At 70.7% G+C, this 47539-nt stretch carries 18 protein-coding genes; 2 read left to right on the forward strand and 16 right to left on the reverse strand.

All coding sequences use genetic code 11. The features are described 5' to 3' along the window. The 13 genes from QH290_RS29715 to QH290_RS29775 all read right to left on the reverse strand — a co-directional run. Positions 1–1003: hypothetical protein (locus tag QH290_RS29715; RefSeq protein WP_280386493.1), on the reverse strand; the 1003-nt coding region annotated here is incomplete at its 3' end. Positions 1004–1014: 11 nt separating this feature from the next. Continuing rightward, on the reverse strand, positions 1015–1332 hold the full coding sequence (locus QH290_RS29720; RefSeq protein ID WP_280266735.1) for a type VII secretion target: 318 nt from the start codon (positions 1330–1332) through the stop codon (positions 1015–1017). Between the two features lie 98 nt (positions 1333–1430). Further along, positions 1431–1730 carry a YbaB/EbfC family nucleoid-associated protein gene (locus QH290_RS29725; RefSeq protein WP_280266734.1) on the reverse strand — a complete coding sequence of 100 codons (300 nt, stop codon included), beginning with the start codon at positions 1728–1730 and terminating at the stop codon, positions 1431–1433. A 42-nt stretch (positions 1731–1772) separates the two neighbouring features. After that, positions 1773–2138: a hypothetical protein gene (locus QH290_RS29730; protein ID WP_280386495.1), complete on the reverse strand. Its 366-nt coding sequence runs from the start codon at positions 2136–2138 to the stop codon at positions 1773–1775. Between the two features lie 375 nt (positions 2139–2513). Continuing rightward, positions 2514–3557 carry a serine hydrolase domain-containing protein gene (locus QH290_RS29735; RefSeq protein ID WP_280386497.1) on the reverse strand — a complete coding sequence of 348 codons (1044 nt, stop codon included), beginning with the start codon at positions 3555–3557 and terminating at the stop codon, positions 2514–2516. A gap of 28 nt (positions 3558–3585) precedes the next feature. Then, positions 3586–4419 (reverse strand): ESX secretion-associated protein EspG, encoded by an 834-nt coding sequence (locus tag QH290_RS29740; RefSeq protein ID WP_280266731.1) that lies wholly within the window; start codon positions 4417–4419, stop codon positions 3586–3588. Further along, the gene (locus QH290_RS29745; RefSeq protein WP_280266730.1) at positions 4416–5933 is read right to left on the reverse strand and encodes a hypothetical protein; all 1518 of its coding nucleotides are present in this window, start codon (positions 5931–5933) and stop codon (positions 4416–4418) included. The genes QH290_RS29740 and QH290_RS29745 overlap by 4 nt, the downstream gene beginning before the upstream one ends. A gap of 31 nt (positions 5934–5964) precedes the next feature. Then, positions 5965–6369: a hypothetical protein gene (locus tag QH290_RS29750; RefSeq protein ID WP_280266729.1), complete on the reverse strand. Its 405-nt coding sequence runs from the start codon at positions 6367–6369 to the stop codon at positions 5965–5967. Between the two features lie 12 nt (positions 6370–6381). Continuing rightward, a complete protein-coding gene (locus tag QH290_RS29755) occupies positions 6382–6513 on the reverse strand; it encodes a hypothetical protein (RefSeq protein ID WP_280266728.1) in 132 nt (43 codons plus the stop codon). Positions 6514–6622: 109 nt separating this feature from the next. After that, positions 6623–8203, reverse strand: coding sequence for a hypothetical protein (locus QH290_RS29760; RefSeq protein ID WP_280386499.1), 1581 nt, complete (start codon positions 8201–8203; stop codon positions 6623–6625). A gap of 117 nt (positions 8204–8320) precedes the next feature. After that, the gene (locus tag QH290_RS29765; protein ID WP_280386501.1) at positions 8321–43066 is read right to left on the reverse strand and encodes a WXG100-like domain-containing protein; all 34746 of its coding nucleotides are present in this window, start codon (positions 43064–43066) and stop codon (positions 8321–8323) included. Positions 43067–43082: 16 nt separating this feature from the next. Next, entirely contained in the window at positions 43083–43601 is a 519-nt protein-coding gene (locus QH290_RS29770; protein WP_280266725.1) for a YbaB/EbfC family nucleoid-associated protein, read from the reverse strand. A gap of 6 nt (positions 43602–43607) precedes the next feature. After that, positions 43608–43952: a hypothetical protein gene (locus QH290_RS29775; protein ID WP_280266724.1), complete on the reverse strand. Its 345-nt coding sequence runs from the start codon at positions 43950–43952 to the stop codon at positions 43608–43610. A gap of 316 nt (positions 43953–44268) precedes the next feature. Between QH290_RS29775 and QH290_RS29780 the strand changes: the two genes are divergently transcribed. Further along, positions 44269–44928, forward strand: coding sequence for a response regulator transcription factor (locus QH290_RS29780; protein ID WP_280386505.1), 660 nt, complete (start codon positions 44269–44271; stop codon positions 44926–44928). Between the two features lie 29 nt (positions 44929–44957). On the opposite strand, the gene QH290_RS29785 is transcribed toward QH290_RS29780, so the two are convergent. The 3 genes from QH290_RS29785 to QH290_RS29795 form a co-directional block, all read right to left on the reverse strand. Further along, positions 44958–45254: a hypothetical protein gene (locus tag QH290_RS29785; protein ID WP_280266723.1), complete on the reverse strand. Its 297-nt coding sequence runs from the start codon at positions 45252–45254 to the stop codon at positions 44958–44960. A 128-nt stretch (positions 45255–45382) separates the two neighbouring features. Continuing rightward, positions 45383–45658 (reverse strand): hypothetical protein, encoded by a 276-nt coding sequence (locus tag QH290_RS29790; RefSeq protein WP_280266722.1) that lies wholly within the window; start codon positions 45656–45658, stop codon positions 45383–45385. 36 nt (positions 45659–45694) lie between these two features. Then, entirely contained in the window at positions 45695–46111 is a 417-nt protein-coding gene (locus QH290_RS29795) for a hypothetical protein (protein ID WP_280386503.1), read from the reverse strand. Positions 46112–47289: 1178 nt separating this feature from the next. Between QH290_RS29795 and QH290_RS29800 the strand changes: the two genes are divergently transcribed. Continuing rightward, positions 47290–47539, forward strand: a 250-nt coding sequence (locus QH290_RS29800; RefSeq protein ID WP_425303666.1) for a hypothetical protein, incomplete at its 3' end; no start/stop codon positions are given.

Genomic DNA, 47539 nt, shown 5'->3' on the forward strand with positions numbered 1-47539 from the left:
CCGCCGCCGCGCCCCCGGCACCGCCGCCGCCACCGGCCGCGGCGTCCTCCGGTTTCGCGACCGGCGTCGGCGCGGACAGCGAGGCGTTCGCCTTCGCCAGTTGCCCGACGGCCTGCGAAGCCTGGGTCCCCATGCTCATCAGCGGGCCCAGCATGCTGAGCATCTTCGACACGTCCTGCGACGACTTGACGCCCTTGGGGGCGCCCGTGATCGGGATCTTGCTGCCGACCTTGGTCATTCCGACGCTGCGCACGCCCAGCTCACCCTTGGTCTTGGCGGTGATCGCCAGCGCCTCGGTGATGGACTGGATCGTCTGCTGCACCAGAAACGCCTGGCCCACACCGCTGATGATGAACAGCGGCGCCAGCGCCATCGTGGTGGCCTGCTTCGCCACCACGCCGGCCATCTGGGCCGAGCCGACCGCGACGCTGGAGGCCGCGCCGATCAGTTCCTGCTTCTCGCCCGCACTCTGCGCCCCGAGGGCCGCGGAGTCGACGCTGGCCGCGGAGGCCTTCTTCTGCGCCTCCTGCGCCGCCTGGCCCTGCCACAGCGTCATCGCCAGTTGCAGCGCCGAGGTGCCCAGCGACATCGCCGTCTGCAATGCGGTGGACACACCCGACAGCATCTGCGTGGGATCCATCGGTGGTGGCGGCGGCGGAGCCGCGACCTGCTGACCGCCGGGCGCACCCGGATTGCCCTGTGCCGCACCGCCTTCCGGTGCTGGCGCGGGGGCCGGGGCCACGGCGGGCGTCGGCGCGAACTGCCCGGTACCGAACGCCGAGGCGAGATCGGTCAGCGGGCGCATCAGGGCGGTCAGGTCGATCACCGGCAGCGGCGGCAGGCCCGGCAGCGGCGGCACCCCCTGCAGGTCGGGCAGGGGCGGCAGACCCATGTCCTGCAGGATGTCACCCACCGGCTTGTCCAACATGGGTGCCAGGGCGCTGCCGCGCAACAGCTCCAACACCGTCGGATCCGGTGGCTCCGCGCCCGGTGGCGGAGTCATCCCCGGCAGACTCATTGCTGCGTGCCGACTGACCCGATATCCGCGCCGGACGCGGCATCGGTGGTCTCGTAGGTGGCGGCGGCCTGGTGGGAGGTCAGGGCCGTACCGGCGTGCACCGCGGCCAGCTGGGCCACCGAGGTCAGATGATTGGCCTGCGCGTAGGCGAACGACAGCAGGAACTCCTGACCGATGAGCCCGAATACCGGCACCGCCGCCGCCATCGTCGCCGACTGGTCGACCGCCCCGGCAGTGGCGACCTCGGAAGCCATCACGGCCGAAGTGTCGCCGTATCGGCGCAACGCGTCCGGCACTACTTCTACGTGATTCATACCCTCATCCAATCTCGAAACGTCGCATGACGTTTCGGTCTCAACGGTACCTTTACGAGTTCATAGGCTGCGATCTGTGCGGGGTTAACATTCGGTGACTACCCGGCGCTCTCCTCGTTGTAGGCCGTCACCAGATCGGCGCGTTCGGAGAAGGCCCTCTGTGCCGCCGCACGGGCGGTGTCGACCAGCGTCTTTTCGAATTCCTCGGGCGAAAGTTTGGATATCCGGCCGGAGAAACTCAGCCCGACCAGTGCGCCGTTACCGTCCACCTCGGCGGTTATCGCGCCGTCCTCGGAAGTGGCGCTGGCCCGCACATCGCGCATCGCGTCATCGAGATCGCGCAGCCGATACAGCTGTTTCTGCACGCGTGCGATCAGCTCGTCCATCGTGTCGACCATGGCTACCTCGCGTTCCCCTTACCGGCCGGCCGAGTCCGCCGCTCAGACCGAGCGCAACCAGCTCTGCGGCTGCGTGTCGTATTCCTGTTCCTCGATGATTTCCTGCCGCGCGACATCCGCCTCGGTGGGCAGTCCGGTCAGCGCCAGCATGTCGGAGCTGAACCCCGCCTCCTGCAACTGTTTCCGACGCTGCAGCCCCGCGCGATTCGCCGCCTGGCGGCACAGCCGCAGCACCTCCCCCGCCAAACTGTCCGGATCGCGGCGCAATTCATCGGGATCGACCCGAATGCCCAGCGGCAGACCCTGTTCGGTGGTCCGCACCGAGATCGTCCCGGTCACCGAGGCCGCGCTGAACTCCGTGGGGAACTCGTCCTCCGGGAGTCCCTGACCCTCCTGCGGCGCAGTCATGCTCAGCCCCTCCTGAAAAAAAGTGTCACATAGAGCATCTCATGCACGTCAAGGCCGTTGTCGGTGCCGCGCCACCGTTGCCGCAACCCGCCGTTCACCTGCACGATCAGCCCTCCCTCCAGGTGACACATCCTACCCAGCCCCCGGGCCCGGCGTCGTCTGTGCCGACGATCGATCGGTACCGCACCCGTACGATAGCGGCACCGGCGGACGGCCGACAGCGCAAGTTTCTGTGGCATGCCTTCGGCGTGGATCTGTGTCAGGATGTCCACGCGGACCCCGCGATTATCGGTCCGTAACAATGCGTACTTCGATGATCTTCAATTGCGCCGGAATTCTCTCCGTCCCCTCGAGTAATCGGATGCGTGGGGGAATTCAGCCATCGACGCAGCTCGGGTAGAGCGCTCGCATGATCGCCAAGGCGATCGCCTGGCTGATGACGATGTCGTTCACCAACCCGTTGGTGACGACTGCGACCGACGCATTCTCGGCTGGAAAACGGAACACCGCGCACGACGAACCGGGCATCATTCCGCCGTGGCCGACCAGCGCGCCGGGGCGCTGCACCCCGAGCCCGTATCGATGCAGGCCCCGCCAGCCGTCCAGATGCCGAGGGGTCGCCAGACGCTCACGCTGTAGGTCCGCTGACAGCAGCGTGCCGTCGGTAAGCTCGCGAACCCAAACCAGGAGGTCCTCGATCGTCGAGGTCATCGCGGCGGCCGTCCACAGGACGTTGAGGTTCATGTCGCCGAGCTCGCGCAGTATGCGGCTGTCGGGCTCGAGCGCGTAGACCGCCGGATGCGGGTCGGGAAGTTTTGCGACCGAGGGGAATTCGGTGTTCGTCAGTCCCGGCACCGCCGCGACCACGTCGCCGTTGATCACGTCGGCGGCAGGCTTGCCGGTCACCTGCTCGAGCACGAGTCCGAGCAGTATGTAGTGGCTGTTGCAGTAGTGGGCCTTGACACCCGGTTCGAAAGCCGCGGGCATGCTTCGCATCACATCGACCTTGCGCTGCTGCGGCCAATCCGCGTCGGCGGTGTCGAGCGACAGCCCCTCGATCGTCGGTAGCCAGTCCGGTGAATCGGCGTAGTCGGGTACACCGGACGTCATGTTCAGGAGGTGTCTGATCGTGATGCGCTCACCGTTCGGTATGCCCGGGACGAAGGGTTCGAGGGGGTCGTCGAAACCGAGTCGGCCCCTGTCGATCTGCCGCAGGACAGCGGTCGCGGTGAACGATTTCGTGACACTTCCGATGCGGAAGTAGTCGCCGATCCGGAACGGTTCGCCGGTGGTCACGTCCGAGACGCCGAGTGCACGCTCCCAGCGCTGCCCCCCGGCCTCGACGACCGCGCCGAGGCCGGGCAGACGGTGCTCGTAGAACTCCGTTTCGAGAAGGAACTCGAGCGTGTCGCGCGTCATCTCGTCGAACATGACTGATTCTGCATGCTCAAGAGACTCGGAAGTCACGTTCGACGGGCCGGTTCTCCCGGATTCGCCGGACCAGTTCGGCGACTCGCTGGTTGACGAATCTTTCGAACGCGCTGTCGTCCACCGGAATCGCGACCGGGTTCGGCTTGGGCTCGATCAGGTAGCGGCCGTCGTCGACAAGGTCGCGCCAGCGCACGAGAAAGCCACTGCGGTCCTGGAGCCAGTGCGCCGCACTGCCCGGTTCGACCTTCAGCTCGCCGAGGTGGGTCGACTTGGCGCTGCGCCAACGCTCGGAGCGTTGATACGTCGGGTCCATCGAATCGAACACCGCCGAAGAGTCGTCACCGGAACTCGTCCGATGCTGCTCCTGCGTGACGATCGGGACCTCGCGCAACTTACCCGGCCCGGTCTTCGGCAGCTGATCGATCACGGCTTTCGCCAGCCCGACGACATCGGTCTCGTAGAGGTCGACATCGCCGCCGCGCTCGACTAGCTCGCCCGGCTGCTGAACCAGGACAAGCGCATACCCTTCGCGTCGCAATCCGAGGACGCGCGTCACCACCGGCTTGTCCGTCGCGTCGCCGGGCCCCTCCCCCGCCGCCCGGATGACAATGTCCGGGTTGACGGCGGCCTCCCACAGATGCAGCAAGTCGGCGGAATCCCACCCTTGCGGCCCCCGGAGCGGCGGATTCTCCAAGAGTCGTTTCGCCGTCTCCTTTTTGGCGCGGACGTAGTCGGCCTCGTATTGGTGAGTCGGCCAGTGCGTCAGCGGGTACGGCAGGTTGTCATCCGACATCATCTCCCACAGAACCGCGACCTCGAGCGATGTCAGCCGCCCACGATAAACGGTCATTTCTCGACGACCGGCTTCGCGACGACCGGGGCGTCGCCCAGGGCCTCCTCCAGATGCTCGGTGGAGTCCAGATAGTCGGCCCGCTTGTGCTCCTTGTTCTGGCCGCCACCGGCTCCCGCACCGCCGCCGCCCATCGGACCACCCATGCCGCCCGGTGCGCCCGCGCCCGCGGCCACGCCCGCGCGACCCGACGCCGCGGACGCCGCCGCATCGGTCATGCTGGCACGGGGGAACAGACGATCCGCGGTGGGAGATGTCTTGCCGCTCAAGGTCGCTCCCGGGCCGCTGCCGACGCCGAGACTGCCGCCCTTCCCGGCACCGGCACCGCCTCCCGCACCGCCGCCCTTGGCCCCGCCCTTGGCGAGTCCCTCTGCCAGTCCGGCCACCCCAGGTACCCCACCGGCCAACCCGGCCTTCGCAGCCTCGGCCTGAGCGGCCTGCATACCCTGCTGCGCCGCCTGCTGCGCGGCCTGCATGCCCTGCTGCACCGCTTGCTGAGCAGCCTGCATACCCTGCTGCGCGGCCTGCTGCTGCGCCTGCCTCTGCTGCTGCTCCTGAGCCTGGCGCTGCGCCTCCTGCTGCTGCCGCCGCTGCTCCTCCAGTTGCCGCTGCTGCTGCTCCTGTAGCTGCTTCTGCTGCTGCTCGGCCCGGCGCTGTGCCTCCTGCTGCTGCCTCTGCATCGGCGCGAGGTTCGGTGACCCCGGGCTGCCGGGACTGCTCGGACTGCCTGGGCTACCGGGGTTACCCGGGCTGCCGGGGCCCTGATCGCCGGGCTTGCGGCCGGTTGTCGGGTCCACCCCATTCGTCACCGATTTCGGGAGCGGGAACATCGGCATGGCCGCATCCACGGATTTCCCGCCGGGGACGAAGATCTGGTTCATGACGTCGTTGGCTCGCTGCTCGAGCTTCTGCCTCACGAGCGCGCGGTTCTCTTCGGAGACGTATTGGTAGTTCTCGGCGTAGGTCATATGACTAGAGTCGTCCGACGCGGTGGCGTAGTTGTCGTCGTAGTCCCACGACTTCACTATCCCGGTCACGACATTCGTCTTCCCGTCGGCCAGCTGACCTTTTTCGTCGGGAATGTTGTTCCGCGTGTCCTCGAGGAACTTTGCCGAGAAATCCAGACTGTTGGCGATCCCCGTGATAACAGCGGGGAGCTGCGCCAGTTGATCTGCGTAATTTTGCACCGCCGCCGACGCGGCGGCGCCGGCGTTCGATTCCCAGGAATCACGAATCGTCGATTTCACCGCATTCGAGAATTTGTTCTGGAGCGTATCCAGCTTTGTGCCGTGATCGCGCCACTTCTTCTCCAACGCGCGCACCGAACCGGTGTCGATCGAATCACGGAATTTTACGAGATCCTCCAGCTTCTTGCCATAAGTCTCCCATGGGATCTCGCCCTCCTCGGTTTCGATCTTGCTGTCGGTACCGAGCACGGTGTTCTTGTCGGCCTTCGGGCTCTTCGGCTCGAACTTGTTCAGCTTGGCTTCTGGCTTGTCTACGCCGCCCATCATTCACCTCCCTAAGGCAAGGACAGCTGGAACCTCACGGCTTCTTCGGCCGGTAACCGTCGATCGCCTTGTCGTAAGAGGCAAGATCCGCCTTGGTGGCGTCCTCGTTCGTCAGATACGCACGGCCCGCGGCAATGAAGGTTTCCATCATGTCGTTGACGAGGTCGCGGTGCTTCGTCAGCACGTGCTTCAGCGAGGAATCGCCGCCGTCGACGCGGGACTTGTAGCGATCGGCGAGCTGCTTCGCGTTCGGGACGGCGGCTGAAGTTTCACCGAAGCCTTTGACGTCGTCGAGCTGGTCGGCATCGCCGATCGCGCTGTTGAGCTCGTCGATCATGTCACCACACAGCTCGACACACTTCTTGGCGGCTTCCGGCTTCAGCCGGATGTAGTTGCCCTGGGCAGCCTTGGTCAGGCCATCGAATTCGCTGTCTGCCATCGGTCGGTCCTTCTACGACGAGATACTCGGAAAAGTTGTCGGCCCTCGAGCGATCAGGGTGGGTACCGCACCGGTGGTCATCCCCCGCCCGCCCTCGCACGTACCGGCGTCGTAGTACGACGTCACCGGCAAGGTCGTGCTCACGCCGTTCAGCATATCGGATCGAGCGGTGGCCGCAGGCTGTGCGCGGTGACTCCACCGACCGGTCGAAAGGTGTTCACCTGTTGGCTCTTTCGGCAGTTACCGCACCCCCTCACTGAATCGGGAAATCGGCGGCGGCGCTGGTCTGGCGCTGGTGGAAGCGTTGTTCGAAACCCTCGGTGTAGACGGAGGGGGCGACCGAGGAGGAGGACTGTTCGATCACGCCGTCGTCGGCGATGTAGAAGATGGCGCGGCCGACCGCGATCTCACCGGGGCGGGTGGGGACGAACACCATCCAGCCGACGCTGAGCCGCTCGGCGACCAGCTCGTCCACGGGGTAGCGGGAGGTGTCGATGTCCAGGCTCCGGATGTGCTCGCGGACGCGGGTGATCGCGCGCTCCTCCGAGATCGGTTCCGGGACGGTGGTTACCAGACCGGCCAGCGACAGTTGATACAGCGCGCCGTCGATATCGTCGGACGGATCGGTGAACAGCGCGGTCAGGGTGTTGCGGGTGACCACGCCCGCCTCGGCCGCGGCCACCAGATTCGCCGCGGTGGACCGCAATTCCTCGCTGGGCTCGGCGCTCAGCAGGCCGCAGACCACGTCGATGACCGTGTCGGCGGTCCACATGCCGGGCACGGCCGCGCTGATCTTGTCGGAGGTGGGTGACTCGCCGCGATACCAGCTGCCGCGCTCCCACCAGTAGCAGAAGGAGAGCATGCCGCGGGCGGCGCGGGGATTGAGCACCTGGTTGGCCACCCATTCCGGCGCGCCCGCGTACAGGGCGGGCAGGGGGGCGCCGCTGTTGTACGCCGAATCCAGTTCGGGCGCGTTCCAGACGCCGCCCGACAGCACCGCGCGGCCGCCGGGCAGAACGTACAGGGTCGAGCCGCTGCGGGAGGATCCCTCGAAGACGCCCAGCGCGGGCAGCACGCGCGGACCCCACTCGGAGCCGACGGCGACGAAGGCCGCGGCGACGGTCGCCCAGCGCGCCCACAGCACGGGCAGCACCGGGAAGTCGTCCAGCGACTGCACGGCGGTGATCTCGGCCTCGCGGTCGGCGCGGGCCTGCCGCGCCGCCTGCTGCGGCGAACGCCACTGCCGGTTGTCGTGGCCTATATATGCGGCCAGCCAGACCGGCAGCCGATTGCGCGGGTAGGCCTCGAGATCGGCTCGGTAGGCCTCGGGGATCAGCAACTCCTCGTCGGGGAACGGATCGTCGCCGTAGTCGTAGTCGGCCTCGAGCTGGCCGGTGATCTCGAGCCGCAACACCAGGCGCCACCACGGGCCGTCGCCCAGCTGTGCCGACACCTCGCGCTGCAGTCGCACCAGCTCCACGACCTCGTCGGGCGGGTCGGCCCGGACCACCCGCCCGCCCTCGTCGAAATACCGGACGTAGGTGACGCCGCCGGCGACGGTGATCGAGAAGACCGCCTCCAGCCGCTGCCAGCCCTCCGGTCCGGCGACCGCGAGTTCGCGGGCGATGCGGTGGGTGAGTTCGGTGGCCTGCGCCTCGACGGACTGCTCGGTCGCGGGCGCCTCCGCGGTGGGTTCGGCAGGGTCCGGCTCGTCCGGTGTGGTGTCGGCCGATGCCGCGTTCGAGGAATCCGCCGAATCGCCCGGGGCCATCCGGAAGGTGAGGTCGGGGGCCTCCTCGCCGTCCTGGGGCCTGTCCTGCTGCGGGTCGTTCATGCGGTTATGCCTTCCTCATCGCTGCGATGGGTGCGCGGCAGCGGCAATCCTGCCGCGCGGGTATCCACTGCACCAGCCGACAATATCCGGGGGTTCCACACGGTTGTGACATGGTCATTATCGGAAGATCCCCTCTCGTCGCCGCGGATCGGACAGGATCTCGCTGATCATGCGCCCGAAGTCGCGGTCCTCGCCCGGGAACGGGTAGCGGGCGTCGACGACGGCCACGCCGCCCCGCCCGACCTGGAGCCAGGTCTGGACCGGATCGGTGCGGCCCCAATAGACGTCGACCGCGGGGTCGTCGAGGTCGACCACCTGACCGTCCGCCCACAGGTACAGGCGGCCGTCGCGGCGGTAGAACACCACGGCATGCCGACCCAGCCTCCCGTACACACCGCCCACCGGACCGGTCACGATCGACAGCCATTGCACGGCACCGGTATCCGGATCGAACATGGCCGGACCACCCCTGCCGTCCGCCGACTGCAACACGATCCGCCCATCACCCGGCCGTACTCCGGCATCCCACCGCCGGTCGGCACCGCCCGGCACCCCCGCCCCCGCGGGCGGCACCGGCGGCATCAGCACCGGGGGCACCTGCTGTTGCCCACCCGGCGCCACCGCACCGTCTCCCACCTGCGACTCGGTCCCCGGCGGATACGACTGCCACTCCCCCGGCGCACCATCCGACGGCTCCGCCGCCCGATCATCCACCTGCGCGAACCCATCCGGCCCTGCGGGATACGACTGCGGCACCTGCTCGGCCAGCCCAGGACCATTCGGCCACGGCGGCCCCGAGTCGGGTGCCGAATACGGATAGCTCGGCGGCACAACCTCATTCGAGAATCCCGATGGTTCCTGGCCTGACCACGGAGAACCATCCGGACCCGGCCCTGCGGGGCGCAAGCCTGAGAGCGGCTGTGGCACATCCTCGGTCGGCACGGCACCGTTCTGTGGGGGTGCCGCGTCGTGTGGTGCAGTCTGCGGATAGCCGGGTGGCGCAACGTCGTTCGGGAGGGATACGCGATCCTCCGGCGGCACGCCGTCGTGCGGAGGGGGCGACTGGCTTGGCGGCGCCGGTGGCCGGTGAATTGGCGGAGAACCGTCCGGCGCTGCGGGCGGAGACGGGTTTCCCGGTGGCAGCAAACTCTCAGGAGGTAGCTGTGGCGTAGCGCCGGGCTGCATCGGACCGCTCGATGGCGGAACGTTCCACGGCGGCGGAACGGGTGTCCCCGGCGGAGGCGGCCACGGAAGATTCGGTGGTACAGGCACCTGTGGCGGCTCCGGCCACCGCGGCGACTCCGGAGGAGTCGGGGGCAGCGCCGGATTCGATGCACGCGGTGGCTGTGGGCCCTGGGGTTGCGGATCGGCCGGTGGCTGGGGATGGGGCGTTCCCGGGTTGCCCTGTTCGGGATTCGACGACGGTTGTGGGGCGGACGAACTCAGCCATTCCGATACGTCTACGTCGGGGGCGCGGAGGTTCAGGGGTTTCAGGTTTCCGTCGGGGAGGTCGACGTCGAAGAAGTGGGGTGGGTGCGGGATCCGTGACATCACGTACGGCGCAGGGCTTTCCGGGGCATCCGGTGTGGGCGCGCCCGCCTCGGGGCCGCGATCCCCGTCGTCGGGCCCGTCCGGCGGCCCGTCGCCCGTCTCCCCGGGACCGTTCGGCCCGTCGTCTCCGGCGCGCGATCCGCTGAAACCATCGTCGTCGCCCGACGGGCGCCACCGCACCCGCATGGCCGACGACGAACCGGCTCCAGCTTGATCGGCCCCTGCGAGGTCGGTTCCATCGCGAGCGGCCTCGACAACATCGGCTTCGGCGCGATCGGTTTCGGTGGGGGGCTGGGGGGTGCCGGGTTCGCCTGGTCGGTTGGGGGTGGATGTGGGGGTGATGGCTTCGGCGGTGCGGCTGAAAAGGACTGTTACGGCGGTGTTTTCGCCCAGGGGGCCGCGTAGTTCGCTGAAACTCACGTCGGTGAAACCGAATTCGGCGACGATGCGGCCGGTGAAGGTGTTGCGGGCGGCGTCCTCCGGGGTCAACAGCAGTTCCTGCATGCCCGCGTTGAAGGAATCGAGGTTGTCCTGTAGGACGCCGCCCGCATGCCAGCCGTCCTCCAGGTGGAGTACGCGGTCGCCGAGTTCGCGCAGCGCCTCGCGCAGCATCGTTGCGCCGTTGGGGGTCTCGGGCCCCACCCGGACCTCGCCGCGCAGGATGCCCGCGCTGTCCACCCACAGGTACACGCCGTGGTCGTCGTCACCGCCGTACCGATGGACGTAGGAGACCCCCATACCGGTATCGGTCACGATCGGTCCCGAGTCCGCACCCGAGACCGGAGTCCGGCCCGGATCCGCACCGGCGTCCGCCGCGCGCTGGAGTTCGTCGGTCCGCGACAGTGCCTGGGCCAGTTCGTCTTCCAGGCGCGCCACGGACTCCCGGGCCCGCAGGTACTCGCGGGCCGCGGCCTCCAGCGCACGGCCGCGCTCGCGCCACAGGTCGGGCTGACCGGGTGCGGGCGCCTGCCGGGTCCGTGCCACCAGATCGTCGACCCATCCGATGACGTGCTCCTCGTCGGTCAGCCCGGCACGTGGATCGTCGGTGAAGTACTGCGCCGCGCCATCGAGCCGAACCTCGGCCTCCCGCAACCGGTTCCGCTCCTCGTCCAGGAGCTCACGCAACTCCTCGACCTCGAGCAACGCCCGCGCGAGCGCCGCCTCGTGGTCGCGCGCCGCCCGCCGCCGCGTCTCGTCCGTCTGCGGCGGTGCCTGTTCACCCGGCTCGCGACCCTCCTCGACGCGCGGGGCCCCCTCTCCCCGCCGAGCCCTTGATTCACCCTGCGGCACCGATGATTCGCCTTCGCGAGCCTGCTCGTCCGGACCCCGGCCGCCCGCACCGGTACCCGATTCCTGATGCGGCACAGGCGATTCCAACCCATGCGCACGCGAGCCGCGCGCAGTCCCACCATCCGCACGAGATCCCGAATCCGGCGCGGCCGACCCCAACTCCGGGGCGCGCGCGTCCGGGTCGGGCCGCCCGTCGCCTCCCCCGGTGGTGCGTTCCAGTGCCTGCTCCAGGCTTTCGAGGTGCTCGTCGGCCTCGGCGTACTCGCGGACCGCATGTTCGAGTGCGTCGACGCACGCCTGCCCGGCCGCATCCGGCTGCCGCTCGCGCAGCGTTTCGAACCAGTGCTCGCCACCCATCCTGTGCCCGAGCAGCGCCTCCAGCACGTCGACGTGCAACGGATCGGCCGCCGCGTCCAGCGCGGCCGACGCCTCCCGCCAGCGCTGTTGTGCCGCAGGCAATTCGAGCTCGTAGCGATCCCGGGGCAGGAAGTCAGCCAGCTCGTGCTGCCCCTGGTACAGCGCCGATCGCCGCACGTCGCGTTCGACGCGGGCGAGGTGGGCGTCGGCCTCCTCGCATTCGACGAGCGCGCGGGCGAGCGCATCGACCCGCTCCCGGCCCGCGGCCTCGGCATGCCGCCCCCGCAGGTCGTCCAGCCATTGGTCACGATCCGAGGATCGGTGCGCGGCCCGCGCATCCTCCGGGCCGACGCCCAACTCCCGGGCGAGCCCGGCCAGCACGTCCGACGCCCGGTCCGCGCATTCCTGTGCCCGCGGCAGCGCCAGCAGATCCGCCAGGTAGGAGTTGTATTCCAGGTCCCGGCGCCAGCCGGTCATCGGCGGCCGGGCGGCGTCCCAGTGGTAGCCCGCGGCGATGGCGTGCGCGTTGGCGTCGTACCAGGTCTTCCCCGACCGCCGGTTCTCCGGAGCGCGTTCGTACTCCGATTCGGCCAGCGCATCGTGCAGCAGCACGAGATCCTGCTGCAGCGGATGCCGCAGCCGATCGATCACCTTGTCCGGCAACGGTTCCACGCTCAGCAGCCGTTGGAACGCCTCGGCCACGTCACACACCTGACTCATCCGCCGCCACACGAAGCGCCCGGCCGCATCCGCGTGATCGCGGACCAGATGCTTGTCGAACATCAGGTGGTCGATGATCTGCTGGACCTGCGCGCGGGTGAATTTCGGCGGCGGCAGCTCGTCCGCGCCGGTCATGTAGTCCTCGCGCAGCGGCGGCGCCGACGGGTCGTCGACCAGCGCCTGCGCCACCCGATTGATCGCCTCGTCGGTGATGCGCCCGTTCTCCTGCAGCGCCAGCAGTTGCAGCCGGATGTCGTAGACGGCGTCCCGGCAGGCCTTGCGGTCGGTGGTGGCGAATGCCTTGGCCACCGTGCGCAGATCCTTGTCGGAGGAACGGTGGATGTATTTGCCGATGTAGCGCTCGAGCCGCTGCGCCGCATCGGGACGGGTGAGCTCCAGCGGGACCTCGTCGATCAGGTCCACCTTGACCCGCCGCACCACCTCACGCGCGGCCAGCACCTGTTCGTTGCGGCGATGCTGCGCCAGCCCCTCGAGGATCCGGTCGGCCAGTCGCGGGTCGGCGCGGAACCGTTCGTACTGCCGGTCGGTCCACGACAGCAGCCGCCACTGGTCGGCGATCGCGTCCCCGTCGGCGAAGTCGTTGCGCACGTGCGGAATCAGGTCCGACACGATCGCGTCGAGGTCCGCATCCGCGATCCGCCCGTCGTCCTGCAGGCGCAGCAGACGCTGCTGGACATCGGCGACGATCCCGCGGATCTCGGCGTGGTCGTCGGTGCGGAAGGCCTCGGCCAGCTGCCGCGCGGCCGAGTCGACGAACCGATCGACCCGATCGAGCTGCGCGGGCAGATCGTCGCGGGTCGGGTCGATCCGCGACAGCCCGTCCACCAGTTCCCCGCGGATACGGTCCACGACCCGCTCGGCGCACCGCACCCGCTGGTCGTCGCGGAACCGATCCAGCCCCGCCGCGGTCCGATCGATGAGCCGCTGGGTGGCCTCGGGCAGCTCGGCGCGCTGCGGATCGAGCGAATGCTCGGCCGGGTCCCGCCGCGGGAACATCGGCTGCTTCTCGTACTGGGACTTCAGATGCCATTCGACCGCGGACCACACCGTCGAGAACGGTGGAATCTTCTTCAGCCACGGCCGGGCCTCGAGGTAGTCGCCGATCTCCGGATGCCGCTGGATCCATGCCTCGACCCGCGGATCCTGCAGCGCGCTCAGCAGAATGCGGACGGCGCGCTGGGTCGAGTTGAACTCGCTGCCGACGTCGAGGCTGTAGATCGCCTCCTCCGGGATATTGCCCGTGAAGAAGTAGCCTTCGACGCTCATGGCGTTGAACGGCAGCAGGTCCTTCGGGATCATCCCCGGCGGGATATCCGCGAACGGCAGGGCCAGCGTGTTGATGTAGTGGACCAGGCCGCCCCACCAGTCGGGATTGCCCGGATCGTAGATGTCGGGCGTGTTCTCGTCCCGGTTGGTGCGCCAGAAGGGGCGGGTGGGGTCGACGTAGCGCCAGTTGCCCGGTTCGCCCCAGCGAATGATCCTGGTCCCGAGTTCGCCGCGAATCCAGCCGCGGTCGTGGACCTCGACCGTCGGGCTGGTCGGCAGCGGCACACAGCGCACCGCGCCCGGATCGCCGATCAGCTGCCGGTATTCGATCACCGGCTGCCGCGTCATGGTATGGGCGACAGCCTGATTGGTGTGGATGGCCTCGGTCAGAGTCGCATCGAAATCGGCCCACGGCTGGTCGAAGTCGGCGCGCGGGCCGAGCACGATGATCGTGGGCGGTTCTCCGTCGGCGATGGCGCACCGGTCGGTCACCATCCGGGCGCCCTCGGCCACGAGGAGGTCGGCCCACGCTCCGGCGACCCGTCCGGTCTCGTCGGTCAGCCGAGCCATGGCGTTGTCGACCCGGATCACATCGTGTGCGGCCGTGCGCAGGTCCCTGATCCAGCGCTTCGTCCGGGCGCGGACGTCCTCGTCCTGGCGATTGACGATCTTCTGGCACCGCATCAACTCCCGGTTCAGGTCCTCGGGAGTGGGCCCGAGCCGACGGCGGTCGACCGGAACGCCGTGTGCCCTCAACCGCTGGCACAGGTCCTCCATCATCGACCGGCGGGCCTTGTTGTAGGTGTCGCGGAACAGTTCGCCGCGTTCGGCCTGCAGCCGCGTGATCTCGCGGGTCGCCTCGGGCGACAGCGGGCGTCCGCTGCCCACACCGGCCCGCTCGAGCTCCGTCAGTCGCGCCTCGATATCGCGCACGGCCTTGTCGACGCTGTTGAACTCCTCCACCGCCTCGACGAGCTTGCGGATCGCCCGGCGCCGCAGCGCGACCTCCGCGGGCGGCATCTGCACATGCACGACCCGCTCCGGGGTGTCGAGGGTGCCGGGTATCCGGATGGTCCGGGCCTGGGTCGTCTCGAACAGCTGGAGGATCCTGCGCTCGAGGGCCTCACCGGTCAGCCCCGCCGCATCCCGCAGTTCGGCACGCTCATCTCGCTTGGCGCGCAGGAACTCTCGCTCGCGCGTCAGTTCGTGCCACCGCTCGACCAGCCGCTCGTGCTCGGCCTGCGGCGATTCGTCCTGCCGCACCGCGATGATCTCGCCCTCGACCCACGCGAGGTAGTCGTCGGCGCCGTCGAGCCGGTTGCACACCTGGATCAGTTCGACGACATGTTCCAGTTCGTCGTGGTCCTGCACGCCGTGGCGTTCGCGCACCTCGCGCAGGGTATCGCCCAGGCGGTCGGGGTGCAGTGCCGCCCAGCCGTCGTCCGGTGACACCTCGAGCAGCCCGGCCAGCGCATTGCGCCGCCGCACCAGGACCTCGCGCTCCCGGATCGCCTCCTGCCGCCGCTGATTGAGCTCCTCGAGGCGGGCACGAACCTCGGCGTCGACCGTCTCGGGGCGGGGTGCGCCGGGCTGCGACGGTTCGGAGGGGCGCAGGTCGTAGACGGTGGCGCGGCCCTCGCCGTCCACTCGCACCTGCCGATAGACGACCTCGGAACCGTACTCCGCCAAGGCGTTTCGCAGCTCCGGATCGGCGGCCAGCAGGCCCTCGGGGTCGGGTGCGATCAGCAGCGCGCGGGGTGGGTCGCCGGGCAGGCGGCACGCCAGGCCGTGCCCGGGCAGCGGGGTGCCCTGCGCGTCGGCGAGCAGGTCGAGGGCGACCTCGCGGGCCGCCGCGTCGCGCAGCCGCGCCTGTTCCAGCATGGCGTCGCCGTGTTCCCAGAGCTTGTCGGCCACGGCCCGGACCCGCTCGTCGTCCTCGGCGGTGAGACCCCGGGCGCGCAGGTCGTCCTGGGCTCGGCGCAGCACGCGGTCCAGTTCGCCGGCGCCGGGCGCGTCCTCGGGCCGCACGCCCAGCGGCCGCGCCGATTCGGCGGCCTCCGCGAGCAGGCGATCACACACCGCCCCCTGCTCGGCGACCCGAGCGAGGGCGGCATTGAATTCCGCGATGCGCAGCGTCGGCGTGTAGGGGTTTCCGCCCACCACTTCCAGCCGTAGCGCCGGGCTCGCGCTGTCCTCGGACGAATCGTCCTCGGAACCGGCGGATTTCGGCGCCGTCGGCGGCTCGCTCCCGTCGCCACTATCCGCGCGGTCGGACGGACCACCCTCTACCCCGGGAGCTTTCGGCGGCGTCCGGGGTTTGCCCGCGCCATCGCCATCTGTACCGTCGGATGGGCCATCCTCCGCACCAGAGACTTTCGGCGGCGTCCGGGGTTTGCTCACGTTGCCACTATCGCCACTGTCGGTCGTATCATCCTCGGCCCCTGAGGATTTCGGCGGGTTGCTTCCGCCTGCGGCGGGTTCGCCGTCGCGGGCGCCTCGGGAGCCAGACTCGGATTCGATTGTGCTGGAATCGGATTCGCCGGGCTCGGGCGAACGTTTGGCGCCGCCGCCCGAGCTCGGCGTATCCGGGTGCGGGGGCGAGACGGGCTGCGGCGGATCGTCCGGCGGGTCCTCCCGGTGCACAGTGACCCGGCCGTCCTCGTCGACGCTGATCCGCAGCACGACGATCCGGTCGCGGCCGGGCCCGGCGATCTCGCCGATCATCGGGTCCAGCTCGATGGCCCGGTCCAGGGGCTCGCGCGGGTCGCCCGATTCGCCCCACACCGCGACGGCCACCCGGCGCGGGGCTCCCTCGATGAGTCCGACCCGGGGCTCGCCGACCAGGACGTGCGCGCCCGCCTCGACCAGCGCGTCGTGCTCGATGGAGCTGGCCAGGTGCTCGCCCGCCCCGGCCAGCGCCGTCGCGGCCTCGTCCAATTCCTGTGCCGCGCGCCGCTGTTCGGCCGCGGCGTCCTCCAGTTCGGCGAAGGCCCGGTGCCGCTGCTCGGCGTGCGGACCGGCGGGCATCGTCTGGTTGCGGAGCCGATCGAGCAGGTCGGCGAGCCGCCGCGGATCCGTCACCGCGTCCCAGGTCGGCGCCTCCTGCCCGGCGGGCTCACCGCGCTGGCGTGCCTCGCGCTCGACCTGCTCCACGCGGTCCATCGCGGCCCGCAGGCGCTGCTCGGCCTCGGTATGCGCCCACGCCGCCTCCAGCAGCTGCGCCCGCCGGTCCTGCACCAGGGACCGCCGGTGTTCGGCGAGCAGTTCGGACAGCTCGCGCAGGCCCTCGGCGCGCTCGCGGACCTCGGCGCGCAGCTCGGAGTGCACCTGCTTCAGCTGCTCCGCGGACGGGCGCTCGTGTTCCTCGATCACCCCGTCGCGGAAGGCGTCGTACACGGCGACGTACTTCTCCACCAGCGCCTGCAGTTCGTCGCGCAGTTCCTCGTCGACCTCCGCGCGCCGCTCCGGTGTCAGATCGCGATGCTCCTCACCGGTGCCCGCGCGGAACCTGTCGTAGGCATCCACCTTGGCGGCCAGATCGCCGATGTCCAGGCCCATGATCCGGGCCCAGTCCTGGTTCACGCCGTCCTTGGTGGCGACACCGGTCTTGCCGTCCAGCCGACCCACGAATTCGACGAGATCGCCGATCACTTCGCGCAGATGCGCGATGGCGGAATCGTCGCGGATCGGATGCTCGGCCCGCACCGACAGGCCCGAATCCTCCGGCCGGACCCGCTGTTGCGGCTCCGCCTCCAGGATCGCCCGGGCGAACTCGGTGAGGCGGTCGACCACCTGCTGCGGCGGACGGTCGCCGCCACGCAGCAGCTTGTGCAGCTTGCGCTTCAGCTTGCGCGTGCCGATGCTGCGCGGATCCTGGCGGCGCCGGTGTTCGCCGTCGTAGCGGTGGCCGTACAGATCCTTCGGCTTCAGGCCGAGCGGTTCCGCCAGCCGCCCGCGCGCGACGATCACGGCGCCGCGGTCACCGTGCCGCAGCTCGTAGAAACAGTCGGTCAGCCTGTCGATCAACGCATTTCGTTGCGGCTTGCTCAGCTTCGGATCGGTGAGCACCCGAACGATCCGCTCGGGAGTCAGCTCACGGGTCCCCGCCAGCTCGGCGAGTGCGGCACGCAGGTCGGTGAACGCGGTCTCGCTGCGCATCGGCGACCCGCCGCCCACCAGGCGCGGATCGGCGCTCAGATCGCCCTTCCACACCTTCTCGGTCGGGTCCAGGCGCAGCAGCTCGGCCGCGAATTCCGCCAGGTCGGCCCGCAGCCGCTCGGACCGCGGCACCAGCACCCCGTCGACCTCCGCCGAGCGGTACACGATATCGGCGATGGCCCGCGCCAGCCGCTGCGCGTCGATCCCGTCGGGATCGCGCACCACCTTGCCCTGATCCTCGTCGTATTTCAGTGGGGCGAGCGCGTTTTCGTCGTGGTCGCGGCCCAAGAGCTTGCGGGCCAGGCGATCCCGCGCGGCATCGACGGCGTCGGCGTCCACCTTGCGCGCCTGCGTCGCGTAGTCGGCCAGCGCCTTGACCGCCCGGTTGCGGTCGGTCGCGCTCAGCTCGGGATCACACAGCACCCGGGCCAGAGCGTCGGCATCCAGTTCGGCCGCGGGGATTCCCAGGCGTCGGGCGAGCGCGCCGCGCGCCAGCCCGATGTCGTTGAACTCCTCGATCGCGCTCGCGCTGCGCACATAGTCGACCAGGGCCTCGATCTGCGCCGCCCGCACGGCATTGTGCAGCCGCTCGGTCTCGACCAGGCTCGTTCCGCGGGTCAGCAGCGCCTCCGGGTCCAGGCCCAGCCGCTCGGCCAGCGCCCGCACCTGCTGCTCTACCTCCGCCCGCGGGCGTGGCTCGGAATCCGGCGGGGCCGGTAGGGCCGAATCCGGCTCGGGCGGTTCGGGTTCGGTGGTGCGAGGCTGCACCGGGCGCCATGGGCCGTCGCCCTCGCGCACCAGTAGCGCCTGCACGGGACGTCCGTCGATCTCGCCCTCGAAGTACCGTGCCTGCGGCGCGTCGACCTTGCCGATCCGCACCGCGCCATCGGAGTCCACCCACCCGATCCGGTAGTCGGGCACGAGATCTCCGCGGTTGAGCGCGGCGGCCTGGTCGGGGTGTCGCGTCAGCGCGCGGGCCAGCGCCTCGTCGTGATTCAGCTCCGCGTCGAGGACGACCAGGCGACTCGGATCGCCGTCGACGAGCCACACCCCCGGGTCGAGCAGGCGTCCGCCCTGGCCGTGCTGCAGCCATTCGGTGGCGGCCAGCTCGATCAGCGCCGTACCCGTCTCGCGGTAGCGGTCGTCGGCGGCGCGGTACTCCTGCGCCAGCGCCCGCATTCGCTCCAGCGCCTGCTTGCGCGCCTCGGTGCCCTCGCGCAGCGCCTGCACCGTCTCCACCAGCCGCACCGGATCCCGCGAGACATCGTCGGGGAACAGATCCTCCCAGGTCGCGAGCTGATCGCGAATCTGCTCGCGCCGCAACGCCTTTTCGAACAGCAGCCGCAGGCCGCCCTGCTTGGGTCGGCCGTCCTCGTCGAACAGCTCGAACCAGCGCGGCGGCGGCGTGGCGGTCTTGTTGTTGACGCCGAGCCATCGGAGCAGGAAGGGATCGCCGTGCTCCGCGCGCACCAGCTCCTGCAGCAGGCGGCCCAGCGGATCGTCTGCGTGCGAGTTGATTTCGCGGCTGTAGGGGATCAACGCGTCCTCGGCGTTGTACCACCGCAGCGCGTCGAGCAGCCCCTCGACGGCCGCGCCCCGGCGGCAGATCTGATATTCGAGGTGGTCGATCGCGCGCCGCACCGACTCGTGGGTCAGATCCGGCAGGTCCACGCCGTAGCCGCGCGCGAGGTCGACGATCGCCTCGGCGGCCGCGGCCCGCTGCTGTTCCAACTCGTCGATATCGCTCAGCCACTCCCGCAGCGCATCGGCTTCCTCGGTGCCCGGGCGGTACTGCTCGCCGGACTCCGGACGCGCGAAATGCTCTGGCGGCGTGGGTCCTTCGGGACGCGGCGGCGCGGGCGGTTGCTCGTCGGCAGCGCGGCGGCCCCACCGCTGGGCCTGGTCATAGCTGAGGTCGACCTGCCGGGCCAGCCGGGGGTCGGCCTGCTCGTGCCAGGGCTCGTACACGGTGCCGTCGGGGCGGCGCGCGGGCGGCAGCTCGCTCTCGTGATGGCGTCCGAGGAAGAAGTCGCCGATTCGCTCGCGGTTCTTGAAGAAGGTCAGCACCTCGACGGTCAGGCCGATGGGCAGCTTCTTCACCAGTTCGGAGGCGCCGTGCAGGCCGCCGAGATAGTCACCGACGTCGTAGCCGTGGCCCTGGTGCTGGGCGGGCGGGTGCGCGGTGCAGGGCGCCGGGGCGGGCGAATCCGGCTGCTGGACAGCCGAACCCGAACCGGACGGCGCCGCCGGGGTCTCCTGCACGCGCGGCGAGCGGACGAACTCCCACATGCGGCGCAGCAGCGACTTCTTCGCCTCGGGCGCCTCCGCCTGTGGTTCCGGAGATTCGGCCGGATGCGTCCGTTCGTCCGGGCCCACGCACCAACCGTCGTCGCCGTCGGGCTCGGCGCGCAGCAGCACCCGGTCGGATCCGATCTCGAGGACGAGATGGTGCGAGCCGTCCGGCGGCCGCTCGCGCGGCGCGGTCAGGACGCCGAGATCGGCGAGATCGACGGCCTCGCGCAGGGTTTCGGCGCGCAGCTCGGCCAGGGTCCGGGCGGCGGCAGCCGGGGTGGCCAGGCGGTGTGGATCGACGCCGAGGGCTCGGGCCCAGTCGTCGCGGCTCGCCTCGATATCGGCGCGTTGCCGGGGGTCGTCGGCCGCCTCCAGCCTGGCGACGTGCTCGGCCAGGACCTCGATGGCACCGGCCCGCAACGCATTTCGGTAGCGGTACCACTGCAGGATGCTGTCGCGGTCGGCACCGGTCAGATCGTCTTCGCTCAGGCCGAAGCGGCGCAGCAGTTCGGCGCGCAGCTCGTTCTCGAGCAGCAGGCGTGGTTCCCCGGCGTCCGGGCGCAGCGGGCCTCCCCCGAGTTCGGGGCGCTGGGCGGTCTCGGATTCCGACGGCAGCGGCCGTGCCGGATCGCCGGGCCGATCCGGGCCCGCACTCGGCAGCGCGGCTCGGGCGGGTCCGGAACCGACCTGCGGCAACAGGTTCGGGTCGGCCTCGTGCAGCCAGTACCGCTCGCCGGTGTAGGTCCCGTCGTCGTCGCGCCTGCCGTATGCCTCGTCGATATCCCGCCGGGCCATATCCTCCGGATACCGCATGGCCTGCGGCTGTTCGCCGGGCATATCGCCGAGGAAGCCACGCGCCCTGGCGATTTCGGCGAGTTCCTGCAGGGCGGCCAGCGGGTCCGGGTGCCCTGTCAGCGCCTCGTCCAGGCGCAGCGCGCGAACCAGTTCGTGTGCGTACCGGCTGGCGGATTCCGAACGCGACTCCGGCGGGGCATCGTCGCGATGCTCGGCCGCCAGCGCCTTCAGGAACTTGCGCACCGGGTCGAGCGGACGGCGATCATGCGCAGCCGAATCCTCCCCGCCCACACCGCGTTCCGGCACCGCGAGCGCGAGGCCCTCACCATGAACCCCGTCACCGCGCACATACTCCGAATGACCGCGCAGCCACTCGGCAAGTTCGCTGTTGCGCCGCGCGGACCACTCCGCCTGCTCGGCCAACTGCCCCTTCAACCAACTCCCAGGATCCGCATCGGCCTCGGCCCGCGCCGCCGCGGCCCGTTCCTGCGACTCCCACGCCACCCGCTCGGCCCGAGCCAACTGCTCCCGCGCTACTTGGCGCCCAACGCTTTCCGCGTCGCGCGCACCCGGCTCAACTGTCCGAGACTGCTCGGCCCGGACACCCGGTTCGGGTGCTCGGGGTTGCTCGGCCCGTACACCCGGCTCAGCTCCCTCGGACTGATCAACCCGGGCACCAGACTCAGCTGCCCCGGACTGATCAACCCGAGCACCAGACTCAGCTGCCCAGGGCCGCTCGTCCGTTGCGTCCGATTCGAGCGCCTGGGAGCGTGCGGCGCTCCTGCCGTGCTCTTGTGGCCGGTCGGTCGTGCGCTGCAGCCACTCGTCGAGTTCGGTGTGCTGGGTCGCGGACCACTCCGCCTGTTCGGCCAGTTGCTGCTTGTACCAGTTTCCGGGGTCGGCATCGGCCTCGGCGGCACGCTCCCGCGCCTCGCGCGCCGTGCGTTCCGCGGGCGTTTCAGCGCCGTCGCGCGCCTGCTCGGCTCGCGCCTCGTGCGCCTCCCGATCCGGGCCGCCGTCGCGCGCCCGCTCGAGCCGCGCCTCGTGGTCTGAACTGCTGTCGCGTGCCTTCGCGGCAGCGGCCTCGTGCGCCTCCGGGTCCGAATCGCCGTCGCGGGCTTGGCCCACGGTCTCGCGGCGGGAGGCGGCCAGGTCTGCCCGGGCCTCCTGGGCCAGGTGGCGGCGGGTGGTTTCGGCGACTCGGTCGACAGGGCGGCCGGTGCTGTCGAACAGGATGGCCTCGGTGCTGCGGACTCCGCGGGACAGGCGGGACAGGTCAGCGTGTTCCTCACCGGCGGCGATGTCGCGGACGGCGATTCGGCCGTCGCGCTCGTGTACGAGCAGATATGCGTGGCCGCCCACGCCGTGGCGATCGGTGGGGCCCGCGTACATGTCGACCACGAGCGCGGCCGATCCGGGCCCCAGCTCGCGCAGCTGCGCCGCGATCGCCTCGTGGTCGGTGAATTCGCGCAGCCACCCGCCCGCGTCGGCGATCAGCTCGCCGCGGGTCATGCCCTCCGGGCCGATGATCCGATCCGGCAGTCGAATCCCCGATTCGGGGCCGAACATCGCCAGCAGCTCGCGCAGCGTCAACTCGCCGCAGCGGCCACGATTCAGCTCGTCGAGCAGAGCCCGCGCATCGAGGGTCCGCAGCCCATCGATCCGACTATCGCCCACATCGTCCGAATCTCCAAGCCCCGCAGCACGTTCGGCCTCGCGGCGCGCCTCCCACGCAGGACCAAACGCCGCAGCACGCTCCGCCTCGCGGCGCGCCTCCCAGGCGGGATCGGGGGCGCGGAGCTTGGCCGAGCGGCCATCCGCGGGGCGTGATCCGTCGCCGGGGTCGGGGCGTGGCGGGCGCGGCGGATCGTCGTCGCGGACCTTCGCGTGCGCGTCGTCCCACGCCCGGCGGTAGAAGTCGGTGTGCGAGACATCGTGGGGCGCATGGTCTTTCACCTGTTGACGCAGCGCGTCCAGGGCGGCGTCGTTGGCGATGCGGTCCAGCACCGGCGCGAGTTCGGCGGGGATCGGGCGGTCGGCCAGCCCGGCATTGCGCCGTGCCTGGGCCCGTGCCTCGTAGAAGGTGTCGGTGTACTCGCGGGTGCCGACCGGTTCCGGAACGTCGTGCCCCGCATTCCGCAGTTGCAGCGCCGCAACGATTTCCATCGCGTGCGCGCGCGTCTCCTCGGCGAGCATGCGGTCGACGTAGGCGTCGCGGTCCAGCATCATCAGGTCGCGCGCCACGCCGCGGACGGCGCGATCGCGGGCGGTCTCGACGTGGATCGCGTGGTGCACCAGCGCCGCCATGTGCTCGGCATCGGACATCCCGACATCCAGCACCAGCCGGTTGCGGTACGGCTGATACCCCTGGGCCGCCGGATCCGCGGTGTGGACGATCTCCACGCCGCGCAGCATGCCGGTGGCCCACTCACCCACGGGAGTCCGCGCCAGCGCCTCGTGAACGCCGCGCAGCCGCTGCGCCGACGCCGAACCCGCCATATCCACGGGGAACGTGCCCGGCGGCCGGGTGACCGGATCACCCAGGTCCGCAACGACATCCAGGTGGATGCGGCCGATCCCGTCCACCTCCACGGCAAGGTAGTCCACGTGTTCGGGGCCGAGGTAATCCACCTCGTCCGCGATCTCCTCGCGCAGGAGCAGTTCGTGGTGATCGCCGCGGGCGGCGGGAATCACCAGCCGCTCGGGCGGTCCCGGCAGCCACACCGCGCGGTCGTCCACCAGCTCCGCGTCCGGATCTTCGCGCAGCCTCGCCTCGAGGACGTCGCGCACCGCGAGGGAATTCACCGCATCGTTGGCGACATACAGTCGGGAGCGCCGGTTCTCGAAATCGACGCGCTGGTCGACCAGTTCACGCAGCTCGTGCTGGACGCGGCGGAGTTCGGCGCGGCGCTCGGGTGGGGTGGCCGGATCGGCAAGTTCGGTGTCGCACTCGGCAATCCGCTGCGCCACCTCCTGGCGCAGCGCCCGATGATCCTGCACGGTATCCAGACCGTGCCGCTCCGCCCTACCGTTTATCTCCTGGTCGAGCGCCTGCAACTTCAGGCTGTCGGCATGCCGGTGCAGCGCCTCCACGCGCAGCCGCTCGGCGACCGCGGGATCGGCGGGCCGATACGCCGCACCGTGCCCGGCGGCCTCGGCATCGTCCGTCGGTGCCGAATCCCCTTCGGAGGCTTCGGGATGCGCGTCCTGCCAGATCTCGGCCGCGAGCTGCAGGTAGGTCTTGCCCTCCAGGTCGGGGTAGAACTCGACGATATTGCGGACGGCCCGCTCCGCCTCGGCCTCGGCCTGGGCGCGCACCTGCTCCGGGCTCAGGTCCGGATCTTCGCTCAGGTAGTCGAGGGCGCGCTCGTATCTATCGCTGTATGCCACAGCGACATCGGCGGGCACGGTCTGCGCGTCGTAGCCGAGCGCCTGTAGCTCGCGTGCCAGCTTCGCCTCGCGGACAAAGCATTCGACCTCTTCGGCGAGCATGGCGTCGATGAATTCGCCTTCCCGCATGGTCTCGATCCGGTCGTCCACCAGCGCCGTCCGCCCCTCGAGGAAGTGCTCGGCGTGCACGATCTCGTGGGCCAGCGCCAGCGCCTGCGCCAGGTGATCACGCCCGGCGGTGTAGACGGTGGCGGTCAGGTCACCGGCGGTGAATTCACCGTGCAGGCCCGCCTCGGTCGCCGCCTCCAGCCGGTCGCGGATCATCCCGTTGTCGAGCACGCGCAGGATGTCGCGGCCGGTCTCGGTCTGCGACAACAGGTCTCGCAGCTGCTCGGGCACCGGGTCCCACGTGCGCCCGATGCGGGGCTCGGCCCGGCCCGGGGCGGGCTCGGGCGGGCGAGAGCCGTCGTCGCCGTCGGCATGCGGGCGCGCCGAGTCGGGCTCGGGCGGGCGGGAGCCGTCGTCGCTGTCGGTGTGTACGCGCGCCGGACCGGCCACGGGCGCTTCGGCATTTGTATCTCGCCACGGCGTGCCGTAGTCGAGGGCCGCCTCACTGTGCGACGCACCGCGCGGGTCCGGTGCGGGGGCCGTCCATTCGAGGGCAGGGCCGGGAAGCCTGGGCTCGGTCACCGGCCGGAGCGTCGAAACCTCCACACTGCCGGACAGTTTCGGCAGGCGATCGGCACCGCGCGGTACATCCGGTTGCGCGGCTCGGGCCGGTGACTCCACGATCCGGGGAGCGATATCCGCGGCCGGTCCCGACTCCTCGGGACGCGCATGCGCCTCGAATTCGCCGAGACGCCGCATCATCTGGTCGTGCCACTGCGCGCGCCCGCGGGCCTCGAACTCCGGGCGCAGCGCCTGCAGCGCGTCCCGGATCGGCGTGAGCCGCGCACCCGGAATGTCGTGGTCCACCACCTCGACGCCACCATCCGGCCGGACACGCAAGAACGCTTCCTCGAGCGTGCCGACGGCATCCCGCGTGAATCCGTCGGAGTCGAAGGCCCCGGGGTTGAGCGTTGCGATGATCTGCCCGTCCGGATCCAGCACCCAGCGTTCGGATTTCGGGCCACCGACCAGGCCGCCGTGCAGTCCGAGCCGGTGCGACATGAGGTAGTCGCCGGACAGATCGGACTCCGAGATGGGCAGCAGCCGCTCCAGGAACACCCGGTTGCCCTCCCCGAAGGCGTCCGAAATGTCCTCGCTGAACGCGTGTCCCGCCCGCGCCGCCAGCACGGCGGCATCGACGTCGCGCGCGTCGTGCAGTGTCACCCGGATCAGTTCGGTGCCATCGTGATAGGTGACCAGCTCCACCTGCTCGACACCCGGCATCGCACGGTGCACACCGGGCGGCGGCTCGGCCGCATCGGCGGCGAGCAGCGTCACCGTTCGCTCACCGGAGTCCAGCGCGTCGGTGACCCGGGCGGCGAAGGGCTCCGCGGAAAGCCCGTGTGCCACTTGCGCATCGAACATCGCCGTTACATCCGTGCGGCCCGACAGCAGGGCATCGAGGCTCAGCGTGTGCTCGTTGTTCGCCTCGCTCCACGAGCGGCCGTACGTGTCCGCGTACGTATCACCGTGCGGGGCATGCTGTTCTACCTCCGCGCGCAGGGCCGCCAGACCGGCCGCACGCCCGATACCGGCGTGCTCCCGCTGCGGGACACCCCGGCCGGTCGCGTCGCGAATCGCCTCCCGTACGGCGTCGCGGTACGCGGCCTCGCCCGGCAGTTCCGCGATCTCCAGCCCGGCCTCGCGCAGCTGCTGCACCGCATCGATTTCCGCCGCATGCGCCCGCACTTCCTCGTCGATCATCAGGTCGACGTAGTCCGAGCGCGAGGTGGTCAGCCGCTCCCGGGAGCCGCCCGGCGTCTCCCGCGCGGCGGCCGCCTCGATATGGACCGTGTGATGGATCAGCGCCACAACGGTTTCGGCGTCGGTCAGACCCGCGTCGAGGACCAGGCGGCGGGCCGCCGGGCGGTACCCCTGCTCGGCAGGATCCGCGGTGTGCACGATCTCGACACCGGTCAGCGCCCGGTCGAGGCGCTCGCCGATCGGCAAGGGCCGCCACCGATCCCGAATGCGCGCCATGCGCTCGCGGCTCGCCGCTCCGGCCACATCCCGCAGGTCCACCGCCGCCCGGGGTCGTGCCGGATCCGGTTCGGCGATATCGGTCCGGTGGACGTTGCCTTCGCTGTCGACCTGGACGTTCACGTACTCGACACGGTCCGCTCCCAGCCGCGCCACCTGTTCGGCGATCGCGGGCCGCGCCAGCACCCGCTGATGCTCCCCCGGGATCGCCGGAACGATAAGCCGCTCCGGCGATCCCGGAATCAGCACCGCCTGTTCGCCGAGCACGATGGCACCCGGGTGGTCGCGCACGGCGGCCGCCACCAGGTCGGTGATCGCGAGGTCGTGCACCGCCTGCCGTCCGGCCTCGGATCGCGCGTCGACGTTGTGCCACCGGTCCGCCAGCTCGTTCAGCCGGTGCTGTTCGCGCCGCAACGCGGCCGCCTGTTCCGGCGTGACCGACGAATCGGCGAGCCGCACATCCAATTCGGCGACCTTCGCGGCGATCTGCGCCGAGACCTCCGGGGCGTCGGGATCGAAGCGGACGGTCGCCGCGTCGGGGCTCTGCAGGAACTCGTGGGCGAACTCCTCCGACTCGAGGATGGCGCGATGCCAGCGCATCGCCTCCAGGCGAAGCCGTTCGGCGGGCCGCGAAAGCGGTTGCGCGGGTTCCGGGTTCCACAGCGCGGCGGTCTCGCGGGCGCTCGTCCAGGCATTGTCGTAATAGTCGTGATAGTTGAATCCGTCCGCGTTCCTGACGAATTCGCGGAAGCGGGCGGCCACCCGCAGCGCGACCTCCTCGGCCCGGGCGTGCACCTGCTCCCGCGACAGCTCCGGATCGGCACTGAGCCGGACCACCTCGATCCGGTAGCGCTCGGTGAATTTCGCCTCGAATTCGATGGCGCGCACGTCGTATCCGAGCGCGCGCAGCTCCCGGGCGAACCGCATCTCGTGCACGAAGCAGGCGATCTCCTCGTCCACCGCGGCCCGGATGTACGCCTCGCGCGACATGCGCAGCGGGTCGTGTTTGCGGCCGTCCACGAAATGCGCGGCGTGCACCAGCTCGTGCACCATGGTCAGCGCCTGCTGCACATGCCCGGAGTCGGCGGTGAAGACGACGGCGGCCAGGTCGCGATGCCCGAACCGACCGGCGACGCCGCTCTCGGCGCCGGTGAACTCGTATTCGAACCGCTGCCGCACGGGCAGCAGCTCCGCCAGTTCGAGTATCCGGCGTCCGGATGCGGTCTGGCGCACCAGCTCTCGCACCTGGTCCGGAACGGCATCCAGCGAACGCCCGACACCCGACCACTGCGGCGTGCCCAGCGCCTCGGCGGCATCGCGGGCCAGGCGGTCGCGCGTCACCTCGTCGACCCGATCGACCGGGTTTCCGTCCGGATCGAACAGGATCGCCTCGGGCCGCCCGTCACGCGGCAGCAGCGACAGCTCCTCGTGCTGCATACGCAGCGACGGATCCTGCACGACGATCCGGCCGTCACCCTCGTTCACCAGCAGGTAGGCGTGCCCACCGACACCGTAGCGGTCGCTCGGCCCGCGGTGGGTGTCGACCACCAGCGCGGCGGAGCCGTCGCCCAGCACCCGCAGCCGGTCCACGATCGCCTGGTGGCTGTGGAACTCGTGCATCCGCCCACCGGCGGCGGCCACCAGCTCACCGCGGGACATGCCCTCCAGGCCGACCGTGCGCCCCGGCAGCCGAATGCCGGTGCCGTCGCCGAACATTCGCAGCAGTTCGCGCAGCGACAGCTCCCCGCAGCGACCGCGCGTCGGGTCATCGATCGGAGTCAGTTCCTCGGCACCGCGCGGCGCGGCATGGGGACGGGCGTGCGCCTCGATCTCCGCGAGCCGGTCCATCACCAGGTCGTGCCAGTCCTCGCGGCCGAACCGCGCGAACTCCGGGCGCAGCTTCGCGACCCGCTCGCGATAGGCCGCGACATCCGACCGGAGCATGTCGTTGCCGATGAATTCGACCCGGCCGTCGGGGCGGACGCGGAGGAACCGCTCGGCGAACCGGCTGACATTGTCGGGCGTGAGCGTCCGGTTCTCGAACGCGGTGTGGTGACTGCTCCAGCTCACCGCGCCGTCCGAGTCGGCCACCAGCCGCTGCCGTTCCGGACCGGCCACCCCCGTCAGGACGTCGTGCAGGCCCAGACCGGCGAAGCCGAATCCCTCCCGGGACAACTCGATTCGCAGTGCGCCGCTCGGCGGCTCCAGGAATACCGTGGTGTCCTCGACGTGCGCCCGCGGCAACTGGACACCGAGTGCCCGGCCCAGCACCGACGACAGCGCCTCCGCCTGCGCGTCCCGAGAGGAGAAGTACGTCTTGCGCACCAGCTCCAGGCCGTTCTTGTAGACGACGTGCTCGCCGCGCGCGAGGGCGGGCACAGCGGACCGTCCGGACAGCGGCCGCGCCGACTGCTCACCGATGCGCTGCGCGGAGATCACGCGGTCGCCGAACGACTGGATGCCGTGCACGGCGTCCCAGGCCGCGCCGTAAGTGTCGCGGTACGACTCGCCGTGCGGCGCATAGGATTCGATCTCCGGGCGCAGCGCGGCGAGCGCGGCGTCGTTGGCGCGCCGATCCAGTTCCGCCATCGCCGCGGGCGGCACCGGGCGGCCCTGCTGCTCGATCAGGGATTCGCGCGTGGCGACATAGGCGTCGAGGTAGGCGCGCATGCCCACGGGCTCCGGGATATCGAAGCCCGCCGCCCGAAGTTGCAGCACCGCAACGATTTCCATCGCGTGCGCGCGGGTCTCCTCGCCGATCATCCGGTTGATGTAGGACTCGCGCTGCAGCGTCAGCCGCTCGTGCAGGGCCCCGGGTGTCACTCGTCCACGCGCCAGATCCACGTGAATCGCGTGGTGCACCAGGCCGGCCATGTGCTGTCCGTCGGGTTTCCCGACGTCGAGCACGATCTGCTTCAGCGACGGCTTGAAGCCCTCGTTCGCCGGGTCGGCGGTATGCACGATCTCGACGTCGCGCAGCACCCGCAGCGCCCATTCGCCGACGCGGGTCTGTGCCAGCCCGGCGCGAATGACGTCCATCCGCTGCCGGGTCGCGGTGCCGACGAGGTCCGCGGGCGAAAGGTGCGGCGGCGCCGCCGAATTCTGCAGCCGCGGCTCGGGCCACATCGTGACCCCGCCCTGGTTGTCGACCCGCACCGCCCGGAACTCGACCTCGTCGGCGGCCCGATGCACCTCCACGATCCGGCGATCGGTCAGCGCCGCGCGCTGCTCGATCGGCGCGCCCAGCACGATCAGCTTCCTGGGCGATCCGGCGGTCAGCAGCGCATTGCCGGAGATGCGTTGCGCGCCAGGGTTTTCCCGCAGCAGCCGGGTCGTCAGATCGGCCACGGCGATGTCGTGCATCGCCTTCACCCGATCCCATCGCGCCCGGACCTCGTAGGCGTCGTAGGCGTCGGTCAGATCCGACAGCTCCCGCAGCCGGTGCTGTTCGCGCCGCACCTCGACGGCCCGGTCCGCACCGGCGGCGGGAAGCTCCGCGTCCAGCCGGGACAGCTCGCGTACCAACTGTGCCCGCAGTTCGGCCGTGGTCCCCCAGGTCAGGCCGCGCTCGGTCGCGCGCGCCCAGAGCTGCTCGGCCAGCGCCTGCACCCGCGCCGTGTCGTGCTGCTGATGCAGCACCGTCCTGCGTATCGCATGCCAGGCATCCCGCGACAGCGCCTCGTACCGGGGCGGCGGGGCGGGGGCCCGCGGCCCGGGCTGGTGCCGGGCGGCCTGGGCGTCGGCCTCCGCCCGCATCTTGTCCCAGCCCTCGCCGTAATACCGGCCGTAGGAACTGCCGTTCGCCCACTTGAACGTGCGAACCTGCAGGCTGGCCGTCTCGAAAGCCGACTGCCGGGCCAGCGCGTGCGCCCGGTCCGGGGCGAAGTTGCCGAACTGCGCCAGCGCCTGCCGATACGCGTCCCGATAGACGATCTCGGTGTCCCGCAGCGGGATGTGATAGCCGCGGGCACGCAACTCGTCGGCCAGTTCCGCCCCGCGCAGGATGGCATCGGTCTCCTCGGCCACCCGGGCGCGGATGTAGTCCTCGCGCCGCATCGACAGCGGATCGGCGATATTGCGGCCCGCCGCGAAGTATTCGGCGTGCACGATCTCGTGCACCATCGTCACAGCCTGCTGCAGGTGCTCGCGACCGGAGGTGTAGACCGTCAGTTCCCTTATGCCAGGATGGAACTCGCCGCCGCGGGAGCCGTCCTCCGGTATCGCCGCGAAGTGCTCGCGCACCGGTAGCCGCTCCAGCGATTCGAGCGCCTTCCGGCCGGACACGGTGCTGCGCAACAACTCTCGCACCTGATCCGGCACGCCGTCCAGGGCGCGGCCGACGCCCTCCCACTCCGGATGCCCGAGCCGTTCGCCCGCCTCCCGCCGCATGTGGTCGCGCGTCGCATCGTCGATCCGGTCGATCGGGCGGCCGTCGCGATCGAACAGGATCGCCTCCGTGCTGCGCACTCCGCGCGACAGCCGCGACAGGTCCGTGGGATCGGTCCGGGCCGACGGATCGCGCAGCACGATGCGGTCGCCCTCGTTCACCATGAGGTAGGCGTGGCCGCCCACACCGTGCCGGTCCATGGGGCCGTGGTACATGTCCACGATCAGCGCGGCGGCGCCATCGCCCAACTGCCGCAACCGGTCCGCGACGGCTCCGTGATCGGCGAATCCGTGCAGCCGCCCACCCGCGGCCGCCTCCAGTTCGCCCCGCGCCATGCCCTCGAACCCGACGAGCCGCTCCGGCAACCGGATACCCGACCGCTCGCCGAATCGCCGCAACAGCTCGCCCAGCGACAACTCACCGCAGCGGCCGCGAACATCGTTGTCGCGCACGGCCGAATCGACGGGCCGGGGTGCCGGGACGGGTTCCACCGGCGGCCGCGGCACGGCCCGATCCAGCGCGCCGTCCCGGGCCGTCGGCTCGGCCGGTTTGCCGAGGGCGTGCTCAGGGGCACCGAGCGCCGTGTTCCACGCTGCATCACGCGCCCAAATCGCGTGTCCCACAGCCGATTCCGGCAACACCGCCCGGCCCGCCCCGGATACCTTCCGAAAGACCAGGGGCGGCAACGCGGCACCCGGATCCTGCGGTCCGCCATCCCGACGACGGATCGGCCGAGTCGGCATATCCCCGAGATCACCGCGCTCGGTCCGCAACCTCCGAGTCGGCGAATCCGCCACCCCGCCATCGGTTTCCGGACCGCGCACCGCCGAACCGTCGGGCCACAACCCACGAGTCGGCGTATCCTCCAGCCCGCCATCGGTTTCCGGACCACGCACCACCGAACCATCAGGCCGCAGCCTTCGAGTCGGCGTATCCTCCAGCCCGGCATCGGTTTCCGGGCCGCGCAATGCCGAACCGTCGGGCTGTGGGCGCGGGCCGCGGCGCAGGACCGGGCCGGTCGGGGTGTCCTCCTCGAGTGGGTCGGGCTGACGCACGCCGCGGGCCTCGTCGGAGGCCAGGCCGTAGGCGTCGCGGTAGCTGCCGCCGGGTGGCCGATGCGCCTCGACCTCCGGGCGCAGGGCCGCCAGCGCGGCCGCGGTCGCGATGCGCTCCAGCTCCGCCCGCTCCCGCACGGGTATCTCGCGGGCGGCGCCGTAGCCGCGGTGGCCCATCTCCCCGGCCAGCGCCCGATGGAACGCCTCGGCGTACGCGCGGGCGCCGACCGGCTCCGGCACATCGTGCCCGGCGGCCCGAAGCTGGTGCACCGCAATGATTTCCATCGCGTGCGCGCGCGTCTCCTCGTAGAGCGCACGATCGATGAATTCGGCGCGGGCGATACTCGACTGCACCAGCGGGGTCAGCCGTTCGAGCCGCCCGAACGGTGTCTCCTGGCCCCGCGCCACCTGCGCGTGAATCGCATGGTGCACGAGCGCGGCCAGATGCTCGCCGTCGGACAGCCCGATATCGAGCACCAACCGGTTCCCGGCCGGTCGATAGCCCTGTTCGGCGGGATCGGCCGTGTGCACGATCTCGGTATCCGCCAAGGCCCGCAGCGCCCACTCCCCCACCGGCGTGCGTGCGAGTTCCGCCCGAATTCGGGTCAGCCGCTCGGTGGTCGCCGCGGCCACCGCGTCCAGCGGCACCACCGGCGGGGTGCGGTCGCCGGGCGCCTGCGGCTCATGGAGCCTGGTCAGGCCGACATTGCCCCGGCCGTCCACCTCGAGCAGATGATGTTCCACCCGGTCGGCGCCCAGGCGCGCCAGCTCCTCGGCGACCCGCGGGTGCGCCAGCGCCTGCTGGTGCTCGCCGCGCGGCGCCACCACGATCAGCCGTTCGGGCGGTCCCGGCACTCTCACCACGTGGCCGGACAGGCGGTCGGCGCCCGGATTCACCCGCGCGATCGTCTCCACCTGGTCACGAACCGCCAAGTCGTGCAATGCCTTCGCGTCGTCCTCCAGCCCGGCGAGCAGGTTGTTGCGCCGGTCGGCCAGGTCCAGCGATTCGCGCAGCCGGTGCTGTTCGCGCCGCAGTTCGGCGGCCTCGGGCGGCGGGGTGGACGGATCGAACAGCCGCGCGTCCAGGGCCGTCAGCCGCGGTAGCAGCCGATCGCGGACGGCGAGGATATCGCCGGAGGTCACGCCGCGACGGGCCAGATCGGCACCCATCTCCTGCGCGCGCAGCGCATCGTTGGTGTGGCGCAGCGCCTCCGCCCGTATCCGCTGCGCCACCTCGGGCGTCATCGACTGATACACGGGAACCGGCTCACCGTCGTTGCGCACGGCGGCCCAGCGGCTGCGGTAGTAATCCCCGTAATAGGACTCCTCGACGGCGACGCGTGCCGCCTCCACCCCGGCCGCGTGCGCCCGCGCGTGCGTGGCCGCATCCGGCGACGCGTCCCGATCGGCCAGCGCCTGCGCGTACGCCTGGTGGTAGGCCCGCTCGGCGGGCTCGGGATCGACCCGGTACCCGAGCGCGCGCAGCTGTTCGGAGAAGCGCATCTGATGCAGGAAGCAATCGGTTTCCTCGGCGACCATGGCGCGCACGTAATCCTCGCGCGTCATGAACTTCTCCCACCCGTAGGCGGTGTCGCCGTCGAGGAAGCGGCGGCCGTGCATCAGTTCGTGCACCATCGTGAGGGCCTGGCGCACATGGCTGTTGCCGGAGGTGAATACGACGACGGCATGGTCGCGGTCGGAGAAGTGACCGGCGTGGCCGAGCGGATTCTCCTGCTGGAACCGCTCGCGCAGCGGCAGCCGATCCAGCGCCTCGAGTGTCTCCCGCCCGATCCCGGTCTGCCGCAGGATCTCCCGCACCTGATCCGGCACCGCGTCCGCCGGTCCCGCCGGGCGCAGGCCCAGCTTCGGGGCGGCGGGCTCTCCCGCACCGGGATTCGCATCGTGCGGCGGCGTCTCCGGGCGGGCGCCGGGCGGGACATTCGCCTCGTCCCAGGCGCGGCCGTAGATCTCCCGGTAGGTCTCACCGTGCGGCGCATACAGTTCCAGCTCCGGCCCGAACGCCTCGATTCCGGCCCGGAATCCGATGTCCTCCAGTTCGGAGGGATCGGTGATACCGCGGTCTCGGGCGCGCTCGACCGCGGCCTCGTAGCCATCCAGGAAGCTGCGCTCCCCCACCAGCGGCGGCAGGTCGAATCCGCCCTCGGCGCGCAGCTTTTCGGCAGCGAAGATCTCCCAGGCGTGGGCCCATGCCTCCTCGCCCAGCATCATCTCGACGTAATCGGACCGCAGCCGGGTCATGCGCTCGTGCACGGCGCCCGGTGTCGCCCGGTACTCGGCCATCTCGATGTGGATGGCGTGATGCACCAGCGCGGCCGCGATCTCGCCGTCCGACAGGCCCGCCTCCAGCACGAGCCGCCGCAGCGACGGCTGGTAGCCGTGGTCGCCGTCGAGGGTGTGCAGCACGAGCACGCCGCGCTCGTCGAACATCCGATAGACCCAGGCGCCGATGTCCAACGGCTCCAGTCGATCCCGGATCGCCGCCATCCGTGCCTCGTCGGCCGATCGCGCGAAGTGGCGCGGTTCCACCGGCGCGTGCGGGGTCACGGGCTCGTCCGGTGTGCGGACGGTCTGGGTATCGATCCGCGCGTTCCGGTCGACCTCGACGTTGACGTACTCGATCCGATCGGCGCCGATCCGCCGCACGACCTCGGCGACGCGCGGATCGGCCAGCACCGCCGCGTGGCCACCCGGTTTCGCCGGAACGATCAGCCGATCCGGTTCGCCGGGCACCAGCGCGGCGAGGTCGGCGATCGTGCGTGCCTGCGGGAATTGCCCTGCGCGGGCGGCGAGTACGTCGGCGACGGCCCGCCGGTGCGCGACGTCCTTGCGCTCGTCGATCTCGGCGTGGATGTTCTCCCGGATGTCGGCCAGGTCGCCCACGTCGTACAGCCGTCGCTGCACGCGCCGCAGCTCCGCTCGGCGGGCCGGATCGGCATCCGGGTCGGACAGCTTGTCCCGCACCGCATTCAGCTCCCGCTCGACCTGGCGCAGCAGCTCGGGGTGGTCGGCGTCGGCGTCGAGGCGCCCGGTCTCGGCATGATCGTTGTGCGCCTCGGCAAGTGCGTCGAGCCGATCCGAGATCTCCCAGGCCCGTTTGACTTCCAGCTGCCAGTGCAGCACGTCGAGGTGGATGGCGCGGGCCACCTCCGGGTCCGCCGGTTCGTGCCCGGGATCCGGTTTCGACAGCACGCCACCGGGATTGGCTTCGTCCCAGTACCGCGCGTAGGTATCGCGATAGGTGCCGTCGGCCCACTGGTAGTGCTCGAGGTGCCTGCGGGCGGCCGCCAGCGCGAGCGCGTCCGCTCGCTCCCGGGCCTCGCTCTGCGACAGCGCGGGATCGGCACTGAGCCGGATCAGCTCGATGCCGAATCGCTCGTTGTACTTGGCCTCCAGCGCATTGGCCTCCACCACGTACTGTCCCTCGTAGCCCTCGAGGGCCCGAAGTTCCTGGGCGAAGCGCATTTCGCGCTGGAAGCACGCGAATTCCTCGTCTATGCCCGCGCGGATGTAGTCCTCGCGCCGCATGGTCTTGGGGTCCGGGGAACGGCCGTCGACGAAGTGGGCGGCGTGAATCAGCTCGTGCACCAGGGTCAGTGCCTGCCGCACGTGATTGTGGCCGGAGGTGAATACGACCGCGGCATGCTCGTCGGGGCGGAACTGCCCCTCGAGGTACTCGCCGCGACTGGCCGGTTCGAACAGCTCCCGCACCGGCATCAATTCCGACAGCGCGAGTATCTCGCGGCCGGTTCTGGTCTGCCGCAACAACTCCCGCACCTGCTCCGGCGCCGAATCCAGCGAGCGGCCGACGCCCACCCGGTCCGGGCTCCCGATATCACGCAGCGCCTGCTGCGACAGCCGCTCCCGCGTCGCCGGGTCCACCCGCTCGACCGGAGCGCCGTTGCGGTCGAACAGGATCGCCTCGGTGCTACCCGCACGCGCCAGCGCGGACAGGTCGTTGTGGTCGAAACCGTTGGCCAGGTCCCGTACGACGATCCCGTCACCGCTGTTCACCAGCAAATAGGCGTGCCCGCCCACCCCGTAGCGGTCGGTCGGGCCGCCGTACATGTCCACGACCAGCGCGGCGGATCCAATTCCCAACTCCCGCAGCCGATCCGCGATCTGCCCGTGGTCGTCGAACGGCCGCAGGTACCCGCCCGCGTCGGCGACCAGTTCCTCGCGCGACATCCCCTCGAACCCGACCGGCCGCTGCGGAGCGCGGATGCCGGACCGTTCACCGAACATCCGCAGCAGTTCGCGCAGCGACCATTCGCCGCAGCGCCCCCTGTTCTCCTCCGCCGCTGGCGCCAGCTCCCACCGGCTCGGGCCGCCGCCCGGCGCGCGCTCCGCGGGCGCCGTCGGCGATTCGGTCCGCGCGCTGTGCGATCCGTCGGTTACCGACCCGTCAGCGGCGGCACGACCCGCCGCCTCCGGCACTCCACGCGCGGTGTCCCACAAGGGATCTCGATGCGCTCCGGCATCTATTCGGCTCGGCTCGGCACCGGACAGGCCGCGCAGTTCGCCCGGGAAACGCAGGCCGCCACCGGGTATCCGGGGTTGCGAGGCATGTCCTGCGGACCGATGGGCCTCGGGGGCCGCCTCCGGACGCCCGTCCGCTACCAGCGCGGGTGCCGCCTGACGGGACTCCGCGGCGCCCGGTTCCGGACGCGACCCGGCCGGATCCTCCACAACACCGCGAACCGGACCGGGCCTGTGGGCGGGTGGCCGTTCGGGCCCGCCGGACGATCCCGGCCGCGAGCCGTCACCCTCCTGCGGACGACCCTGGCGGGGACGTGCCGACGCATCGTGCCCCGGCCCCGACATCTCCGTGGAATGAGAACGGGGCGAGGCGGATTCGCCTTCCGAAGCCTCGCCCGGGCGCACATGCGATTCGATCTCCGCGAAGCGCCGCATGATCACGTCGTGCCAGTGCTCGCGCTCCCACTTCGCGAACTCCGGCCGCAGTTCGGCCAGCCGCTCGCGCAGGAGCGCCACCTCCGAGGCGTTCAGGTCGTGGTCGATGAACTCGATTCCGCCGTCCTCCCGCACGCGCAGGAAGCGTTCCGCGTACCGGCTCACCATCTCGGCCATGAGGGCGTCGGTCTCGAAGGTGCGGTGATGGCTTGTCCAGGAGAGCTTTCCGTCCGGCTCGGTCACCAGGCGGTCGGTGCCGCGCAGGCCCGTCAGCGCGTCATGCAATCCGACCCCGATGTGGCCGACTCCCGGCCGCGCCAGCAGCTCCAGCAGGAGAGTCGAGGCGGGCTCGCTGTAGACCACCTTGCCCTCGGCGGTCGCCCGCGGGAAGTCGGCGTACAACGCGCGACCGACCTGTGACGACAGCACCTCCGCCTGCGCCATCCGGGTGTTGATCATCGTCTTCCGGACGATCTGGGTGCCGTTCTCGAAGGTGATCAGTTCCACCTTGCGCACACCCTGCACCGCGATGTTCTCACCGAGCGGCTCCACCGACCGCACATCGGAGTTGCGCGCGTCGCGCAGCACCTCCTCGAACGTCCGCTTCCCGTTCGCCTCGTCCCACGCCCTGCCGTAGGCGTCCCGATACGACTCCCCGTGCGGCGCATGGCTTTCGATCTCCGAGCGCAGCGCCGCGAGGGCGGACTCGTTGGCCATCCGGTCCAGCACCGGGTCCAGCGTCCGCGGTGTCGGCCGATCCTCCAGGCCCGCATTCGCGATCAGCTCCGCGCGCGCCCGGGCGAACTCCTCGGTGTAGGCGCGGGTGCCGGTCGGTTCCGGCACATCGTGACCGGCCGCCCGAAGCTGTAGCGCGGCAACGATTTCCATCGCATGCGCGCGTGTCTCCTCGGCGAGCATCCGGTCGATGTAGGCGGCGCGGCTCGGCCTCTCACCGCCGCGCGGTACGACCCGCTCGTGTACGCCCAAGGGGGTGTCGTGTCCGCGCCCCGCCGCCGCGTGGATGGCATGATGCACCAGCGCGGCCATATGTTCGGCATCGGAGAGCCCGACATCCAGCACGAGCCGGTTCCGGTACGGCTGATACCCCTGGTGCCCGGGCTCGGCGGTGTGGACGACATCCACGTCGCGCAGGGCGTCCAGAGCCCACCTTCCGACCTCGGTTCCCGCCAACTCGGCGCGGATGCGGGTCAGACGTTCCGTCGTCGCCTTGGCCGCGGCATCCAGCGGCACCACCTCGCCGGGACGCACGGGCGGCGCGTGCGCGTCGGTCGTCAGCCGGGCACGGCCCTGGCCGTCCACCGCGGTGGGCAGGTGCCGGACAAGATCGGGGCCGAGCCGGGCGGCCTCCGGCGCCACCCGCGGGTGCGACAGCGCCGCCTCGAACTCGCCCGGACGGGCCACCACCAGCAGTTTCTCCGGTGGTCCGGCGAGGCGCACCACATGATCGGACAGCACCCGGGCGCCCGGGGTGACGCGCGCGATCGCCCGCACCTGTTCGGCGGCGGCGCGCTCGTGCAGGCTGTGCGCGCTGTCGGCAAGGCGGGAGTCGAGATTGTTCCACTGGTCGGCCAGGTCCGACAGCTCGCGCAGCCGATGCTGTTCGCGGCGCAGTCCGGGCAGCCGGTCGGCGGGGGTGGCGGGATCGGTGATCTTCCCGTCCAGCTCGGCCAGCCGCCGCAGCACGTGGTCGCGGATCTCCGGTGTCTCCCCGAACGGGATCCCGAGGTCGTCGCACCGGCGCTCGAGCGCCTCGATCATGCGGTCCGACCGGATCACGTCGAAGGTGCGGTGCAGCGCTTCCCCGCGCAGGCGGTTCGCGACCTCCGGCGGCATCGCCTGGTGCGGTGTGAACGACTCGGGAAGTCCGTGCACCGTATCCCAGCGTTTGCCGTAGAAGTCGACGTAGGTCTTACCGTCGCTGCCCTTCATGGTCGCGATGTCGTTGTGCGCCTCGCGAAGTCCGGCCTCGTGTGCTCGCTCGCGCACCGCGTCCGGTGGCAACTCGGGGGAATTGCGGGTGAGCCGATCGACTTCGTCGGCGTAGGCCCTGTCGTAGGTGCGTTCGCCGGGCTGGTCAGGGACCTTGTGTCCCAGGTCGCGCAGTTCCTTGGCCAATTGTGCCTGGCGCGTGAAGCAGTCGGTCTCCTCGGCGACCATGGCGCGGATGTACTCGTCGCGCGACATCGACCGTTCCCGGTCGGACATCGTGGTGCCGTCGTGGAAACGTCGGCCGTGCACGACCTCGTGCGCCATCGTGAGCGCTTGCTGCGCATGGTCGTAGCCGGAGGTCAGCACGACCAGGTCGTGGTTGTGGCCGTCGAAGAAGCCGCCCCGGATACCGTCGCCGTGTTCGCTGTCGAACCGATCGTGCACCGGGAGCCGGTCCAGTTCCTCGAGCACCTCGCGCCCGATTCTGGTCTGCCGCAACAGCTCCCGGACCTGATCGGGTCCGGCGTCGAGGGACCGCCCGATCCGTCCGGCGGCGTCGGGATCGAATTCCTGCTGCGCCAGGTACCGCCGGGTCGCCTCGTCCACCCGCTCGAGCGCGCGGCCGCGGCCGTCGAACACGATCGCCCGCGGCTTGCCGTCGAGTTCCGGCGGGACGCGCACCGCGGAGCCGGGTTCGGTGGGGGCGGTCGCGTCCCGGATCACGATGCGGCCGCCCTCGTTCACCATGAGGTAGGCGTGCGCACCGATTCCGGTCTTCCGGTCCGCCATGGTGTACGTGTCGACGACCAGCGCCGACGATCTGTCGCCCAACCGGCGCAATTCGTTGGCGATGGCGGTGTGATCGGCGTAGGCGGTCAGCTTGCCGCCCGCGGCCGCGACGAGTTCGGCCTCGCTCATGCCCCGCTCGTCGATCACCCGCCCCGGCATCCGGATGTCGGTGTCGTGGCCGGGCGGCCGGATCAGCTCACCGTTCTCGTCGATCACCATCCGCCCGGGCGGTACGGAATCGTCTGCGCCGCTGTACATCCGGATCAGCTCGGCCAGAGCGCCGACACCGCAGCGGCCACCGGCATCGTCGCCGAGGGGCCGGAACGTCTCGGGCACGGGTTCCCCGAGCGATTGCAGCAGTTCCCGGCCGCGTTCGGTGGCCGCCAGGAATTCCCGAGCCCGCGCGCTCTGCTCGGAATCGCCCAGGGCTTCGAGGATTTCGCGGCCCAACTGGGTCTGCGACATCACCGCGCGCGTGCGCTCCGAATTCAGATCGAATCGGAGCGCGCCCTCGCGTGCCGCGGCCGCGGACTCGGCGCCGTCGCGCATCATCCAGGTACGCGCGCGGTTGCTGATGCGGTCGACCGGGCGCCCGTTGTGGTCGAACACGATCGCCTGGCTGCGCGCCAGCTCCCGGGTCAATCGTGGCGGGAAACCGTGCTCGGCGCCGCGCGCCACGTCGTGGACGACGATCCGATCGCCCGCGCGCACCAGCAGATACGCGTGGGCGCCTACTCCGTGCCTGTCGGTCGGGCCCCGATACGTGTCGACCACCAGCGCGGTGGCGCCGTCCTTCATCGATCGCAGCAGGCTCGCGATCTCGGCGTGCCCGCCCGCGAAGTTGCGCAGCCTGCCACCGGCGGCCGCGACCAGTTCGCGGGTGCTCATCCCCTCGGCGCCGACCTCGCGGTCGGGCAGCCGGAAGGGGCGGCCGGGGAACCGGTCCATCAGCGCACGCAACGACAGCAGGCCGCAGCGGCCCCGATCGTCGTCGCCGCGCGGGGCGGACCTTCCGCCATCGGGAAGCTGCCGCGGCGGAGCGGCACCGTCCCCCGCATCCGCGCCCGACGGTCTCGTGTGCACGGGAGGATCCGCGTGGACGGCGGGAATCAGCAGCGCCGCATCCTGATCACGGTTCGCAGACGAATCGTCATCGGCGCGAACGAGTTTCGATTCGTCCCGCACCTCGTCCTGCCGGACCGACTCCTCACGAGACCGCGGGTCTTCACCATACGGCCGCAGCGCCTGGTCACCCTCCCCCACATCCCGCCGCGCCCGACGCTGTTCCGGCACATCGGATTCCGAACGATCGACAGCCTCCCCACGCCGGGCCACACCATTCGGGTCAACCGACTTGTCGGAGCCACCAGTGCGCTCGGGACCCCCATCCGACCGCTGCTCAGCGCGAGACGGCCGCACGGGCGGCTCCTCCCCACCTTCCGCGGCACGAGGCGGGCGCGCATGCGGCTCCTGCTCACCGTCACCGGTGCGGGGCGGTCGCCCGGGCGGCTCCTGCTCGCCATCCGCGGTGCGAGACGGGCGCGCGGGCGGCTCCTCCGCTATGCCCGCATCGCGGTCCGTGCGGACCTGCGACCTGTCGGGTACATCGGCGGTGCGATCCGGGGCGGCTGAGGACTTGTCCCGGATGTCCGAGTCGGGTTCCCTACGGACAGGGCTGCTCTCGTTCCCCTCCGGACGCACGTGTACCGGTTCGCCTGCTGGGTCGGCGGCGCGGCTCGATGCGCGCGGCGCTTCCTCACCACTGGATTCGGCCCGTAGTCGCGATGCCGGATCGGCTTGTGCCCGAACGGCATTCGGCTCCGCCGCGCCCGCGCGCGACGACATCGGCGCCCGATCCGCCGGGCGCGCGTCCGGCGCGCCCGCCCGGGACTGTTCGCCGCCGGGACGCACATCGCCCGCACGCGCGGACGACTCACCACCGGGGCGCACATCGCCCGCACGCGCGGACGATTCGCCACCGGGACGGCTCGCGTCGCTGCTGCCCGGGGTGTCCGATCGCAGGGGCGAGGAACCACCGGAATCCGGTCGCGCCGGGGGTGTTCCGGACTCCGATCGTGCGGGCGTGACGCCGGGGTCCGACCGCATCGGCGCACCGCCGTGATCGGCGACCGGGGCGTGGGCAGGCAGGCCCGCACTTCGATCGGCGCCGTCCGTGCCCCCGGTATCCGTCGCACCATCAATCCCGGTACCGGATCGTCCGGAGTCCGTTGCGGCACCATCGTTTTCAGCGCCCAGTCGACCGGAATCTGTTGCAGTACCGTCATTCCCGGCGCTCGGCCGACCGGAATCCGTTGCGGCACTGTCGCTCCCGGCCTGGGATCGGACGGGGTCGGACGGGCCACCATCCACACCCGCATGCGCACGACCCGGATCCTGTGAACCACCGGCGTGCGGCCGACCATTCTCTGCGTGGTCGGCACCCGCGGCGGCCGGGCGCGTGGAGCCATGTTCGCCTGTGCCGGAAGGGCTTTCGGTCCTCGATGAGCCACCGTCATCGCTCGCCGATCGCGGGGGCCCGCCGTCGCCCTCGCTCGGCGGACTCTCCGTCCGCACCGACGAGCCGTCGGACCCCGCCGGTCGGCTCGAGGCGCCGGAACCATCCTCGGAACCGGCCAGGCCCGCCCGGGGCGATGCGCCGTCGGAGCCACCCACCCCGGTCGGCGCGTGGGCACCGGCGGCCCCGTAATCCGCACCGTCGCCACCGACCCGCGGCGCGTTGGAGTAGACGCCCGCGTCCTGGCCCATCCCCCAGTGCTCCGACATGCCGTAATGGCGGGTGATCGATCCCTTGAACATGCCGGAGATCGATCCGCTGGCGACGCCGCCGGTCAGCATGCGCGGGTCGAAGTTCTCGATCCCCCGGCCCAGATTCTTCGTGGCCTCGTCCCAGCCCTTGCCGTGGGCCAGGTCCAGCCCGAACTGCGTGCCCAGCCCGGCGACCCACCCGGCGCCGCCGCCCATCAGCCCGCCCGCCTTCGCGGCGATGACGTCCTTGAGGAACGGGCTCATCGCATTATCGGCGAGCCTGCCGCCGATGGCCTCGCCGAACTTGCCGCCCGCGGCGCCGCCGATTCCCGACGACACCGTGGTCACCAGGAACCGATCCATATCGAATCCGCCCTTGCGATGCCCCTGGGCGATCTGAATGGCCTGAATCGCGGCGTCCTGGCCCGCCCCGATAAGGGTGTTGATCATGACGTGCCGCATCACGAAACGGAGCACGACATTCGATATCTTGGTAGCGACCCATTCCGAAATCCGCACGCGCACACGGGAAATGAACATACGAATCGCCAAACGGGTACCGGCGATCGCGGCCGCCTCCGCGGCGGGGGCGGTCGGCGGGAACGCCCAGCACGCGGCGATCTCGATCGCCAGCAGGCCCAGGGACGAAATCACCATCCACTGGCCGGATTCGATTTCGTCACCCGTGCTGTCGGCACCGTCGGCGATATTGGCGAAGTCGTGCGCCAGCCTGGCTACGGATCCGTTCTCGGGATCGTCGAGCGCCTTTCCGTTTCCGTCGCGCAGGGAATCGAACGCACCCGCGATCTGATCCCGGGCCTCCCCTTCCGGGTACGCGTCGAGCGCGGCTTTCTTGGCCGCGTCGATATCCCTTTCGATCTCCTCGAGTTCCTTGGCCGCATTACGCCAGAGCTGCGCGAGCGCGCGCATCTTGGCGGGATCGCCATTGGGCCATTCCGACCCGGCGACCCAGCCGAGGACGCTCATCAACTCCATAGGCGTTCATCCCCGATCACCAGCCGGAATCGGTGATTCCTGACTCTCGGGAATCGCGCTTCTCGACGACCTCGACGTTGTCGAAGGTCATCGGGCGCCCGGTATCGTCGGCGTCGCCGAAAATCTCCTGCGCGCCGGGTTTGGTGACGGGTGCGCGCTCCGGCGGCGGGACCTGTTCGCGCAGGTCCGGCATGCCCGGGACCATATCGGACAGCTTCGGCAACCGCGCCCGCTGCGCATCGAGCGGCGACATCAATTCGCGCGACTTGCGGTTCACGTCCGCGGACGCCTCCTGCACGGCCTCGACCACCGCGCGGGCCAGCTCCGGATAATCGAGATCCTCCACGTCGCGGCCGAACTTCAGATCGACCAGCACGCTGTCGGCATTCACCACCGCGGAGACCCGGCCGCGCCGCACGGACGCCTTGCCCACGAGTGCCGTCCGCTCCCGTTGCAATCGGGCAATGGTCTGCAGGGTGTCCTGAATATCGTCCATCAGGTCCGGGAATTCGTCCGGACCGAATCGTCCCGACATGGCCCGCTACCCGTTCGACCGGAAGCGGCGGCGGTTGTCGTCCTCGAGCTGTTCACGCACCTGCCGACCGGTCTTGCGCTGCCCGTCGGCCAGGCTGCCGACATTGTCGACCATGCCCTTCTCGCCGACCAGGCCCTTCCCCACGTTCTCCTGGGTCTTCACGTAGCCGTTGCCGTTCTCGCCCTTGCTGAACTGCTCACCGGTCCGGCACGTGCCCCAGGGGCTACCCAGGGCATTGGCTCCGGACTCCAACGTCGACCAGACCTCGCTGATCCGGTCGGCGACATGTTGCGTCTTATCTGCGGCCTTCCCGAAGGATTCCGGGTCCAAATGCCAACGCTGGGTCCCCATCACGCACCCTTCCTGCCATGCCGGCGGTGCCGCACCCCGGCCCGAACCTGCACACCCCACCGAATCGTTCAGACATCGTTCATGTCCTTATCGAGGGTCGGTCGAACAACCGTAACATCGCCGAACCGAACCGACCACTCGGTGTGCATTTTCCCCATCCTCATCCTGCATCGATTCTGGCATCCCAACGGAGGCTTAGAAATCGGTTACGAACAGGGAAAGCTCAAGGGAATGTTAAAGATCCGGCGGCCGCCCGCCGCGCGGCCGTCGCCACAAGGAGCTGCGCATGGACCCTGCGGTTTGCAAGGATCGGCATGTGAGGCTCGCGGTGGTCGAAGACGATGAGGGTGTCGGGGAGGCGCTGATCGAGGCGCTCCAGGCCCGCGGGCACGAGGCCGAACTCGAGCGGCGCGGGGCCGACATCCTGCTCGCACACCGCGGTTACGACGTCATCATCCTGGACCTCGGCCTGCCGGATATGGACGGGCTGCAGGTGCTGCGGCAGCTCCGCCGGGTCAGCTCCGTCCCCGTGGTGATCCTCACCGCACGCGACGACGAGCGCTCGATCGTGCGCGGTCTGCACGCCGGGGCCGACGACTACCTCGTCAAGCCGCCGCGCATCGCCGAGCTGATCGCCAGGCTGGAGGTGGTCACCCGGCGGACCGCCGTGCGCGCCGCACCCGCTCCGGAGGTCGTGGTCTCCCGGGACGTGCGAGTGGATCTGGCGGCCCGGGAGGTACACGTGGGTGGATCACCGATCACGTTGACACACAAGGAATTCGAGCTGTTGCGCATTCTGGTGGAGCAGCCCGGATCGGCGGTCAGCAGGCAGCAGCTGATGGACCGCATCTGGGGTGACGCCTTCCTGGCGGTCTCGCGGGCGCTCGACGTCCATATGGCCTCGCTGCGCTCCAAGCTCGACCGGCCGGGCCTGATCACCACCATCCGCGGGTACGGGTATCGCTGGGAGATCTGAAATACGCTGCGCTGCAACGGCTTCCGGACTCAGCTTCCCGCGTCGCCGCTGTCCCTGCCGCGGCGGTGCTCCTCGAACATCTGCTCCATCCGGGCGCGGCTGGCGGCGTGGTTGGAGCCGTCCAATTGACCGGCGAAGGCGCGGTGGGCCGCGGCCACCAGGGCGTCGGAGACGTCCGGGTAGGCCCGCGCGATATCCCACAGGGCCGCCTCGGTCTCCATGTCCAGGCCGGTATCCGACGACAGTCCGCCGCCGTCGCACACCGAGGTGAGCTCCTCCTCGAAGTTGCGGCGCAGTTCGGCCCGGGTGGGGGGATTCAGGCGCACGATGCCTCCTCGAGGTTTCCTGCGGGACCTCCGGTCGCCGCTGCAACGGTATCGCGACCAGCTTCGTCAGCGTGGGCGAACTCTCGGTGACCGGCCGGGAAAGCGCCGGTGACATCCGGTGCCACGGGTTATCCGCGCCGGTCGAATTGTTCCAGCTTGCGGGCCAGGGCCGCCTGGCGGGCGGCGGCGTGCGAGCCGTCCAGCTGGCCCGCGAAGGCGCGACGGGCCGCGGCGATCAGGTCGTCGGGGATGTCCGGGTGGGCGTCGGCGATGGCCCACAGGGCCTCCTCGGTCTCGGTGTCGAGGCCCGATTCGGAGGTCAGGCCGCCGCCCGTGGAGACCGATTCCAGCTCCTGTTCGAAATTGCGTCGCAGTTCGTCATCGGACGGACGTTCCTCGCGCACCGTTCCTCCTTCGCTGTGTTCCGGTCGTTCGTGCCCTCATCGGGCGAAGATACGCTCGCGCCGGTCCGGGTCCGCGCAGACGTCGCGGATCAGCAGGCCCACGTCCCGCTCGGCCGGGACGGCACGGTACCGCAACTCGCACGCGAGCGTGCCCGCGACGGTGACCGCGAATCGAATCCGCTGTTCCGCCAACGGTTCCCAGGTCACCGACACCATGCTCGATTCGAGGTCGACGAGCCGATCACCAACCCGCAGCGCCAGCCCGTCGGCGCCGCGATAGAACACCACCGACACCCCGTCCAGCTCCCCGAACACGCCGCCCGGCGCCTGCATGGCCAGCGCGGCGGGCTGCAACCCACCGGTGGCCGGACGGAACTGCGCCAGCTCCCCGAAGCCGCCGTATGCCTGCACCAGAATCTCCGCCCCGACCGGCTTCGGCGCACTGGTGAACATCCGCCGCCGCTTACCGTTACCCGCGGGCGGCGCGGGCATCCCGGGCGGCCCCGGCGGCGGCATCACCGGCGGTGCACTCGAATCCCGGTGCGGTGCACCGGCTGTCGAATCCGGTAGTGGGCCGGACGGCGGATGGTGCTCACCCGGAGCCCCAGTGGTGTCGTGCCCGCCATTGCCCAGCGGATTCGGCATGGCGGACGCGCCCGGGCCGGGGCGGTCATCGGTGCCGCGTGCGTGGCTCGCCCCGGAATCCGCTGGGCCCGACGGCATTCGATGCGATTCGGCGGACTCGGGTGCCCCTCCGTGACCACCGTTCGGTGGTGGGCTGTCCGGCACGGGCATCCCGGATCCAGGCGCCCGGGACCAGCTCGGATCCACGGCACCGCCGGACCCGCTCGGCGGCAACGCAATCGGCGGTGCAGGCGGCTGGCCGCCCGGAGACTGCGGCGCACCGGGCGGTTGCTGCGGATGTATCGGAGGCTCGGACGCAGGCATACCCGGCGGCGTCGAACCGTCCGGTGGCACAGACGGATTCGGGTACTCGGGAGACCACGGTGACGGGGATACCCCCGGAGCCAGTGGCTCCGCCCCGAGCGGAGATCCGGACCCCGGTGGAACCGGCATGCCCTGCGGTTGCGAGCTACCCGGAGGTTGCGGTGCCTGGAACTGCGGCGGCCCCGAAGACTCCGTCGACCACGGCGGAGTAGGCGACTCGAGAGCACCTGGCGGTGCGGGAGGCACAGGGCCCGGCGCACCCTCCGGCGCCGCGCCCGGCAGATACGGCGGCACCGGATAACCCGGCGGCACAGGCGGATCCGTCTGTCCCGGAGCCTGCGGCGGCTCGGGCGCAGGCGGGTATGGCGCACCCGGCGGGTGCGGCAGCTCCGGAAGACCCGGCGGCACCGGTGGATGTGGCGGCGCCGGAGGTCGCGGCGGCTGCGGCGGGGCCGGGGATTCCGGCGGCACGGGCGGGTGCGGGGGCCCGGGCGGGCCCGGTGGAACCGGCGACTCCGGCGGTACAGGCGGAACCGGCAGCTGCGGCGGCGGCACAGGTAGTTCCGGCGGCACAGGCGGTTGCGGGGGCACCGGTGGCTGTGGCTGCTCCGGCGGCTGCGGGGGTTGCGGCGGCACGGGTGGTTGCGGGGGTTCCGGCGGCACGGGCGGCACCGGGGGCTGGGGTGGCACCGGCGGATGCGGAGGTTGCGGCGGCACAGGTGGTTCCGGAGGGCGCGGAGGCTCCGGAGGCTGCGGCGGCACCGGCGGTTCCGGAGGTTGCGGGATGGGTGGCCGCGGAGGTACCGGAGGGCGCGGAGGCTCGGGCGGACGCGGAGGCTGCGGGGGCTCCGGAGGCTGCGGCGGCACCGGCGGCTCCGGCGGCACCGGCGGCACGGGTGGCTGCGGAGGTTGCGGCGGCACCGGGGGTTGGGG

This window comes from Nocardia wallacei (genome assembly GCF_029869545.1).
Taxonomy (GTDB): domain Bacteria; phylum Actinomycetota; class Actinomycetes; order Mycobacteriales; family Mycobacteriaceae; genus Nocardia; species Nocardia wallacei_A.

Excerpts from the sequence above, each read along its gene's own strand:
- QH290_RS29765 (WP_280386501.1), bottom strand. The coding sequence starts at position 43,066 with ATGGAGTTGATGAGCGTCCTCGGCTGGGTCGCCGGGTCGGAATGGCCC.
- QH290_RS29745 (WP_280266730.1), bottom strand. The coding sequence starts at position 5,933 with ATGATGGGCGGCGTAGACAAGCCAGAAGCCAAGCTGAACAAGTTCGAG.
- QH290_RS29730 (WP_280386495.1), bottom strand. The coding sequence starts at position 2,138 with ATGACTGCGCCGCAGGAGGGTCAGGGACTCCCGGAGGACGAGTTCCCC.
- QH290_RS29750 (WP_280266729.1), bottom strand. The coding sequence starts at position 6,369 with ATGGCAGACAGCGAATTCGATGGCCTGACCAAGGCTGCCCAGGGCAAC.
- QH290_RS29760 (WP_280386499.1), bottom strand. The coding sequence starts at position 8,203 with ATGAACGACCCGCAGCAGGACAGGCCCCAGGACGGCGAGGAGGCCCCC.
- QH290_RS29775 (WP_280266724.1), bottom strand. The coding sequence starts at position 43,952 with ATGGGGACCCAGCGTTGGCATTTGGACCCGGAATCCTTCGGGAAGGCC.
- QH290_RS29795 (WP_280386503.1), bottom strand. The coding sequence starts at position 46,111 with ATGTTCACCAGTGCGCCGAAGCCGGTCGGGGCGGAGATTCTGGTGCAG.
- QH290_RS29725 (WP_280266734.1), bottom strand. The coding sequence starts at position 1,730 with ATGGTCGACACGATGGACGAGCTGATCGCACGCGTGCAGAAACAGCTG.
- QH290_RS29740 (WP_280266731.1), bottom strand. The coding sequence starts at position 4,419 with ATGACCGTTTATCGTGGGCGGCTGACATCGCTCGAGGTCGCGGTTCTG.
- QH290_RS29770 (WP_280266725.1), bottom strand. The coding sequence starts at position 43,601 with ATGTCGGGACGATTCGGTCCGGACGAATTCCCGGACCTGATGGACGAT.
- QH290_RS29735 (WP_280386497.1), bottom strand. The coding sequence starts at position 3,557 with ATGACGCGCGACACGCTCGAGTTCCTTCTCGAAACGGAGTTCTACGAG.
- QH290_RS29720 (WP_280266735.1), bottom strand. The coding sequence starts at position 1,332 with ATGAATCACGTAGAAGTAGTGCCGGACGCGTTGCGCCGATACGGCGAC.